This is a genomic window from Kocuria sp. KKT182, from assembly GCF_055635395.1.
Map to the genome: position 1 here is coordinate 740,299 of NZ_CM145757.1, position 54,270 is coordinate 794,568.

59 protein-coding genes (2 of these 59 cut by a window edge) are annotated in these 54,270 nt (G+C 70.4%); 27 read left to right on the forward strand and 32 right to left on the reverse strand.

All coding sequences use genetic code 11. The features are described from left to right. From ACZ2G1_RS03295 to ACZ2G1_RS03305, 3 genes are all read right to left on the reverse strand, one after another. A protein-coding gene (locus ACZ2G1_RS03295; protein ID WP_017832251.1) for an aspartate ammonia-lyase crosses the window boundary here: on the reverse strand, nt 1-156 show its start. The gene continues 1,248 nt to the left of window position 1, outside the view; 156 of the gene's 1,404 nt are visible here — the first part of the coding sequence; it begins with the start codon at nt 154-156; its stop codon lies beyond the left edge, outside the window. A gap of 109 nt (nt 157-265) precedes the next feature. Next, entirely contained in the window at nt 266-1,264 is a 999-nt protein-coding gene (locus tag ACZ2G1_RS03300; protein WP_470377478.1) for an asparaginase, read from the reverse strand. A gap of 184 nt (nt 1,265-1,448) precedes the next feature. Next, the gene (locus ACZ2G1_RS03305; protein WP_126350182.1) at nt 1,449-2,144 is read right to left on the reverse strand and encodes a FadR/GntR family transcriptional regulator; all 696 of its coding nucleotides are present in this window, start codon (nt 2,142-2,144) and stop codon (nt 1,449-1,451) included. A gap of 240 nt (nt 2,145-2,384) precedes the next feature. On the opposite strand from ACZ2G1_RS03305, the gene ACZ2G1_RS03310 reads away from it, so the two are divergent. The 5 genes from ACZ2G1_RS03310 to ACZ2G1_RS03330 all read left to right on the forward strand — a co-directional run bounded on the left by ACZ2G1_RS03310 (nt 2,385) and on the right by ACZ2G1_RS03330 (nt 5,457). After that, nucleotides 2,385-3,080 (forward strand): VldE C-terminal domain-containing protein, encoded by a 696-nt coding sequence (locus tag ACZ2G1_RS03310; RefSeq protein ID WP_232035298.1) that lies wholly within the window; start codon nt 2,385-2,387, stop codon nt 3,078-3,080. 209 nt (nt 3,081-3,289) lie between these two features. Beyond that, nucleotides 3,290-3,781 (forward strand): beta-class carbonic anhydrase, encoded by a 492-nt coding sequence (locus tag ACZ2G1_RS03315; RefSeq protein WP_109222673.1) that lies wholly within the window; start codon nt 3,290-3,292, stop codon nt 3,779-3,781. Between the two features lie 294 nt (nt 3,782-4,075). Further along, on the forward strand, nt 4,076-4,405 hold the full coding sequence (locus tag ACZ2G1_RS03320) for a hypothetical protein (RefSeq protein ID WP_035928593.1): 330 nt from the start codon (nt 4,076-4,078) through the stop codon (nt 4,403-4,405). Nucleotides 4,406-4,487: 82 nt separating this feature from the next. Continuing rightward, entirely contained in the window at nt 4,488-5,063 is a 576-nt protein-coding gene (locus ACZ2G1_RS03325; protein ID WP_035928595.1) for a dihydrofolate reductase family protein, read from the forward strand. Nucleotides 5,064-5,070: 7 nt separating this feature from the next. Next, entirely contained in the window at nt 5,071-5,457 is a 387-nt protein-coding gene (locus ACZ2G1_RS03330) for an MmcQ/YjbR family DNA-binding protein (RefSeq protein WP_031282371.1), read from the forward strand. A gap of 74 nt (nt 5,458-5,531) precedes the next feature. Here ACZ2G1_RS03330 and ACZ2G1_RS03335 read toward each other — a convergent pair whose 3' ends face one another. Beyond that, nucleotides 5,532-6,452, reverse strand: a complete 921-nt coding sequence (locus ACZ2G1_RS03335) for a LysR family transcriptional regulator (protein WP_035928597.1) — start codon at nt 6,450-6,452, stop codon at nt 5,532-5,534. A gap of 112 nt (nt 6,453-6,564) precedes the next feature. Here ACZ2G1_RS03335 and ACZ2G1_RS03340 point away from each other — a divergent pair, with 112 nt between their 5' ends. Together ACZ2G1_RS03340 and ACZ2G1_RS03345 are read left to right on the forward strand one after the other, a co-directional pair. After that, entirely contained in the window at nt 6,565-7,257 is a 693-nt protein-coding gene (locus ACZ2G1_RS03340) for a LysE family translocator (protein WP_470377479.1), read from the forward strand. Nucleotides 7,258-7,495: 238 nt separating this feature from the next. Next, nucleotides 7,496-10,024, forward strand: coding sequence for a PEP/pyruvate-binding domain-containing protein (locus ACZ2G1_RS03345; RefSeq protein ID WP_470377480.1), 2,529 nt, complete (start codon nt 7,496-7,498; stop codon nt 10,022-10,024). A gap of 122 nt (nt 10,025-10,146) precedes the next feature. Here ACZ2G1_RS03345 and ACZ2G1_RS03350 read toward each other — a convergent pair whose 3' ends face one another. Both ACZ2G1_RS03350 and ACZ2G1_RS03355 read right to left on the reverse strand, forming a co-directional pair. Further along, a complete protein-coding gene (locus ACZ2G1_RS03350; RefSeq protein ID WP_115163568.1) occupies nt 10,147-10,584 on the reverse strand; it encodes a VOC family protein in 438 nt (145 codons plus the stop codon). A gap of 135 nt (nt 10,585-10,719) precedes the next feature. Beyond that, entirely contained in the window at nt 10,720-11,004 is a 285-nt protein-coding gene (locus ACZ2G1_RS03355) for a hypothetical protein (protein ID WP_470377481.1), read from the reverse strand. A gap of 357 nt (nt 11,005-11,361) precedes the next feature. Between ACZ2G1_RS03355 and ACZ2G1_RS03360 the strand changes: the two genes are divergently transcribed. Then, nucleotides 11,362-12,363 carry a hypothetical protein gene (locus ACZ2G1_RS03360; protein WP_470377482.1) on the forward strand — a complete coding sequence of 334 codons (1,002 nt, stop codon included), beginning with the start codon at nt 11,362-11,364 and terminating at the stop codon, nt 12,361-12,363. After that, a complete protein-coding gene (locus tag ACZ2G1_RS03365; RefSeq protein WP_035928611.1) occupies nt 12,360-12,719 on the forward strand; it encodes a PadR family transcriptional regulator in 360 nt (119 codons plus the stop codon). Before ACZ2G1_RS03360 ends, ACZ2G1_RS03365 begins: the two co-directional genes overlap by 4 nt. A 120-nt stretch (nt 12,720-12,839) precedes the next feature. On the opposite strand, the gene ACZ2G1_RS03370 is transcribed toward ACZ2G1_RS03365, so the two are convergent. The 3 genes from ACZ2G1_RS03370 to ACZ2G1_RS03380 all read right to left on the reverse strand — a co-directional run bounded on the left by ACZ2G1_RS03370 (nt 12,840) and on the right by ACZ2G1_RS03380 (nt 14,734). Then, the gene (locus tag ACZ2G1_RS03370) at nt 12,840-13,145 is read right to left on the reverse strand and encodes a hypothetical protein (RefSeq protein ID WP_017832234.1); all 306 of its coding nucleotides are present in this window, start codon (nt 13,143-13,145) and stop codon (nt 12,840-12,842) included. A 69-nt stretch (nt 13,146-13,214) separates the two neighbouring features. Further along, nucleotides 13,215-14,114 (reverse strand): dihydrodipicolinate synthase family protein, encoded by a 900-nt coding sequence (locus ACZ2G1_RS03375; protein WP_470377483.1) that lies wholly within the window; start codon nt 14,112-14,114, stop codon nt 13,215-13,217. 71 nt (nt 14,115-14,185) lie between these two features. Further along, nucleotides 14,186-14,734: a B3/B4 domain-containing protein gene (locus ACZ2G1_RS03380; RefSeq protein ID WP_426119464.1), complete on the reverse strand. Its 549-nt coding sequence runs from the start codon at nt 14,732-14,734 to the stop codon at nt 14,186-14,188. Between the two features lie 270 nt (nt 14,735-15,004). Between ACZ2G1_RS03380 and ACZ2G1_RS03385 the strand changes: the two genes are divergently transcribed. Together ACZ2G1_RS03385 and ACZ2G1_RS03390 are read left to right on the forward strand one after the other, a co-directional pair. Next, complete coding sequence (locus ACZ2G1_RS03385) at nt 15,005-16,168, forward strand: MFS transporter (RefSeq protein WP_470377484.1); 1,164 nt, start codon at nt 15,005-15,007, stop codon at nt 16,166-16,168. 136 nt (nt 16,169-16,304) lie between these two features. Then, nucleotides 16,305-17,405 carry an IS30 family transposase gene (locus ACZ2G1_RS03390; RefSeq protein ID WP_255219435.1) on the forward strand — a complete coding sequence of 367 codons (1,101 nt, stop codon included), beginning with the start codon at nt 16,305-16,307 and terminating at the stop codon, nt 17,403-17,405. A 143-nt stretch (nt 17,406-17,548) separates the two neighbouring features. Here the strand turns inward: ACZ2G1_RS03390 and ACZ2G1_RS03395 are convergent, their stop codons facing one another. The 3 genes from ACZ2G1_RS03395 to ACZ2G1_RS03405 form a co-directional block, all read right to left on the reverse strand. Beyond that, nucleotides 17,549-18,424: an NAD(P)-dependent oxidoreductase gene (locus ACZ2G1_RS03395; protein ID WP_017832229.1), complete on the reverse strand. Its 876-nt coding sequence runs from the start codon at nt 18,422-18,424 to the stop codon at nt 17,549-17,551. 35 nt (nt 18,425-18,459) lie between these two features. Continuing rightward, nucleotides 18,460-19,887, reverse strand: coding sequence for a GntP family permease (locus ACZ2G1_RS03400; RefSeq protein WP_017832228.1), 1,428 nt, complete (start codon nt 19,885-19,887; stop codon nt 18,460-18,462). Nucleotides 19,888-20,771: 884 nt separating this feature from the next. After that, entirely contained in the window at nt 20,772-21,431 is a 660-nt protein-coding gene (locus ACZ2G1_RS03405; protein WP_017832227.1) for a GntR family transcriptional regulator, read from the reverse strand. Nucleotides 21,432-21,817: 386 nt separating this feature from the next. Here ACZ2G1_RS03405 and ACZ2G1_RS03410 point away from each other — a divergent pair, with 386 nt between their 5' ends. Together ACZ2G1_RS03410 and ACZ2G1_RS03415 are read left to right on the forward strand one after the other, a co-directional pair. Beyond that, a complete protein-coding gene (locus ACZ2G1_RS03410) occupies nt 21,818-22,681 on the forward strand; it encodes a transketolase (protein WP_017832226.1) in 864 nt (287 codons plus the stop codon). Next, complete coding sequence (locus ACZ2G1_RS03415) at nt 22,678-23,709, forward strand: transketolase family protein (RefSeq protein WP_017832225.1); 1,032 nt, start codon at nt 22,678-22,680, stop codon at nt 23,707-23,709. The genes ACZ2G1_RS03410 and ACZ2G1_RS03415 overlap by 4 nt, the downstream gene beginning before the upstream one ends. 207 nt (nt 23,710-23,916) lie before the next feature. On the opposite strand, the gene ACZ2G1_RS03420 is transcribed toward ACZ2G1_RS03415, so the two are convergent. From ACZ2G1_RS03420 to ACZ2G1_RS03430, 3 genes are all read right to left on the reverse strand, one after another. After that, the gene (locus ACZ2G1_RS03420) at nt 23,917-24,171 is read right to left on the reverse strand and encodes a hypothetical protein (protein ID WP_017832224.1); all 255 of its coding nucleotides are present in this window, start codon (nt 24,169-24,171) and stop codon (nt 23,917-23,919) included. Between the two features lie 75 nt (nt 24,172-24,246). Then, a complete protein-coding gene (locus tag ACZ2G1_RS03425; RefSeq protein WP_031282360.1) occupies nt 24,247-25,020 on the reverse strand; it encodes an SDR family NAD(P)-dependent oxidoreductase in 774 nt (257 codons plus the stop codon). Nucleotides 25,021-25,049: 29 nt separating this feature from the next. Further along, the gene (locus ACZ2G1_RS03430) at nt 25,050-25,874 is read right to left on the reverse strand and encodes a sugar phosphate isomerase/epimerase family protein (protein ID WP_109269305.1); all 825 of its coding nucleotides are present in this window, start codon (nt 25,872-25,874) and stop codon (nt 25,050-25,052) included. A gap of 168 nt (nt 25,875-26,042) precedes the next feature. On the opposite strand from ACZ2G1_RS03430, the gene ACZ2G1_RS03435 reads away from it, so the two are divergent. Continuing rightward, the gene (locus ACZ2G1_RS03435; RefSeq protein WP_136341330.1) at nt 26,043-26,762 is read left to right on the forward strand and encodes an alpha/beta hydrolase; all 720 of its coding nucleotides are present in this window, start codon (nt 26,043-26,045) and stop codon (nt 26,760-26,762) included. Between the two features lie 262 nt (nt 26,763-27,024). Here ACZ2G1_RS03435 and ACZ2G1_RS03440 read toward each other — a convergent pair whose 3' ends face one another. The 4 genes from ACZ2G1_RS03440 to istA form a co-directional block, all read right to left on the reverse strand. Then, entirely contained in the window at nt 27,025-27,801 is a 777-nt protein-coding gene (locus ACZ2G1_RS03440; RefSeq protein WP_109222680.1) for an HAD-IIA family hydrolase, read from the reverse strand. Between the two features lie 177 nt (nt 27,802-27,978). Then, complete coding sequence (locus tag ACZ2G1_RS03445) at nt 27,979-29,100, reverse strand: heparan-alpha-glucosaminide N-acetyltransferase domain-containing protein (RefSeq protein WP_470377485.1); 1,122 nt, start codon at nt 29,098-29,100, stop codon at nt 27,979-27,981. Nucleotides 29,101-29,733: 633 nt separating this feature from the next. Further along, nucleotides 29,734-30,546, reverse strand: coding sequence for an IS21-like element helper ATPase IstB (gene istB, locus ACZ2G1_RS03450; RefSeq protein WP_109269308.1), 813 nt, complete (start codon nt 30,544-30,546; stop codon nt 29,734-29,736). Beyond that, on the reverse strand, nt 30,546-31,766 hold the full coding sequence (gene istA / locus ACZ2G1_RS03455; protein WP_109269349.1) for an IS21 family transposase: 1,221 nt from the start codon (nt 31,764-31,766) through the stop codon (nt 30,546-30,548). The genes istB and istA overlap by 1 nt, the downstream gene beginning before the upstream one ends. A 323-nt stretch (nt 31,767-32,089) precedes the next feature. On the opposite strand from istA, the gene ACZ2G1_RS03460 reads away from it, so the two are divergent. Both ACZ2G1_RS03460 and ACZ2G1_RS03465 read left to right on the forward strand, forming a co-directional pair. Beyond that, nucleotides 32,090-32,293, forward strand: coding sequence for a hypothetical protein (locus tag ACZ2G1_RS03460; protein ID WP_126350191.1), 204 nt, complete (start codon nt 32,090-32,092; stop codon nt 32,291-32,293). A 170-nt stretch (nt 32,294-32,463) separates the two neighbouring features. After that, nucleotides 32,464-32,733 carry a hypothetical protein gene (locus ACZ2G1_RS03465; protein ID WP_126350192.1) on the forward strand — a complete coding sequence of 90 codons (270 nt, stop codon included), beginning with the start codon at nt 32,464-32,466 and terminating at the stop codon, nt 32,731-32,733. A gap of 27 nt (nt 32,734-32,760) precedes the next feature. Here the strand turns inward: ACZ2G1_RS03465 and ACZ2G1_RS03470 are convergent, their stop codons facing one another. Continuing rightward, nucleotides 32,761-33,600 carry a helix-turn-helix transcriptional regulator gene (locus ACZ2G1_RS03470; RefSeq protein WP_109269310.1) on the reverse strand — a complete coding sequence of 280 codons (840 nt, stop codon included), beginning with the start codon at nt 33,598-33,600 and terminating at the stop codon, nt 32,761-32,763. Between the two features lie 259 nt (nt 33,601-33,859). On the opposite strand from ACZ2G1_RS03470, the gene ACZ2G1_RS03475 reads away from it, so the two are divergent. Both ACZ2G1_RS03475 and ACZ2G1_RS03480 read left to right on the forward strand, forming a co-directional pair. Continuing rightward, on the forward strand, nt 33,860-34,651 hold the full coding sequence (locus ACZ2G1_RS03475) for a DUF3159 domain-containing protein (protein ID WP_167508876.1): 792 nt from the start codon (nt 33,860-33,862) through the stop codon (nt 34,649-34,651). A gap of 57 nt (nt 34,652-34,708) precedes the next feature. After that, nucleotides 34,709-35,665 carry an SDR family oxidoreductase gene (locus tag ACZ2G1_RS03480; protein ID WP_470377486.1) on the forward strand — a complete coding sequence of 319 codons (957 nt, stop codon included), beginning with the start codon at nt 34,709-34,711 and terminating at the stop codon, nt 35,663-35,665. 124 nt (nt 35,666-35,789) lie between these two features. Here the strand turns inward: ACZ2G1_RS03480 and ACZ2G1_RS03485 are convergent, their stop codons facing one another. The 5 genes from ACZ2G1_RS03485 to ACZ2G1_RS03505 all read right to left on the reverse strand — a co-directional run bounded on the left by ACZ2G1_RS03485 (nt 35,790) and on the right by ACZ2G1_RS03505 (nt 39,951). Then, nucleotides 35,790-36,359: a GNAT family N-acetyltransferase gene (locus ACZ2G1_RS03485; RefSeq protein WP_109269312.1), complete on the reverse strand. Its 570-nt coding sequence runs from the start codon at nt 36,357-36,359 to the stop codon at nt 35,790-35,792. Nucleotides 36,360-36,712: 353 nt separating this feature from the next. Next, on the reverse strand, nt 36,713-36,892 hold the full coding sequence (locus tag ACZ2G1_RS03490; RefSeq protein WP_126350196.1) for a hypothetical protein: 180 nt from the start codon (nt 36,890-36,892) through the stop codon (nt 36,713-36,715). Nucleotides 36,893-36,900: 8 nt separating this feature from the next. Then, a complete protein-coding gene (locus tag ACZ2G1_RS03495) occupies nt 36,901-38,235 on the reverse strand; it encodes an NtaA/DmoA family FMN-dependent monooxygenase (RefSeq protein WP_109269314.1) in 1,335 nt (444 codons plus the stop codon). 190 nt (nt 38,236-38,425) lie between these two features. Then, nucleotides 38,426-39,142, reverse strand: a complete 717-nt coding sequence (locus tag ACZ2G1_RS03500) for an NADPH-dependent F420 reductase (protein WP_109269315.1) — start codon at nt 39,140-39,142, stop codon at nt 38,426-38,428. Between the two features lie 206 nt (nt 39,143-39,348). Beyond that, nucleotides 39,349-39,951 (reverse strand): TetR/AcrR family transcriptional regulator, encoded by a 603-nt coding sequence (locus ACZ2G1_RS03505; RefSeq protein ID WP_109269316.1) that lies wholly within the window; start codon nt 39,949-39,951, stop codon nt 39,349-39,351. A gap of 463 nt (nt 39,952-40,414) precedes the next feature. On the opposite strand from ACZ2G1_RS03505, the gene ACZ2G1_RS03510 reads away from it, so the two are divergent. After that, a complete protein-coding gene (locus tag ACZ2G1_RS03510; RefSeq protein ID WP_272026750.1) occupies nt 40,415-41,950 on the forward strand; it encodes a DHA2 family efflux MFS transporter permease subunit in 1,536 nt (511 codons plus the stop codon). Between the two features lie 32 nt (nt 41,951-41,982). Next, nucleotides 41,983-42,750 (forward strand): NADPH-dependent F420 reductase, encoded by a 768-nt coding sequence (locus ACZ2G1_RS03515; protein WP_280531850.1) that lies wholly within the window; start codon nt 41,983-41,985, stop codon nt 42,748-42,750. Nucleotides 42,751-42,767: 17 nt separating this feature from the next. On the opposite strand, the gene ACZ2G1_RS03520 is transcribed toward ACZ2G1_RS03515, so the two are convergent. Then, a protein-coding gene (locus ACZ2G1_RS03520) for an IS5 family transposase (RefSeq protein WP_470376661.1) occupies nt 42,768-43,573 on the reverse strand; the annotation gives its coding sequence in 2 pieces (ribosomal slippage) (nt 42,768-43,234 and nt 43,234-43,573; 807 coding nt in all). 194 nt (nt 43,574-43,767) lie between these two features. Between ACZ2G1_RS03520 and ACZ2G1_RS03525 the strand changes: the two genes are divergently transcribed. Both ACZ2G1_RS03525 and ACZ2G1_RS03530 read left to right on the forward strand, forming a co-directional pair. Beyond that, entirely contained in the window at nt 43,768-44,265 is a 498-nt protein-coding gene (locus tag ACZ2G1_RS03525; RefSeq protein WP_115162715.1) for a DUF1990 family protein, read from the forward strand. 90 nt (nt 44,266-44,355) lie between these two features. After that, on the forward strand, nt 44,356-44,556 hold the full coding sequence (locus tag ACZ2G1_RS03530) for a hypothetical protein (RefSeq protein WP_136341387.1): 201 nt from the start codon (nt 44,356-44,358) through the stop codon (nt 44,554-44,556). Nucleotides 44,557-44,569: 13 nt separating this feature from the next. On the opposite strand, the gene ACZ2G1_RS03535 is transcribed toward ACZ2G1_RS03530, so the two are convergent. Both ACZ2G1_RS03535 and ACZ2G1_RS03540 read right to left on the reverse strand, forming a co-directional pair. Then, nucleotides 44,570-45,535 carry an NAD(P)-dependent alcohol dehydrogenase gene (locus tag ACZ2G1_RS03535; RefSeq protein WP_470377487.1) on the reverse strand — a complete coding sequence of 322 codons (966 nt, stop codon included), beginning with the start codon at nt 45,533-45,535 and terminating at the stop codon, nt 44,570-44,572. Nucleotides 45,536-45,552: 17 nt separating this feature from the next. Then, a complete protein-coding gene (locus tag ACZ2G1_RS03540; protein WP_109269321.1) occupies nt 45,553-46,221 on the reverse strand; it encodes a TetR/AcrR family transcriptional regulator C-terminal domain-containing protein in 669 nt (222 codons plus the stop codon). Between the two features lie 119 nt (nt 46,222-46,340). On the opposite strand from ACZ2G1_RS03540, the gene ACZ2G1_RS03545 reads away from it, so the two are divergent. Next, nucleotides 46,341-46,838, forward strand: coding sequence for a DUF6326 family protein (locus ACZ2G1_RS03545; RefSeq protein ID WP_470377488.1), 498 nt, complete (start codon nt 46,341-46,343; stop codon nt 46,836-46,838). 181 nt (nt 46,839-47,019) lie between these two features. Next, the gene (locus tag ACZ2G1_RS03550; protein WP_197722634.1) at nt 47,020-47,355 is read left to right on the forward strand and encodes a hypothetical protein; all 336 of its coding nucleotides are present in this window, start codon (nt 47,020-47,022) and stop codon (nt 47,353-47,355) included. A gap of 238 nt (nt 47,356-47,593) precedes the next feature. Here ACZ2G1_RS03550 and ACZ2G1_RS03555 read toward each other — a convergent pair whose 3' ends face one another. The 4 genes from ACZ2G1_RS03555 to ACZ2G1_RS03570 form a co-directional block, all read right to left on the reverse strand. Continuing rightward, nucleotides 47,594-49,033 carry a signal peptidase I gene (locus tag ACZ2G1_RS03555; protein WP_470377489.1) on the reverse strand — a complete coding sequence of 480 codons (1,440 nt, stop codon included), beginning with the start codon at nt 49,031-49,033 and terminating at the stop codon, nt 47,594-47,596. A 9-nt stretch (nt 49,034-49,042) separates the two neighbouring features. Further along, the gene (locus tag ACZ2G1_RS03560; protein WP_470377490.1) at nt 49,043-49,663 is read right to left on the reverse strand and encodes a hypothetical protein; all 621 of its coding nucleotides are present in this window, start codon (nt 49,661-49,663) and stop codon (nt 49,043-49,045) included. A gap of 176 nt (nt 49,664-49,839) precedes the next feature. After that, on the reverse strand, nt 49,840-50,355 hold the full coding sequence (locus ACZ2G1_RS03565) for a hypothetical protein (RefSeq protein WP_470377491.1): 516 nt from the start codon (nt 50,353-50,355) through the stop codon (nt 49,840-49,842). Between the two features lie 130 nt (nt 50,356-50,485). After that, nucleotides 50,486-50,923, reverse strand: coding sequence for an HNH endonuclease family protein (locus tag ACZ2G1_RS03570; protein ID WP_470377492.1), 438 nt, complete (start codon nt 50,921-50,923; stop codon nt 50,486-50,488). A gap of 95 nt (nt 50,924-51,018) precedes the next feature. Here ACZ2G1_RS03570 and ACZ2G1_RS03575 point away from each other — a divergent pair. The 3 genes from ACZ2G1_RS03575 to ACZ2G1_RS03585 form a co-directional block, all read left to right on the forward strand. Continuing rightward, nucleotides 51,019-51,848 (forward strand): IS5 family transposase gene (locus ACZ2G1_RS03575; RefSeq protein ID WP_470376678.1). Its coding sequence is split into 2 segments (ribosomal slippage): nt 51,019-51,370 and nt 51,370-51,848, totalling 831 coding nucleotides; the frame shifts between segments, so codons are not numbered across the junction. Between the two features lie 274 nt (nt 51,849-52,122). After that, on the forward strand, nt 52,123-53,871 hold the full coding sequence (locus ACZ2G1_RS03580) for a ThiF family adenylyltransferase (RefSeq protein ID WP_144999515.1): 1,749 nt from the start codon (nt 52,123-52,125) through the stop codon (nt 53,869-53,871). Between the two features lie 77 nt (nt 53,872-53,948). After that, nucleotides 53,949-54,270 carry the 5' portion of a Mov34/MPN/PAD-1 family protein gene (locus tag ACZ2G1_RS03585; protein WP_470377710.1) on the forward strand. Its footprint extends 92 nt past the window's final position, so only the first 322 of its 414 coding nucleotides appear in the window; it begins with the start codon at nt 53,949-53,951; the stop codon falls past the right edge of the window.

Here is a 54,270-nt window from a genome sequence, read left to right on the forward strand (position 1 = left end):
CAGGCCCCGCACCAGGTGGGCGTGGCCGCCCAGGGGCAGGCCGGTGATGGGGAAGTTCTCCACGGCGCGCAGGGTCTGCACGCCCCAGTAGGCGTCGGCGGGGACCTGGCGGTCGCCGAGCAGGTCGTGCTCGGTGCGGAAGGCGGGAGCGGTCATGGTTCTCTCGGTTCTCTCGGGTGTCACGGGGTGGTGGACGGCAGCAAGACGGTGGGTCAGCGGGACGACGGGCGGTCTCTCTCGGAGCGGAGGGACAGCGGGCAGCGGCTCAGCGGGCGGCGGCGAGGGCGACGGCGTGCAGCGACCCCACGGTGCGGCCCCCGCCGAGCACGGGGACCCGGTCCAGGCCGGCGAGCGCTGCGGGGTCCACCGCGAGCCGCTGCAGGGCCTGCACGGTCACCGGCATCCGGGCGCGGTCGGCGCCGTCGGCGATCTTCACGGCCAGACCGCGCCCGTCCGGCAGGCCCACGAGCTGCAGGCCCTCGAAGCCGTCCTTGGCCAGCAGACCGGGGACCCCGCGCATGAGCTCCGTGACGTCGCGGCCCTCGCCGGCCACCTGCTCGGGGTGCCCGGTCATGGCGGACGCGACCCAGGCCTCGGGCGTGCCCGGGGCGGCGGAGGCCAGCCGGGCGAAGGCGGTGGCCATGCCCCGGAGGGTGACGGCGTGCAGGGGGGTGCCGCAGCCGTCGGTGCTGCCGGGCCCCAGCGGTTCGCCGGTCAGCTCCGTCACGACCTCGGCGATCAGCAGCTGCAGCGGGTGGCCGGGGTCGGTGTAGCCGGCCACGGGCCAGCCGTTGACCCGGCAGGTGGCGACCATGGCGGCGTGCTTGCCGGAGCAGTTCTGGGCCAGGCGGGTGGGCCCTTCGCCGGCGCGCAGGGCGGCGGCCCGTTCGGCGGGTCCGTACGGCAGGTCGGGCACGTTCTCCAGGGCGGTCTCGTCCGCGCCGTGGCCGGCGAGGATGCGGCGCGCGCCGTCCCGGTGCCGGGGCGCCCCGGAGTGGCTGGCCGCGGCCAGGGCCAGCAGGGGCCCGGGCAGCTCGAGGCCGGCGCGGAGCATGGCCACCGCCTGCAGCGGCTTGAGGGAGGAGCGGGGGTAGAAGAGGGCCAGGGGGTCTCCGGCCTCGAACAGGATCCGCCCGGCGGCGTCCGTGGCCACGAGCGAGCCGTGGTGCACGCTCTCGACAACGCCGTCGCGGACCTGTTCGGCGACGGGCACGTGCTGCGGGCGGGCGGTGGACAGAGGTGCCTCGAGGGCTGCGGTGGTCATGCTGGGTCCTTGCTGGAGGTGATCGGTGCGAGCGGGGGCGCGCGCCGGAGGGAGGCGCCGGAGGGCGCCCCGCGCGGAACGGAGGGCAGGGTCGAGGGCAGGACGACGGACGAGCAGGGCGAGGACCGCGCCTGCTCGAGCGGAGGCCGGGGAGGCCGGAACAGCGGCCGGGACGGCCGGCGGGCTACTCGCCGGTGATGGCGCCGAGGGCGCCGCGCACGGCCGCGAGGTGGTCCTGCATGGCCGCTTCCGCCTCGTCGGCCGCGCCGTCGCGGATCGCGTGGAAGATGCGCAGGTGCTCCTCGTCCGAGCGCTTCTGGCGGGCCGCCACCACGTTGAGGGTCTCGGACTGGTGGAAGAGCGCCTCGCGGATGTCGGCGATGACCTTCTCGAACACCCGGTTGTGGCTGATCCGGGCGACGGCGGCGTGGAAGCTGGTGTCCAGCTCGACCCAGGCCTGGGGGTCGTCCTCGGCCGCCATCGCCGCCACGACGTCCTGCAGGAAGCGCACGTCCTCCTCGGTGCGGCGGCGCGCGGCGAGACCGGCCGCGGGGACCTCGATGTGCGGCCGGGCCTCGTGCAGGTCCCGGGCCGAGTACGCGCCCAGGGCCAGGTCCTCGGCCACCCGCTGGGAGACGACGAACGTCCCCTTGCCGGTGCGGCTGACGGTCAGACCCAGCGCCGCGCAGGAGCGCAGCGCCTCGCGGATCACGGACCGGCTCACGCCGTACCCCTGGGCCAGCGCAGCCTCCGAGGGCAGCTTCTCCCCCACGGCGAGGCGCCCCTCCCGGATCTGCGCGAGCAGGTCCTTGAAGACGGCCTCCGCCGCACTGAAGCGCTCCACCGGCTGTCCGGCTGTCCGGCTGTCTGACAGGTTCATGTGGTCCAGCATGATACGGATCACACCGGGCTGTCAAGGGGCCACGAGCCGGTTTCCTGCACGTCTCGTGCAGGTTCTCGCCAGGTCCGCCTGCTGTGCTGGAGCCGGCATCCCCACACCCCGAGCGGAAGCAGGTGCATCATCGCCGCCAGAACCACCAGAACCGCCGGCACCGCGCACCGGGACCGGGACCGGAGCCGCCCCCTGCGCTCGCTCCTCGCACTGCTTCTCGTGCTCGGGATGCTGGCGGGAGCACTGGTGCTCCTCGGGCCCGGCCTGATCAGCGGCCTGCGCACCGGAGACGGCGGGCTGACCTGGGGTGCCGAGTGCGTCGTCGAGACCGCGGACGGAGCGGTCGGGCTCGACCGCGAGGAGGCGAAGCGGGCCACGACCGCGGTGGCGCTCGCCGCCCGCGGGGTGGAGGCCCCGGACACCTCCGGCCTCGACCCGGCGGTGCTGCGGCGCCTGGCCGACGGACCACCCGAGGACGCCGGCGCGAGCCTGAGCTGCCGGGGCTCAGCGGCCGACGACCTGCCGCAGCAGCAGCTGACCGCAACCGGCCTGACCCCGCGCGCCGAGCGGGTGCGCGCAGCGATGACCGAGGTGTTCGGAGAGCAGAGTCTGGGCGGGTTCGCCCCCGGCGGCGTCGGCCAGGGGCACGGCGAGGAGTCGACGCACTACGACGGCCGCGCCGTCGACGTCTTCTTCCGCCCCGTGACCGAGGAGAACCGGCGCGAGGGGTGGCTGCTGGCCCACTGGCTGGTCGCGCACGCCGAGGACCTGGACGTCCAGTACGTCATCTTCGACGACCGCTTCTGGAGCGCGCACAGCTCGCGGGGGCGGTGGCGGGACTACGACGCGCCCGAGCCCGGCAACGAGATCCTGCGCCACCTCGACCACGTGCACGTGGACGTGCTGCGGGGCGGTCCGGAGTGAGGAGCCGGTCGCAGCGCCGGGCCCCGGAACCGGCCTCCGCGTCGCGAACGATGACCACGGGAGGGGTGTGCACGGGCGACGCCCGGTCCTAGGGTGAGGAGCGGACCGGGCGGCTCCGGACGGGTCGGACCGCAGCGCCCGGGGACACCGGGGACCGAAGCCGGCCCCCGGGACGCGGTCCGCCGCACCCGTCGAGGAAAGGACCCGCCATGAGCGCCACCGACGACCTCCTGCACCACGCCGAGGCCTACGCCGCCGCCTTCACCAAGGGCGATCTGCCCATGCCCCCGGCCCTGCCGGTGGCCGTGGTGGCCTGCATGGACGCCCGGCTCAACCCCTACGGACTGCTGGGGCTGAGCGAGGGCGACGCCCACGTCATCCGCAACGCGGGCGGGGTGATCACCGACGACGAGATCCGGTCCCTGGTCATCAGCCAGCGACTGCTGGGCACCCGGGAGATCATCCTCATCCACCACACCGACTGCGGCATGCTCACCTTCACCGACGACGCCTTCACGGCACAGATCGAGGCCGACACCGGGATGCGCCCGCCGTGGTCACCGGAGTCCTTCACCGATCCCGACGACGACGTCCGCCGGTCCATGGCGCGGATCACCGAGAACCCCTTCGTCCCGCACCGGGACAGCGTGCGGGGCTTCGTCTACGACGTCACCGACGGCTCCCTCCGCGAAGTCCGCTGACTCCTGCACCGTCCTCCCACCCCGAGGGCCCCGCCACCCGGAGCGGGCGGAGGGACCCTGTTCGGGGTCCGGCGATCAGTGGGCGACCGTGACGCGGCGGCGGGAGATCGCCGGGCCAGGGCGCGACACGCGGGAGCGGCTGATCTCGCAGAAGCCGCAGCCCAGAGCTCCGCGACGCGGCGGACCCGGGCCCGCGGGGCTGCTTTCCGCCTCCGGGGACGGCCGGTTCCCCACAGGGGACGGCGTCGTGGGCTATGAATGGAACGACCACGGACGGACCCCCAGGAGGACACGGTGACGAAGCACGACGACTCCCAGCCCATCACCTCTGTCATCAACACGGGTGAGCTGATGCGGCAGCTGGCGCAGAAGGAGGCCGACCACCGACGCCGGGTCCAGGCCTGGACCGCCGACGGCGTCGAGGAGCTGACGGACACGGCGGAGCTGCTCGACATCGCCCTGCACCACAGCGACGTCGACGTGGCGGCTGCCGCGCTCGGCAGCGACCACCTGAGCGCCGCCGACCGTCGCCACGCGGCCGACAACGCCGCCGACCCGCACGTGCGTGCTGCCGCGCGGGCGGAGGCGTCCCGCCGCGGCGAGGACCGGGACGGGCACGGCTGACGACCCGCCGCTGGACGCACGACGGACCTCGGATCCGCTGCCCCTCTTGTGCCCGGGCAGCTCCGGCGGGTTGAGTGGGGGCATGGGGAAAGTGATCTACTCCGTCGCCTCCTCGCTGGACGGCTACAACTCGGACGAGCAGGGCAGCTTCTCCTGGGCCGTGCCCGACGAGGCCGTCGTCGCCGCCCTGACCACGGACCTGGCACCGGTCAGCACCTATCTCTACGGGCGGCGCATGTACGAGACCATGGCCGTCTGGGAGACCGACCCGTCCGCGGCGACGTGGTCCCCGGAGTCGGCGCGCTTCGCGGAGACCTGGAAGCGCGCCGAGAAGATCGTCTTCTCCTCCTCCCTCGGCCGGACCTGGACCGAGCGCACCCGGCTCGAGCGGGAGTTCACCGCCGCGGCTCTCGAGCGCGCGAGGTCCGAGGCGTCCGGCGACCTCACGATCGAGGGCCCGACCCTGGCCGGCAGCGCCCTGCGGCTGGGGCTGGTCGACGTGGTCGAGCTCCTGCTGTGCCCGGTCGCGGTGGGCGGCGGCACCCCGGTCTTCCCCGACGGGCTGTCCCTGGAGCTGCGCCTCCTCCGGGAGCGCCGCTTCGACAACGGCATGGTCCAGGTCGGCTACGAGGTCCGCCACCCCCGGTCCCGCGGATAGCAGCGGCGTGGACGGGACGAGACTTCAGCAGATCGCCATGGAGGCGGCCGCCGGACTGCCGGCCGTGACGCACACCTGCCCCTTCGGCCCGGACCACGAGGTGTTCAAGGTCGTGGGCAAGATCTTCCTGATGACCACGGAAGCACCCGGGAAGCCGATCGTGACGCTCAAGTGCGAGCCCCCGCACGCGATGGCGCTGCGCCAGGAGTTCCCCACGATCACCCCCGGCTACCACATGAACAAGCAGCACTGGATCTCCCTCGCCGCCGGCCCGGGGATCACCCCGGACCTCGTCGAGGAGCTGGTGCTGAACGCCTACGAGCTCGTCGTCGAAGGACTCCCCCGGGCCAAGCGCCCGGTGCTGCGCCACACGCGCACCGGAGCACAGCCCTGAGCGGGCGTCCTGCCGTCCGCGTCCGGCGTCGGGGGCGCGATGCGAGCACGGGGTCCGTCCGAGCGGTCGCGGAGTCAGTGCTCGTCCGGTGGTGCCGGGCGGCTCCGTCGAGCGGCTTCGCGCAGCGCCGTCAGGGCCGTGTGGATCAGCCGCGCCCGGGTGGGGTGGGTGCGGGTGTGGGCGACGATGCGCCGGTGCACGGCCGGGTCGACCAGCGGCCTCGAGGTGAGAGCCGCCGGCAGCCCGGCGAGCGCGATCCGGGGCAGCACCGTGATGCCCAGCCCGGCCGCGGCGAGGCTGGTGGCCGCATGGTGGTCGTCGAGACGGGCGACGTAGTGCGGGGTGTAGCCGGCGGCGTGACAGGCGCGGGTGATGATGCGCCCGGTGGGGCCGTCGTGGATGTCGTGGTCGATCCAGGGCTCGTCGCGCAGCTGGGCCATCGTCACCGCGGGGCGTGCGGCCAGCGGGTGGTCGACCGGCAGCACCACGCAGAAGTCCTCCTCGTGCAGGGCATGGCGCTGGTATCCCTCCAGGTGGACGAGGGGCCCGTCGAGGGACTCGTTGCGCACGTCGACGTCGGGGGCCCGGCGGCCTCCGGTGGAGTGCAGCTCGTTGATGCTGATTTCCACCACCACGTCCGGGGACCGAGCGCGCAGGGCGAGCACCACCCCGGGCATCCAGGCCTGGGCCAGGGACGCGAAGCAGGCGACGGCGATCTGCTCGGCCCGGCCCTGCCGCAGATCCTCCACGGTGCGCTCGAGGCGTTCCAGGCTGCTGAGGGTCTCCGCGCTGGCCTCGCACAGGTGCCGGGCGGCCGGGGTGGCCTCGATGCCCCGGCCGCTCTTCTCGAACAGCACCAGCCCGGTCTGCCGGGCCAGGGCGCGGAGGTGCTGGCTGACGGTGGCCGGGGCCAGGTGGAGGTTCCGGGCGGCGGCGTGGATCGAGCCGGCGGCGATGACCGCGCGCAGGATGGTGAGCCGGTGCGGATCGAGCATGCCCCGATCGTACGCTTTCACCTGCCAATGCCACGGAAATCATTGCTGGTGCTGAAGGGTGACGCGGTGGCACGGTAGAGGTCTGCGGACCACTGACCGACAAGGAGCTGCCGTGGACACCTCGAGCTATCTGGCCCTGCTGGGCGTGGCCGTGGTCCTGGCCCTCACCCCGGGACCCGACACCGTCCTGACCCTGGGCTACGCCCTGCGGCAGCGCCGGGCCGGGATGCTGGCCGCCGCCGGGTCCGCGGTGGGGGTCTTCGCCTGGGCGGGGCTGGTCGCGGTGGGCGTGGCCGCCTTCCTGGACAGCTCCCCGGCCGCCTTCCAGGCTCTGCGGATCCTCGGGGGCGCCTACCTGTTCTACCTGGGCTACCGGGCGATCACCGCCCACGCTCCCGCCCCGGCCGCCGCCGTGCCGATGACCGTCGGCCTGGCACGGACCGCGGGGTCGACCGTCACCGCCGCCCCGGACCGCCGGGAGCCCTCCGAGCCGAGGGCGCGATCGGCGTTCGCCGCAGGGCTGGTGTGCTGCCTCACCAACCCGAAGACCGGGCTGTTCTTCCTGGCCCTGCTGCCCCAGTTCACCCCGCCCGGGGCCGGGGCGCTGTTCGTCGTGGTGGTGATGGGCGGGACGGTGGCGGCCACCATCGGGGTCTACCTGCTCCTCGTGGCCCTGGCCGCCCACACCGCCGGCACCTGGCTCAACCGTCCCACCGTGGCCCGCAGGATCGAGCTCACCTCCGGGGCGGTCTTCGTGGCGCTGGGGCTGACGACCACCGTCCCCGTGCTCGTCTCCTGGATCTGAGCGGGCTCCCCGCGCGGCCGACCGGAACGACCCCCGCGGACGGACCGGCCACGCCGGGGGAACCGGTCCGTGTCGACCACCGGCACCGCCGCGCCGTCACGCCAGTGCCTCACGGCACGGGGAGGTTGACCCGCCGATCGGCGGGCCGGATCATCGGCTGTGAACGGGCCACCGGACGCCCCATGGCGCTGCCCGTTGCGCACCTCCCGCCGGCCCCGGGGCACCAGAGAGGCATCCCATGGACGTGATCGACCTGGCCCACATCACCTCGGCGACCACCGCGCTCGTCGGGGGCAAGGCTGTCGGTCTCGGAGCCCTCCTGTCCGCCGGCGAGCGCGTGCCGGACGGGTTCTGCCTGACCACCGAGGCCTACCGCTCGGGCGCCGTCCCCGAGCGGGCGGTGCTGACGGCCTACGAGCACCTCGGCGGTGGTCCCGTCGCCGTCCGCTCCAGCGCCACGGCCGAGGACCTGCCGGACGCAAGCTTCGCGGGCCAGCAGGACACCGTCCTCGACGTCGAGGGCGGGGACGCACTGCTCGAGGCCGTCCGGCAGTGCTGGGACTCCGTGCACAGCGAGCGCGCCGTCGCCTACCGGGCCGGTCAGGGGCTGGAGACCGGCGACCTCGCGATGGCCGTCGTCGTGCAGCGCATGATCACCCCGGCGGCCGCCGGGGTGATGTTCACGGCCAACCCGCTGACCGGCACCCGCACGGAGACCGTCATCGACGCGGTCCCGGGGCTGGGCACCGGAGTCGTGGACGGCACCATGGACACCGACCACTACGTCCTGCCCGGCCAGGGTCCGCTCCCCGGGACACAGGAGCACGGCTGCCTCTCCCCCGACCAGCTCCGCGAGCTCCAGGCGACCGGGCAGCGGGTGCAGCGCGCCCTCGGCAGCCCGCAGGACATCGAGTTCGCCTACGACGCCGAGGGCACGCTCTGGCTGCTGCAGTCCCGGCCCATCACCACGCTCTTCCCGCTCCCGGCCGGGACCGACCCGGTGCAGGGCGACCCACGGGTCTACATGGAGGTCGGCCACATGCAGGGCCTGCGGCGCCCGGTCACCCCCATGGGCGTGTCCGTGCTGCGGGAGACGACCCGCCGCTGGCTGCAGATCATCGGCGTCGACGACGCCGTGGTGGATCCGTTCCTCGTCGAGATCGGCGGCCGGCTGTTCATGGACCTCACCGGCCTCGTCCGCAGCCCGCGCCTGCACTCCCGCGTCCCCGAGATGGTGCAGGTCTACGGTCCGGCCGTGGCGCGGGGCGTGCGGCGCGTCCTGGACGACCCCCGCTACGCGCCCCGTCCCGGTCAGCGCGTGTTCTCCGCCGGTGCGACCGCGCGGCTTCTCCTGGCCACCGTGCCCGCCTCGCTGCTCGGCGCACTGCGGGCCCTGGCCCGGCCCGCCGCCGCCCGCGAGCGCGCGTTCCACGAACTCGAACAGGTTCGCCGGCAGCCCCGGTCCGAGCCGGCGGACACAGCGGACCGGATCCGTTCCGCCGCCGGCCTGCAGGACACGACGATGACCGGACCGATGATGCGCTCCCTGCCGCCCCTGTGGGCAGCGCTCATCGCCCAGGGGGTGGCCGGCTGGCTGCTGGACGGCATCCTGCAGCCCGGCGACCTCAACGCGACCCTGCGCGGGATGCCCCACAACGTCACCACCCAGATGGACCTGAAGCTCTGGTCCGTGGCCGAGGCCGCCCGCCCGCACCGCGATCTGCTGGTCGGCGCTGCCCCGGACGAGCTCGCCGCGCGCTTCTCGCGCGGCGAGCTGCCCGAGTTCGGCGTGACGGCCTTCCTGGCGGAGTACGGGATCCGCGGCAGCGCCGAGATCGACGTCGGCTCCCCCCGGTGGGCCGACGACCCCACTCCCGTGTTCGCCGCCCTGGCCGGGTACCTGCAGGTGACCGACCCGGACCAGGCCCCGCCGGCCCGGTTCGCCCGCGCCGCCGTCGAGGCCGAGGCAGCCCTGTCCGACCTCGTCGCCCGCGCCAGGCGCGCCCGGCCGCTGCGGGCCCGCCTCGCCGGGTTCATGCTGCGCCGCAGCCGGGAGCTGGCCGGCCTGCGCGAGCTGCCGAAGTTCCTCTGGCTGACCCCGCTGGCCGAGGTGCGCCGGCAGCTGCTGGCCGCGGGGGCCGAGCTCACCGGGCGCGGCCTGCTGGAGCAGCCGGAGGACATCATGTTCCTCACCCTGGACGAGGCCCTCGACGCCTCGCACGGCGCGGACCTGCGCGCGGTGGTGACCGGTCGGCGCAGGGAGCACCACCGCGAGGCCCGACGGCGGCAGGTCCCCGGCCTGCTGCTGTCCGACGGCACGAACCCCCAGGCCCTGCCCGACGCCACCGCGCCCGAGCACGGGCCGGACGTGCTGGTCGGCCAGCCGGCGGCCACCGGGATCGTGACCGGGCCGGTGCGGATCGTCCACCACCCGTCGGAGGCGAGGCTGCAGCCCGGTGACATCCTCGTCGCCCCGACCACGGACCCGGGCTGGACCCCGCTGTTCCTGACCCTCGGCGGACTCATCACGGAGACCGGCTCCACGATCGCCCACGGCCCGACCGTGGCCCGCGAGTACGGCATCCCGGCCGTCATCTGCGTGCCCGACGCCACCACCCTGCTGACCGAGGGCCAGGTGGTCACCATCGACGGCGCCACGGGTCTGATCCGGATGCACGGCACGGCCGGCGGTGCGCAGCGACCGGACGACCCGGACGCTCGAGCACACCGGGCCGGGCGACCGGGCCCGGCCGCACCCGGAGAATAGGCGCATGTCAGGACGGTTCGCGCAGGTGCCCGGCATCGAGGACCCCTCGATCGGCCCCCTCGAGGAAGCCGGCTGGGAACTGCAGGGCGAGAACCTCTGGCAACGTCCGGATCGACCCGTCGTCAGTGGCTGTGCAGTTCCTCGGCGAGCATCACGATGATGCCGCTGGGGCCGCGGACATAGGCGAGCTTGTAGGCGTCCCCGTAGGTCCCTACCCCGCGCAGGGGGTGACAGCCGTGCCTCGCAGCGATCTCGAGGGCGTCGTCGATGTCGTCGACGGAGAAGGCGACGCGGTGCATCCCGATCTCGTGGGGCCGGGTGGGCTGTGTCTCGATCGCCTCCGGGTGGATGTACTCGAAGAGCTCGAGGCGACCGCTGCCGTCCGGGGTCTGGAGCATGGCGATGTTGACGTGGTTGCCGTCGAGGCCGACGGCGGTGTCCGCCCACTCCCCGCTGACCGTGTCCCGGCCCAGGACGGTCAGTCCGAGGTCGGTGAAGAAGGCGATCGCCGCGTCGAGGTCACGGACGGCGATACCGACGTTCTCGAACTTGATGGACATGTGGTGCATCGTACCGAGCCGCGGCAATCCGGTCCTGCCGACGCGTCTTCATGTTCCGAAGGACGGACCCTCAACGGCGACTGCCGTGCAGCACCCGTCGGGAACCCGAGCTGCGGATCGCCATCGTGCTCATGGTCAGGGCCCGTAGACCAGTCCGACGACGAAGATCGCCACCGGAACGCAGAGCAGACCGAAGGCGACAGCCACAGCCCCCAGAATCTCCTTCTGCGCGCGGAATCCGGCAATGCCACCCACCAGTCCACTGACCGGGGGCAGCGCGAACGTCCACAGCGGCTTGGCCACTCCCGTGCCCTGCCAATCGAGGAGCATCAGCGTCAGCGCGGTGGAGACCGGGAAAGACGCCCAGGCGATCGTCGCCAGGATGCGCTTCCGCTTCTCAGGAACCGGGGCCTTCACCAAGAGTTGTCCCTCCTCTGCTCCACCGAGGGTGGAGTATTCGATGGAATCGGTGCGTGGCCCTCAGGACGGCATGGGCCCGCAGGAGTGCCGTGCGTCCGCAGCGGCATCCAGATGGCCGATCCCTGTATCCGGGGGTACAAGGCCGCCCCAGAGATGTCCAAATGGCGGGCGACCTGGGTGGCCGGCTCCCCGTCCCTAGATTAACTGTGGGGCGCTCCGGAACCGGGAGTCGGTGGAGATCGGGCGCACTGCCTGCCACAGACCCATCTGCCACACCCGACCGGCAGGACGTTGCCAACACCGCCGCGTCGTGCTTATCTGTAGATACGTTTTTGACCTAGATACAAGGTGGCCAGCATGGATGCGGATCAGTGGTCGGCGCAGGACCGGGGATGGGCTACGCGCTACCTAACGGTGATGACGGGCAAGCACGTCCCGGAGTCCTCGCTCGAGGAACGTGAGCACGAGCTGCTCGACGCGGTCCGGGTGGCCCAGGTCTCTGCTGCCGAGCTCTTCGGTGATCCCACGGCACTGGCCACGGAAGATGCCGCTGAACTTGCGACAGTCGAGGAAGAGGTACGAACTTCCCTCGGCGCAGGGCTGCGGCCGGTACTGCAGGAGATCGGCGGCAGGCTGACGGGCATCAGCGCTGTCGCGGCGCTGCTCATGGTCCTGCGCCACGGGTGGTCCATCGACGTCGACATCACCCATGTGCTCGTCGCCGCCAGTGTGCTCCTGGCCTTCCTCGGGTGGGTGGTGCTTCGAGCTCTATTCGTTGCCGGCCGAGCGGGGGTGACGATCAGCGTCTCTGTCGTCCTCGGCGCGGTCGTCGTCGCGGGAATCGCCTTCGCGGCAAACCTGGGATCCGAGCACTACGCGGCACGCGATGTCCCCGTGGCACTGCTGGCCTCGGCGATGCTCACCCCCGGGGTGGTCCTGCTGGCGGTCTCCCAGCGGATGCCGCAACAGGTGCTTCGCCAGGAATGGAACGACGAGCAGTGGCTGCGTCGCTTCACCAGCGGGCTGCGCACCCGCCTGGTGCCCTCCAGATCCGTTCGGGACCACGTCACCGAGATCGAGCAGGCCCTGGAGCTGTCCGGCACCTCGGCCTACGCCGAGTTCGGGCACCCGCTGGTGCTGGCGCGCGATCTGGCCGCGACCCATCGGATCGCTCGGACACGGCGCTGGTGGGTCCTCACACTCGCCGGCACGCTCACACCCCTGGTCATCGCCGCCCTCATCGTCACCGCCCACAGCTGGGGGGCGCTGACGATCCCGGTCGCGCTGGCGTTCGTGCTGTCCGCGGCCGTGGTGCTGGGCACCGCTTGGGGCGACCGACCCTGGAGGGCGAGGCAATGACCCTCCCCGCGTGGCAGCGCGCATCCCTGCCGATGCTCCTCCTCCGTGTGCTCGCGGTGGCACCGCGGCACGGGTACGGGATCTCCCAGGCGCTCGTCTCGGCAGGACTTCAACCCATCAAGGGAGCTCAGCTCTATCCCGCCCTCGGACGGCTCGAAGACGATGGTGCGATCACCGCACGGTGGGAGCAGAGCGGACCGGGCCCCGCGCGGAAGGTCTACGCACTGACCACCGCAGGACTCGAACAGCTCCACGAACTGAACGACCAGTGGGAGGCCTTCATGACCGCGGTCGAAACCCTCGGCCGCCCCGACCCAGCCGCTACTGCCGATCAAGCACCCCCGGCCAAGACATAGCCACGCCAACGCCTGGGCCCATACCGGAACGAAACCTCAACGGTGACGTCGTTCTCGCGGGCAGTGACCGGTAGCGGGCCACAGGTGAATCGGAGGGGACGGCCTGAGCTGTGGCCTGATTCAGATCGGGCGGGATCGATCGACGATGCTGGCAACGGCGGCGGCAGCGAGGACGGCGAGGGCGCTCCTGAGGCGGTCCGCCGCCCCGCGCAGCGGGCCGCACCTGAGGACCAGGCGCAGTGTCCGGGCCGGGATGGCGAGGACCTTGCGCCCGTCGCGGGCGGTGTCCAGGCGCCGGGCGATGAACGGTCCGAGCAGGTGGGAAGCGGTGACCGAGGCCCACAGTCCCGCCACCCATCCGGACAGTCCGCCGCCCCGGGCCACGAGCACGATGGCGTCCGCCGCTCCCCCGTCGGTGCTGCGCACCGGGGTCGCGGCGAAGACATGTCGCGCCAGTGCTGCGCCCCGGCGATCCGCCCTGCGGAGCTCCTGATGTCAGCGGTGATGGTCGAGTCCGAGGTCGCCGACCACCCGGGCCACCCGATCGCGCTGCCCCTCGTCGAGGCCCTGCAGGGGCAGCGGAAGACAGGCCCTGGGAGCCAGGCCCAGCTGCTCGGCGCACGCGGCCACGACCCGCAGGCTCCCGAACTCGGCGAACAGCTCCCACAGCGGTGCCAGCCGGTCGGAGGCTGCCGCGGCCTCCTCGGCCCGTCCGTCCAGGGCGGCCCGGGCGATGCGCAGGGCCGGGGCCGGCAGGGTGCCGGCGAGGACCGAGTACCAGGCGTCGCAGCCGGCGGTCAGTCCGGCGGCGGCCGTGGCGTCCCCGGAGATGCCGATGCTCACGTGGGCCGGGAGCACCGCGCGGATCTCGCGCGCCCGCGCCCGGGCCTGCTGGGGGTCGGCGGGCACGCCGGGGATCTTGAGGGAGGCGATACCGGGCAGCTGCCCGATGCGGCCGTAGAGCTCGGTGGTGAAGGTGACGTGGGTGGTGCCCGGGTTGTCGTAGACGATCACCGGCACCGAGGAGTGCGCGGTGACGGTGTCGAAGAGCCCGACCACGTCGTCGTCGGTCAGCGGCTGATAGCTCATCGGAGCCAGCAGCACCGCGGCGGCTCCGGCCTGCTGGGCGTGCTCGAGGTGGGTGAGGACGTGGGAGGTGCGCAGGGCACCGATGCCGACGAACACCGGGACGTCCCCGGCGTGCTCGACGGCCAGGTGGGCGACACGGCGTCGTTCCTCGGTGCTGAGGTAGGCGTAGGAGCCGGTGGAGCCCAGGGCGGTGATGGAGTCCACCTGCGCCGCCGCCAGCCGTCGGATCAGGCCCACGTAAGCGGACTCGTCCACCGCATCGTCGGCCAGGGGGGTGAGGGGGAAGGCTCTCAAACCGGTGAACATGGTGCTGTCTCCTTCGGTGGAACGGATGGTGGATCGCGGCGGCACCGCCGTGGGGGAAGGGCGACGAAGGGTCATGACGGGTCCCCTGGGGTGTGCTGGTCGCCGGCAGTGAACAGGCGGCGGGCGCTCCGCACGTCGGGGCCGAGATCGGCCAGGCGGGTGGCGAGGTCCTCGGCGGCGTGCAGGGCCTCGTCCGTCATGGGCGCCAGCGCGTCGAGGATGAACAGGGCCGTGGTGGTCTCCGCTGTCAGTGCGGTGCGCCGGCCCTGGCGCCAGTTCCAGCGGCGGCAGGTCACCCCGGACTGGTCGCACCACACCAGCTCGCCGGGTTCGGGGTGCTCGATCACCGGTTCACCGCCGGCCACCGTGTCGAAGGGCTCTTGGCCGGTGGCGCGTACCAGTCGCGGCGCTCCGTGGTAGCCGGCCAGGTCCTCCCCGCCGAGTGGGATCTGGTGCAGGACCGAGACCGCGTTGTAGAGATCGGTCAGCCGGTTCACCCGCGGCAGCCCGGAGGCCGCTCGGCGCGTCAGGGCCTCCAGGCTGTTGCGCGTGCGCTGCGGTTTCGCCCCGAACGCCCGGTAGGCCTCCCGCCACGCGGCCACGTGCGGAAGCTGGTCCACCGGCCGGTCGGCCAGGGCACGGGCGGTGGCGGCCTCGGCTTCCTGGAGCAGCGCCTCACCGGCCGCATCGCTGGGGCCCGGCGCCCGTGCTGGCGACCGGCCCTGTCGCGATCCCCCAGGTCGAGGGATCGAAGGATGCCGGACATAGGCTGGCGTCATCATGTCGATCATCATTGTCCGCGACCAGCAGTCACCCGTAGGGCCGCTACGCCGTACAGCCCCCGCTGAGGCGCGCCACGATGACGGGGCCGTCGTCACGGGCCACGATCGATGGTGAACAACTCGGTCTGGCGGGCGCCCGGGATGCCGCTGATGCTGACGATGACCGCCCTGGGCTTCTCGGGATATGCCGCGCTGCTGGCCGTCGCGCCACTGTGGGCGGTGCACGGCGGCGCTGACACCGCCGGCGCGGGGCTGGTCAACGGCGTGCTCATGCTCTTCACCGTACTCACCCAGCTGTTCGTCCCCAGGGCCCTGCGCCGCTTCGGCTGGGCGCCGGTCCTCGTGGCGGGCATGCTCCTGCTGGGACTGCCCGCCCTGGCCCACGGCGTCAGTGACGCCCTGGGGCCGACCCTGGTGCTCTCCGCGGTGCGCGGGCTCGGATTCGGCGTACTGACCGTGACCGGCAGTGCACTGGTGGCCGAGCTGGTGGAGCCACAGCGTCGCGGGAAGGCGATCGGTGCCTACGGCCTGGCGATCGCGGGACCGCAGATCCTGTTCCTGTCGGCGGGACCCTGGATCGCCGAACAGCTCGGATTCTGGGTCGTGTTCACCCTGGCAGCCCTGCCCGTTGTCGCCGTCGTGCCCGCGATCGGTCTGGCCCGGATGCTGGACGGCGTCCCGGAGGGGGACGAGGAGGATGAGCGGGCGCCCTACCTGCGCCTCCTCCCTCCGATGGCGCTGCTGACCGGCGTCACCCTGGCCGGCGGCGCGCTGATCACCTTCATGGCCCAGATGAGCAGCAGTGCCACGCTGACCGCCCTGGCGCTGCTGCTGATGAACCTCGCCGCCGCACTCACTCGTTGGCGGATCGGCGCACTGTCCGACAGGTACGGCCCACGCCGGTTCATCGCGCCGCTTGTGCTGCTGACCACGGCCGGCATGATGACCATCGCCTGGGCGGTCCGCGATCCCCGGGCCACCGAGGCCCCGATGTTGATGATCGGAGCAGCGATGGTGGGCATCAGCTACGGCGGCCTGCAGAACCTCACCCTGGTCGTGACCTTCCACGCCGTCAGCCGGCCGCACTACGGTACGGCCAGTGCGGTGTGGAACATCGGCTTCGACATCGGGACCGGTCTCGGGTCGGTCCTGGTGGGCATGATCGCCGCAGGGACCTCGTTCAGCACCGCGTTGTTGATCACGGGTGCGATCTCACTGCTGACTCTGCCGCTCGCGCTGCGGCGTCGCACCGCCGGGCCGCAGGTGAATTGATGCCGCAGACACTGCTGGCGCGGACGAGGAACCCCGGGTTCTTGCGGTGGTTGCAACACTGAGCGTTGGGGGTGGTGTTGTGGGTGGGTACTCGATCTTGATCAGGCCGGATCTGCTCCAGGTGTTTTGGGAGCGGATGCAGGCCGGGGAGTTCATCACCGGGGCGGTGGCAGCTATCCGTACAAGCCGGCGCACCGGGGCCCGGGTCCTGGAGGAGGCCGGTGGGGTGCGGCCACGCCGCGGACGCGACCTCAAGGGCCGGTGCCTGAGCTTCGCCGAGCGGGAGGAGATCGCCCTGTTGCGCGTTCAGGGACAGTCTTTGCGGCAGATCGGGGCGGCGATCGGCCGATCACCGTCGACGATCTCTCGAGAGCTGCGACGTAACGCCACCGCCCAAGGCGGCTATCGGGCCACGACAGCGCACGTGCTGGCCTATGAAAGAGCAGCGCGCCCGAAGCCAGCGAAGCTGCACACCCATCCCGAGGTGCGTGCGATCGTCGTGAGAGACCTCGCCAAGAAGTATTCGCCGGAGCAGATCGCTGGGCGCCTGCGACGAGAATTCCCCGACAAGCCGGAGATGTGGGTGTCGACCGAGACGATCTACCAGTCCCTCTACGTGCAGTCCCGTGGGGCCCTGAAACAGGAGCTGACCCGATACCTGCGCACCGGACGAGCTGTGCGCCGGCCCTGCCGCAAGGCCGGGCAACGCAAGAACCGGGTCCCGGACATGATCAACATCAGCGACCGGCCCGCTGAGGCCAAGGACCGCGCAGTGCCGGGCCATTGGGAGGGTGACCTGATCATTGGCAAGAACAATCAGAGCGCCATCGGAACCCTGGTGGAACGCACCACCAACTACACGATGCTTGTTCACCTGCCCGAGGGTTACAAACCCGAACAGGTCCGTGACGGGCTGGCCGCGAAGATCAAGACACTGCCGGAGGCGCTGCGACGGTCGCTGACCTGGGATCAAGGCACGGAAATGCGCGACTGGAAGCAGGTGCGGGTGGACGCCGGGATCGAGATCTTCTTCTGCGACCCACACTCGCCCTGGCAACGCGGTATCAACGAGAACACCAACGGCCTTTTGCGCCAATACTTCCCGAAAGGCGCCGACCTCTCAGCGTTCACTGCCGCAGAGCTCGACGCGGTCGCCGAGGAGCTCAACGACCGTCCCCGCAAACGCCTAGAGTTCCAGAAACCGATCGAAGTGATCGGCGACCTGCTGTTGCAATGACCACCAGAATCCGCCGAACCCCTACTGCAACGTTGGTCCGCCGCCGACCGGGCCGCAGGCCACGCGGCGATCTCTCTCGCCGCCTCGTGTCCGGGGCGCCGACCCATGGTGCTCGTCTGGACGTGGTGGGGTGGGCGGGCGGATCACCGCCGGTAGGTCTGGATGACTTGGGAGTCGTCCTTCCGGTCCCAGCCGGCGTCCTTGGCGGCCTGGTATCTCGCCTGGGCGGCGCTGATCATCGGGGCGTCGAAGCCGATCTCGTCGGCGATGTCCTTCACCAGGGTCGAGTCCTTCACGAAGATGCCGATGGTGCTCGTCACCTCGGCGTCCAGGCCCTGCAGCATGCGCGGGCCGCGGTCGGAGAGCATCCAGGACCCCCCGGCACCGCCGGCGACGGCGGGCAGCACCCTCTCCGGGTCCAGTCCGAGCTCCTCCGCGAGGGCGAGTGCCTCGGCGGCGGCCACGATGTGCACCGAGCACAGCAGCTGGTTGACCGCCTTGTAGGCCTGGCCCTGGCCGATCTCCGTGCCGCAGTCGATGATCGCCCCCAGTGCGTCGAGGACCGGCCGCACGTCGTCGATCGCGGCGGGGTCGCCGGCGGCGAACAGGCTGAGCTGACCGGTGATCGCCCGGGCGACCCCGCCGGTGACGGGCACGTCGAGCACGCTCACCGCAGGTGGGGCCGCGGCGGCCACCTCACGCACCGCACGGGGGCCGACGGTGCTCATCACCACCAGGACGCTGCCGGCCGGCATCTGCCGGAGCACCCCTGCCTCGCCCAGGGTGGCCGCCCGCAGCTGCTCCGGTGTGGCCACCATGCACACGACGACGTCGGCCGCGACCGCGGATTCCGGGGTCTCCTCGGCGCGCAGGCCCCGTGCGGTGGCCTTCGCCCGCTGCTCGGCGAACGGGTCGACACCGGTGACGTCGAATCCGGCGCCGAGGAGCTGCTCGGCCATGGGCAGGCCGATGGCTCCGATTCCGATGAAGGTGATCCGGGGCGGTGGAGCGGGTGACATGGGAGCCTCCTGAGGGCGTGACGGGCAGGGCATACTCAGATGAACAGGTCGAGCAGCAGGCACACGCCCAAGCCGATCACGGCGAAGGTGGACTGGGCGAGCGTGTAGATCTTGAACGTGCCCTTGGTGGTGAACCCGAGCATCTGCTTGAAGATCCAGAAGGTGTTGTCCGTGACGTGGGCGCCGAACGCGGCGCCGGTGCCGGCGGCCAGCAGGATCAGGATCGGCGCGGCCTCGATGGAGCCCATGATCGGGGCGAGCAGGGTCGCCGCGGTGATCGCGGCCACCGAGGCCGATCCCTGGGCGATGCGCAGGACGGCGGCCACGGTCCAGGTGAGCAGCACCGGGATCGCGGCATTGGCCTGGAAAAGGGCGGCCATCATGTCGCCGATGCCGACCTCGGTGATCACCTGGCCCAGGGACCCGGCCACGCCGGTGAACAGGAGGATCGAGCCGGAGGTCTGAGCGCCCCGCGTGAGCAGGTCGTCGATGCCGTCGCGGGTCACGGCGGGGACCGCCAGGACGATGCCGATGAGCAGGCCGATGAGCAGGGCGACGACGGGGCTGCCGAGGAAGCCGAGGACGGGGACTTCCTGGCCGATGAGTCCGGTGACGGTGTCCAGGATGATGAGCAGGATCGGCACGATCACGGGGAGCATGGCGACGACCAGTGGCATCTGCCGGGTCGGGGCGGTCACGGTCAGGGTGCCCGCCGAGGTGCCGGCGACCTCGGTGGTGCCCACGGTGGTGGGGCCCGTCTCGCGCTGGGTCTCGAGGCGGGCGCGTTCCTCCTCGATCGACTCGCCGAAGATGGAGTCGTCGAAGCTGTGGTCCTGGTCCGTGGCGGGGTCGAAGATCTTCCGCATCATCAGGTCGTGCACGAAGATGCTGGAGATGATGAAGAAGATGCCCAGGGGGATGCCCCAGATCAGCATGGTGCCGATCTCCACGCCGAGTGGTCCGGCGACGGCGATCGCCGCCACACCCGGGACCACGATGAGCAGCCCGACCTCGAGGCCGATGGCCAGTGAACCGGCCAGGGTGGCGATGCTCTTGCCGGTGCGCTTGGCGATGGCACCGGCGATCGGGGCGAGGATGACCAGGGCGACGTCGAAGTAGATCGACGGGAAGATGATGCCCGAGGTCAGTCCCAGGACGTAGGGCGACCGCTTGGGCCCGACGAGTTTCAGCAGCCCGTCGACGACACGCTGCATCGTGCCGGTGGCCGTCAGCGTGGTGCCGATCATGACGCCGAAGCCGATGATCAGGCCCACTTCGGCCATCAGCGCCCCGAAGCCGGCATTGACGGCGGCCACTGATTCGGTGAAGCCGAGCCCGGCGGCGACGCCCAGGTACAGTGCGCCGACGACGAGTGCGACGACGGGGTTGATCTTCGCCCAGACGATCATCAGGACGATGCCGATGACCGAGATGGCGAGATGGACCAGGACGAGCGTGTCCATGTCTGCTCCTCTGTGGATGACGCCGGACGGACCGGCAAGCGGATGGTGGTCGGGTCACACGGGCGGTGCTCCGCATGACGGAGGCGAGCAGGGCCGTGGCAGGCCGCAGCGACCGGTGATCGGGCTTCACTGCACCGAAACACCGCCGCCTGACCCGACCGGTCCTACCACCCGAGAGCGGCGGTTCCCGGCACGGGCTCGGGCGGACGCATGTCTGTCCTCGGCCGGCTCACCACTGACCACGACTTCAGTTGACTGTTAACAGTCAACTGCTGTTGCTGGAAGTGTGGCACAGAGCACACACGAGACGCAATGATTGATCGACGAGATGGGATAGGTCCATCCAGCCCTGGTGACGGGCTTCTCCGGTTGCGGGGGGCGGCCCCTCCGGCAAACCTCCGCATGATGCCGCCCAAGAAGCCCATCGGTTCCCCGGCGCAGGCGGGAGCCGCAGCCAGAGCCGCAACCGGGCGAAGACCGGCAGCACAGCCGTGGGCCGCTGGACAGGGCGGACAGGCCGAAGTCGGCCGATGGGTCTGGCAGGCCCACCGTCAGGGTCCACGACGGGCTGGAGCACCAGCTCCCTGGGTCAGAAGGGCTGACAGCCGGGCGAGTTGCGGACGGCATACGGAGCCGTGCGATGTCTCCGGCCCGCAATATGCCGCGCGGGGGGATGACATGGCGCAGTTCGCGGGGTGCTGGTGCGGATCCGTCCGGGCTCGTCCGACCGCCCCCGTGGACAGAGGGGCTCGCGTCGACCGGTCAGCTCAGTTTCGGCGAGACGTCATCCGGTTCCGGGCCGTCGGCCCCCGGCTGGGCATCGCAGTGCCCGGGCCTGCGAGTCCGAGGCGATCGGCCGGAGGCGGCACCTCGACAGCCGGTGCTCAGGAGACGAGGTTGGCCGCGGCTTCGTCCATGTGGGAGAGCATGTAGTCGGCGGCTGCCGGGGCGTCCCCGGCCGCGATGACATCGACGATGGCGGTGTGCCGGTCCACGCGCATGTTGCCCACGGCCCGGTCCATGCCGGCCCACATGAACGACATCCGGATCGACCCCTCCAGGGCCTGCCACGAGTGCAGGAGCATGGCGTTGTCCGTGAGGCGGCACAGCGTTCGGTGGAAGTTCAGGTCCGCCTCGATCCGCTCCTCCAACGTGTGGCCGACGGCTTCATCCATGGCCCGCACCGCGTCACGCAGTGTGGCCACGGCCGCATCGCGATGCTCCGCTCGGCTGAGCGTGCGCACGGCCAGGGACTCGAGGGCCGCCCGGACGGCGAAGATGTCGACGATCTCCTTGGCATCCAGACTGCGCACGGACAGCCGGCCACGGGCTCCGGCGGCGATCAGCCCCTCCTGCTGGAGCTGGCGCATGGCCTCACGCAGGGTGCCCCGGCTGATCTGCAGCTGCTCGGACAGCTCCGTCTCCACCAGGTGGGTGCCCGGGGGCAGCTCGCCGGTGGTGATGGCCCGACGCAGCGCCGTCAGAGCCTGCTGGCGCAGGTTCACCTTGGCCAGTCCGGCCAGGGCCGCTGTCTGAGAGGTCATCGTGGTCATCCTTCGGAAGCTGGAGGTGGACTGGTCGGACGCGGCGGGGGCACCGCCGCCTCCTGCCGCGCGTTGAACGGAACCCCGGAAGTGTCGGCCCGGTCGGCTCCGCTGACGACATCAGTGCCATGAACGTACCGCCGCACAGTGACTGCGACTCACCCCTCGATCATACGGGCCCGGTTAACCGTTGACCGAGCCGGATGTGCGGGGGCGGCACTTCTCCGGGAGGATCAAGATGTCATCTTTTCTGTTGACTGTTAACAGTTGAACGGCGTACTGTGATGCCAACCACAGACCGTGTCGACAGGCACCAGTTCCGCGGCCACCAGGACGCCGTATCGCGCGACCGGCTGATCCGACCACCACCACATGAGGGGAAACCCATGCAGCCAACGACTGATATCGCTCCGGTCGAGCCCGAGCGTCTGACCCGGATCAAGGAGGCGGCCTTCCGCATCCGGACCAACGCACTGATCCAGGGCGAGGTGCAGGGGCAGGGCTACATCGGCCAGGCCCTGGACATCGCCGACGTCCTGGCGGTGCTCTACGCCGACCAGCTGAACCTGCGCCCGGAGGACCCGGAGTGGGAGGGCCGGGACCGGTGCCTGCTCTCGATCGGCCACTACGCCATCGCCCTGTACGCCGCCCTGGCCGAGGCGAAGTTCCTGCCGCTGGAGGAGCTGGAGACCTACGCGACCGACGACTCCCGGCTGCCGATGTCGGCGATGGCGTCCTACACGCCGGGGGTGGAGATCTCCGGGGGGTCCCTGGGCCACGGCCTGGTGGTCGCCAACGGCGTGGCCCTGGGGCTCAAGCGCAAGAACAACCCGGCGTTCGTCTACAACATCCTCTCCGACGGAGAGCTCAACGAGGGCTCCACCTGGGAGGCCGCCGCCGTGGCCGCCCACCACGAGCTCGACAACCTGATCGCGATCGTGGACTTCAACGACCAGCAGGCCGACGGCAAGAGTCAGGACATGCTCGGCATGGAGCCGATCGAGGGCAAGTTCGAGGCCTTCGGCTGGATCACCCGCCGGGTCGACGGCAACGACGTCGCCGCCGTCCTGACCGCCCTGGAAGAACTGCGGACCATCGAGGCGAACCAGCCGCGGTGCCTGATCGCCAACACCAAGCTCGGCAAGGGCGTGGACTTCCTGGAGAACCGCGAGAAGCTGCACTTCATGACCGTCGCCGCCGACGAGTGGCAGAAGGCCCACGACCGACTGAAGGAGTCGTCCCAGGCATGAACACCACCCCGAACACCGCCACCCAGAAGAAGCGGCTGACCTCGGACGCGATGAGCGCCTCCCTGGCCCGGGAAGGGCAGCGGACCACCGCCGCTCCCCTGGGCCACGCCCTGGTGGAGCTCGCCGAACGCGACGACCGGGTCGTGGGCCTGTCGGCCGATCTGGCCAAGTACACCGACCTGCACATCCTGCGCGACGCGATGCCCGACCGGTTCTACCAGGTCGGCATGGCCGAGCAGGCCCTGCTCGGGGCCGCCGCCGGGCTGGCCATGGAGGGCTTCGTGCCCTTCGCCTCCACCTACTCCGTGTTCGCGACGCGCCGGGCCTACGACTTCCTGTGCCTGGACATCGCCGAGGCGAACCTCAACGTGAACATGGTCTGCGCCCTGCCCGGGCTCACCACCGGCTACGGGCCCTCCCACCAGGCCACCGAGGACGTGGCGATCCTGCGGGGAATGCCCAACCTCACGATCGTGGACCCCTGCGATGCGGTGGACATCGAGCAGGCCGTCGCCCAGCTGGCCGCCCACGACGGACCCACCTACATGCGGATCCTGCGCGGGAAGGTCCCGCGGGTGCTCGACGAGTACGACTACACCTTCGAGCTCGGCAAGGCCAAGCTGATCCGCGACGGGGCCGAGGTCCTGCTGATCTCCACCGGCCTGATGACCGAACGCGCCCTGGAAGCCGCCAAGGCCCTGGAGGCCGACAAGGTGGACGTCGCCGTGCTGCACGTGCCCACCCTCAAGCCCCTCGACGAGGCCACCATCCTGGCCGAGCTCGCCAAGGACCGGCTGGTGCTCACCTGCGAGAACCACACCGTCATCGGAGGCCTCTTCGACGCGGTCGCCCACACCGCCGTCCGCGACGGCGTCCTGCGGCAGATCACCCCCATCGGGCTGCCCGACGAGTTCCTCGACGCCGGCGCCCTGCCCACCCTCAACGACCGCTACGGGGTCTCCACGACCAAGATCGCCGAGAAGGTCAGGACGCTGCTCCACCCGCGGCACACGGAACGCGTGGACTGAGCACGGCACCGAGCAGCACGGCACAGCGGTGGGGGCCGGACGGAGAACTTCTCCGTCCGGCCCCCACCGCTGTCGTTGCCCGGACCTCAGATGCTGCGCCGATCTCGCGACCCGTCCGATCCGGCCGACCGGCAACTCACCGCCCCGCGGTTCCCAGAGCGCCGAGCACGGCGCCTCTCCTGCCACGGTGCGGGAGGCCGGACCCGGTCAGCGCGGCAGCCTCCACACGGTGTGCCCGGAGGCCTCGACCATCATCCGATCTCGAAGTCTTCCGTCGAGGACCCACAGCACTCCCAGCCGGGGACAGACCGCGTCGACCTCTCCGCGGCAGTGGACCGTGTCCCAGGTCCGGATCTCGACGACGTCACCGACACGGAGGTCGGACACGGCACGGATCTGCACACCCGTCCCGGACGGGCGGCCCAGGGCGGCGGCGGAGCGGGGCTGGACGGGGCGAAGCATGGGTTCTCCTGGGTATGGTTCCGCCGCCTCCCCGCAGGTGCGGGGAGGCGGCGGGCACGTGGCGGGCAGAACGCTCTAGTGCATGTGGCTCCCGCCGTTGATGTCCAGCGTCACTCCCGTGAGGTAGGAGGAGTCCTCGGAGGCGAGGAAGGTGATGGACGCGGCGATCTCCTCGGTGGTGGCCGTGCGCCCGACCGGGATGCCCGCGGCGATGGCGGCCTCCTGCTCGTCGGTGCTGCCCACGCGGATGTTGGTGTCAACCGCCCCGGGGGTCACCGCGTTGACCGTGACCCCGGTCGTGCCCAGCTCGCGGGCCAGCGCCTTGGTGAAGCCCAGGATGGCGGCCTTGGCCGCGGAGTAGGGCACCTTGCCGAAGACCCCGCCGCCGCGCTGGGCGGACACGGAGGACATGTTCACGACCCTGCCCCAGCCCTGCTCGATCATCTCGGGCAGGAACGCCTTGGTGACCAGGTAGGTGCCGGTGGCGTTGACGTCCATGACCTTGTGCCACAGCTCCAGGGTGGTCTCCAGGAACGGGACCGGGGAGGTGATCCCGGCGATGTTGACCACGGCCCCCACCGGCGGAAGGGCGCCGGCAGCGACCTCGGCGGCCACCGCGTCGTGGGCGGCGGTCACCGAGGCCTCGTCCGCGACGTCGATCGCGTGGCCGAAGGCCGGCACGCCGCACTCCTGCCCGATGTCCTGGGCGACCCGGGCGGACTTCTCGGCGTCGAGATCGAGAATCACCACCCCCCATCCTTCACGAGCGAAACGGCGGGCTGTGGTGACTCCGATGCCCTTCTCGGACGTGGCTCCGGTGATGACGGCGGTGCGCTGAACGATCGACATGGTGCTCCTAGGGTGAGTGATGATGGGTTCTACAGCAGTGACGTGATGTGCGCGGCGGCCACGCGGGCGGCCGCCGGGCGCTGGTCGTGGCTGACGTCGCGGGTCTCGAGCTCGAGCGAGAAGTGGCCGGTGTACCCGACACGCTCCAGAGCCCGCAGGCCGGCGGCGAAGTCGGCCTCGCCGTTGCCGATGCTCAGGTTGATGTTTCCCGCGGTGGCGTCGCGCAGGTGCACGTGGGTGAGCTGCTCGGCGAAGCTCTCCACGAAGCGCACCGGATCCCCGCCGGAGGCCACGATGTGGCTGAAGTCCATGACCACACCCACGCCGGTGCCCTCGAGCTCGTCCGCCAGCCGCCGCGCGCGGTCCTCGTTCCAGCACAGCCGGAAGAAGTGCAACGACTCGCACCACAGCTCGACGCCGGCCGCCGCGGCCCGCCGGGATGCCTGGGCCAGTTCCCCGGCCACCGTACGGACGTCCTCCTCGAGGGAGCGGATCGGCTCGTGGTCCAGCGCCCCGCAGGGCAGGACGAGGGCCTCGGCGCCGACGGCGGCCGTGAGCTCGAGGAGCATGTCGAGGTGGTCCGCGCGCTCTGCACGCTGCGCCTCGTCCAGGACCACGTTGAGATCACCCACGTCCCCGTTGACCGAGCGCACGCGCAGACCCGAGTGGTGCACGTCGGCGGCGACCTGCTCGACGGCAGCGGCGTCCAGCACGTAGGGGACGTGGTCGCAGACCCCCGGCAGGGCCCCCAGATCGATCTCCTCGAAGCCGAGCCCTCCAATGGTGCGTAGCGCCTCGGGCAGCGGCTGGTGCCGGAAGCTGATGGACGAGCAGCCCAACCGGGAAGAGATCATGCGATGCCGTCCTTGCCTGTAGCCGTCGAGAACGCGTGCTGTGCATCACGCTATCGCGGCCGACTGTTGACAGTCAACATTCGTCATCTCGGTGTGACTCTTTCGTCAGGAAGCCAAAGGGCTGCGCCCAACCCGCGCGGGGACCACAGACCCTGGAATGCTGACGTCATGAACTCACCACAGTCCTCGGCGGATCGCGCTGTTACCTCGGCCGAGACCGCCACGCGCCCCGCCGAGCCGGACCCGGCCACGCACGTCATCGTCCTTCCCGGAGGCGGGTACGCCGGTCACGCCGACAACGAAGCGGAGCCCATCGCCGAGTGGCTCGGGCAGCTCGGACTGTCAACGAGCGTGTTTCGCTATCCGGTGCACACCAGGCACCCGGGTCCGCTGGAAGCGGTACGGGCCGAGATCCGCCGGATCCGGACGAACGGTGCCGAACGGGTCGCCCTGCTCGGATCGTCCGCCGGCGGGCACCTGGCCGGCCATGCCGCCCTGAGCGCTGCACCTTCCGCCCTCGAGCGAGTCGACGCGGTGATGCTCTGCTATCCGGTGGTGTCCATGGAGCTCGACACCGACAAGGGCAGCCAGGAGGAACTCCTGGGTCCCTCCCCCAGCACCGAGGAACGGGTCGCAACGTCCCTTGACCGCCTGGTGACCACGACGGCACCACCGTTCTTCATCTGGCACACCGCCGACGACCCGTCAGTGCCGGTGCAGCACTCCTACCTTCTGGCTCTGGCCCTGGCACACGCGGACGTACCCCACGCTCTGCACGTCTTTCCCGCAGGGACGCACGGCCTCGGACTGGCCGAGGGCAGCGGGGAGCCAGAAGCCTGGCCGGGACTGTGCGCGGCATGGCTGTCCGCATTGGGATGGCCGCGGTGATCCCGGCGCGACACCGCACCGACGGGACCGGAGCGACTGGGCAGGAGGAGGGCAGCAGCAAGGATGTCCATCGCTTGCCGGCCTTGAACCGGGCCTGACGCGACGTCGTCGAAACGATCCGTGTCCGGCCCCGGCGTCCACAGGCCAGCCGGCGGCTGCGCGACCACACCCCCGGGCCGGGGCTGTGGCCGCTGCCCGGGGCAGGCCGAACAGACGTCAGTGGATGGCGCCCCGGGTGACCGGAGGTCGTGGGGGTCCTGTGTCAGATGAGCTCGATGACGTCGGCGATCGAGTCCCGGACCCGTCCGGGGCGGTACGGGTAGGTGGGGATGTCGGATGCTTGTGTGGATCCGCTCAACACCAGAATCGTCTCCAGCCCGGCTTCGATGCCCGCGACGACGTCGGTGTCCATCCGGTCACCGACCATCACCGTGGTCTCGGAGTGGGCCTCGATGCGGTTCATCGCACTGCGGAACATCATCGGGTTGGGCTTGCCGACGAAGTACGGAACGGCACCGGTGGCCCGAGTGATCAGGGCCGCGACCGCACCGGTCGCCGGCAGCGGCCCCTCGGCTGAGGGTCCGGTGGCGTCCGGGTTGGTCGCGATGAAGCGCGACCCGGACTCGATCAGCCGGATCGCCTTGGTGATGGCCTCGAAGGAGTACGTCCGGGTCTCCCCCAGGACCACGTAGTCGGGGCTGACATCGGTGAGGGTGTAGCCCACTTCGTACAGCGCGGTGGTCAGGCCTGCCTCACCGACCACGTACGCCGAGCCACCGGGGACCTGGTCGGCGAGGAACCCGGCGGTGGCCAGCGCAGAGGTCCAGATCGACTCCTCGGGCACGGTCAGCCCACTCTTGGCCAGCCGGGCCGCGAGGTCTCGGGGGGTGTAGATCGAGTTGTTGGTCAGCACCAGGAAACGGCGTTCCTGGTCGACGAGGCGCTGCAAGAAGTCAGCGGCGCCCGGAAGGGCCTCGCCCTCACGGACGAGCACCCCGTCCATGTCCGTCAACCAGCACTCCGGACGGGAACGATCCATGACCACACCTCCTGAGATTCGTCATCAACTGTCGACGATGCTACTGCCGGCACCTGATGCCCTCCCTGCGCCCTTCCCACGCCCTGTGCACGGTGACCGGCATCGTCCGTCATCGACGCCGAGGGCAACTGGCCTGTCGGATCGCCCGGTGTCCGTCGGCGTGCAGATGCCGTGCTGTCAGCGCGTGCGCCGCCCGGCGAGGACCAGGCGGCGGGTGAGGCCTGCGCCACGGGCCACGACGCGTTCGAGAGGTCCCTGTCCGAGGGTGCGGTGCCAGGCGGTGGCGAAAAGCGCGGCCACCCCGATCTGGAGGAAGATCCACAGGTAGGGCTGGTCGTAGTGCACCTCGGCGGACAGGGCCAGCAGATGAGCCGAGTACAGGGTGAGGGTCATGGTGCCCATCGCGCTCAGCGGCAGCACCCAGCTCCCGAAGCGGCGGGTGAGCAGGAGGAAGCCCCCGAGCACGGCCGCCCCCGAGCCCAGGCTCATCGCCAGGGCCAGGGGCGTGTTGGTGTGCGGACCCGCAATCGCCAGCCACCACCAGGTGGTGGTCGGCAGCACCGGGTCCGGGCCGAAGACGATGATGTCGTCGATCCCGTCCTCGGTCAGGGCCGGGGTGTGGGTCATGAGCTGGTCGTAGCCGCCGGCCTGGAGGATCAGCACCCAGTAGGCCAGCCACGCCACCACGGCGACCCCGAGGCCGACCAGCAGCAGGCCGGCCTGGACCTGGATGCCGGCCAGGTTCAGCCGCCCGATCCCCAGACCGACCAGCAGGTAGGCCAGGTACGGCAGGGCCGGATAGGTGCCGGTCAGCAGCAGGTGGGCGAGGGTGGCCCCGGGGTCGGCGGCCAGGTCGGCGAAGCCGGGGTTGAGCGCCGCGGCGGCCGGCAGGGCCTCACGGGTGGCGTGCATGAGCACCGGGGCGGCCAGGGCGAACACCGCCGCCCAGCAGAAGAGGGCCTTGGCGGACAGGCTCAGGAACGGGATGGCCAGGACGAAGAAGGTCCCGTAGTAGATCAGGATGTTGATCGCCGGGATCTCCTCGGCGGTGGCGCCCGGGATCAGCGGGTTGATCGCCAGGCCCAGGGCGGTGATCAACCCGGCCCGGACCAGGATCCCGGCCCGGGTGGCGGTCATCGCCCGGCCGGTGTGGGCGGTGCGTCCTCCGGAGGTGAAGGCCAGGCTCACCCCGGCCAACAGCGCGAACAGGGCGGCGGAGCGTCCGGCGAAGAGCGTCCACTGGGCGGTGGGGGCGAAGGTCTCCGGGTCCCAGGCGGGCAGGATGTGGATGGAGACCATGCCGATCAGTGCCAGGCCGCGGGCCGCGTCGATCCCGACCAGCCGCCGCTTGCCGCCGGCGGCGGCGGCAGCTTCCGTGGCGTCGTCGGAGGTTGTCCCTTCGGGGGCTCCCGCACGGGTGGTTGCCCACGGTGTGGTCTCTGCGGGGACTGCTCCGGATACGGAGGCCGGACGGCGGTCGCTGACCAGGGCGGATCCAGCGGACCGTTCCCCGCGCCCCCGTCGGGCTCCTGGCGTCGGCGCAGGGAGCGGGCAGACCGTCATGGGTGTTCTGCACCGGCTGACACCGACCGCGCATCGTGATCATGGCGTGCGAATGAGATCGCAGAGACGGGCACCCCGGGCACTTCGGGGTGAGACACCGCACCTGTTGTCCATCCGATGGCCACCGGGAGGTCATCGACGCGTCGCAGACTGGGGCTGTGCCAGCACGATGCCAGTGCCAGGACAGAGCCCACCGGGCGGAGCCCGCCTGCGCCCTTCGTGGTCCTGGACAGGCTGTCACGGGGAACCGGATTGTGGCGGATCACCACAAGGTGCCGGCACACCACGACCACATCGGACCAGCTGTCGGTTCCGCTCGAAGTTTGAGCTGTTTGTCCGTGCGAATAGTGAGCACCTCGCGGGGTTGTTCTAGTTTGTCGGTCCGGTCTCGGTGACGGAAGGCAGAGTCTCGATGCTGGTGTGCCGGATGCGGTAGCTGGTGCCCTTGGTGGTGATGATCTCGGCGTGGTGGACGATGCGGTCGATCATGGCCGCGGCGATCGTGGTGTCCCCGAAGACCTCGCCCCAGCGGGAGAAGGGCAGGTTCGAGGTGATGATCAGCGAGGCCTTCTCGTAGCGGGTCGAGACCAGCTGGAAGAACAGGTTCGCCGCCTCGGCCTCGATCGGCACGTAGCCCAGCTCGTCGATGATGACCAGCGGGATCCTGGCGATCTTGGCCAGTTCCGCCTCCAGGCGCCCTGTGGCGTGGGCGGTGTGCAGGCGGGTGATCCAACCGGTGGCGGAGTTGAACGCGACCCGGTGCCCGGTCCGGGCCGCGGCGATCCCCAACCCGGTGGCCACGTGGGTTTTGCCGGTTCCCGGGGGCCCCAGCAGCACCACGTTGCCGGCCTGCACCAGGTACGCCCCGGCTTCCAGGCGCGCGATCACACCGCGGTCCAGGGAGGGCTGGGCGGTGAAGTCGAAGTCGGTGAGCGTCTTGATCGCCTCGAATCCGGCGGCCTTGATCCGCAGCGCGGCCCCCGAGGCGGCCCGGGCGGCGGCCTCGGTCCCCAGTACGGCGGCGAGGTACTCCTCCAGGCTCCACTGCTGGGCCCGGGCGGTGTCGGCGATCCGGGCGTAGTCGGCGGCGATCCGGGGGGCCTTCAGTTCCCGGGCGTGGTGGAGGATTTGCTTGTCCGCATCCGTCAGCGCCCGTCCAGCGGGCTCGGTGGTCGGGCGCATCAGGCGACCTCGATCCCGAAGAGCCGGTCGTAGACCCCGAGATCGGCGACCTCCACCTGCCCGCTGCGGCCGGTGCCTGTGGTGCCGGCGGTGGCTGCGGCCTGGTGGGTCCGGCGCATCGCGGCCGCGGCGGCCACGTGGGCCGGGTCCGTGACGGTGGCCCCGGATCCCCAGGCCCGCTGGTGGGCGGCCACAGTGCGCCCAGCACAGGTGACGGTGACGGTGTGCAGGTCCACGACCACCTCGACCAGGCGCCCGATCGCGCCCGGGTGCACGGAGTAGGCGGCCCCGCCGGCAGTGACGAAGTAGTCCCGGGGCAGGCGCGTGGTGAACCGGTGCCCGTACACCGGGTCCACCGGTGGCAGGGGCCCCATCGTGTTCCGCTCGGCGGCCATGGCCTGCACCGGGCGGGTGCGGGTGGTGCGGTGGGTGCGCTGGTTGGCGATGACCAGCCAGCCGGTGAGCTGGTCCTGGAAATCCCCCGGGGCGGCGAAGGTGCGCCCGGGCAGGAACGAGGTGGCCAGGTACCCGTTGAACCGCTCGACCACGCCCTTGGTCTCGGGATCGTAGGGGCGGGCCTGCACCAGGCGCACCCCCAGTGCCCCGCAGAACCCGGCCACGCCCTCGGCGAGCTTGCCGCCGCGGCCGATGCCGGCCTCGTTGTCCCACAACAGTTGCCGCGGCACCGCGGAGAAGCCCTCGGCCAGGCACCACCACATCCCCGCCAGCAGGTCCCCGGTCCTGCGGCTGGGCAGCACCACCGCCGACGCGTAGCGGGAGTGGGAGGCAACCATCACCAGCACCGGGAAGTCCCGGGCCACCCCGGCGTGGTCCGGGATCAGCCGGCCCGGGAACCACAGATCGCACTGGATCTGCTCCCCGGGATGATGGATCAGCCGGTCCGCCGGATCCGCGAGTCGGTAGCCCGGGCGCAACCGGGCCACGTTGGCGTAGAACCACGACCTCGACCCGGTCCAGCCGACCCGCTCGGCGAGCACCGCGGTGGGCATCGACGGGAAACGGCCCAGCAGATCCCGCACCGCGGCCTCGACCTCGCTGAAGGCCCCCTCCACCGGCGGGCGCGGTGCGTAGGACGGCGGGTCCGTGGAACGGAGCGCCTTCGCGACCGTGTTCCGCGACAGCGACAACCTCCTGGCAATCGCCGCCTGCGACAAGCCCTCCACCCGCTGCAGCTGACGGATCAGCGCCCAATCCTCCACAGTGATCACTCTCCAACCGTTGGACGAGCTGCTCACTTTTCGACCGGAACTTCAGCTACCTATTCGACCGGAACCGACACCAGCGGCTCCGTGCACTGGAGCCGCCGCCAGCAGGGATACGAACAGGCCAAGGCGCCCTTCATCCCCCGCACCCTGGGCGTGACGGTGGGGTTGCTCGCGGCAGGCGGAGTGTCGACGACGGAGGAATACTGACCCGCGGGCGCCGTTGCGCGTCCACCATCCATCCACCCGGTGCTCACCGGCTGGTCATGGTCGTGGCCCAGGCTGAGGGCTCAACTCGACCTAGAAAGGGGTTGGACACCATGGCTGACACCGTGTCGTCCATCGACGACCTCACCACCGTGCACGTCGGGAACCGACTGGAGGCCTGGTCCAACGGGGTGCTGCACCACCTCGGGATCGTGGAGGAGAAACTGCCCGAACTGGGGGTGCTGTGGATCCGCGAATCCGGCACCGGCCAGCGCAAGATGCTCGACGTGCTCAGCTACGACCTCCGTGTCCGCTGACCCCCCGACCAGCAGAGGACCTCTCACCGAGACGGTTTCCGGGTACAAGGGTCGGTTCTCGTTCACCCTGTGGGCCAGGGCCACGAAGAACGCGCCGGGAGGTTCCCGGCCGTCTCCGCGAAAGTTCCGCGCCCGGCAAGAACAGCCTCTTCCGCCACAAGGACACGATCATGAGCGCATCCACCACCCTCACCTCGGATCGGAGCGATCCAGCCCGATCCCCTGGCCCGCACCGCAGGGTACGCTCCTGCCTGGGACCGGAGGAGGCCTTCCCCGATGAGCTGGGTGGCCTGAGCCTGGCCGAGCTGCAGGTGCTGCACTCCCGGATCTGCCGCCAGCTCGAGCGTGAGTACCTCACCACACCGCACGGACCGCACCCCTGCACCACCGACCGGCTCCACGACGTCCTGGGCGAACTCGACGCCCGCGACAACGCCTGAGCCGGCAACCGTGCCGCACGGCACGTGTCAGCTGATCTCCTGCGCGCCGAGGACGGAGAGCAGTTGCAGCTTCTCGTAGCTCTCGGTGCCAGGCACCGCGGTGTACACCAGCAGCAGGTGCGACTGCTGCGGGTCCAACAGCGTCTGGCAGTTCAGCTCCAGCGTCCCGACCTGCGGATGCACGAAGCGCTTGACCTCCTCGGGCCGGACACCGACCTCGTGCGCGTCCCACAGGTTCCGCAGCTCCTCACTGCGCGCCAGGGCCAGCTCGGCCAGCTGCGCTGCCCGGGAGGCGGGCCCGCGCCGGGTGACGAGCGTGCGCAGGTGCGAGGCGTACAGGCGCGAGAGAAACGCGTGGTCCTCGGGCGCGTACAGGGCCCGGGCGCCAGGGTCGATGAACCAGCGGTAGCCCAGACTGCGGGCCGGGCCGGTGTATCCGGTGGCGTCGCCGGTGAGCGCGACGCCCATCGGGGTCTGGCGCAGCGTCTCACCCAGCTCGGTGACGATCTCGGCGGGGGTGTCGACCAGGCGGTCGAGGATGCGCAGCAGGCCAGGGCTGATGTGCTCGCTGAGCGCTCCGCGCGTGGGCGGGTGGTGCCCGGCGAGGCGGAAGAGGTGATCGCGCTCGTCCAGATTCAGGTGGAGGCCCTGCGCGATGGCGGCGATCATCTGCTCGGAGGGGCGCGGGCCGCGCTCACGCTCCAGGCGGGCGTAGTAGTCGGTCGACATGTGGCACAGCGCGGCGACCTCCTCACGGCGCAGGCCGCTGGTCCGCCGGCGCCGCCCCCGAGGCAGCCCCACGTCCTCCGGCTGCAGCGCCTCGCGCCGCCGGCGCAGGAACTCCGCCAGCCCCGCCCGATCAATCACTGTCCTGTCGGTTCCTGCCCGGTCGATCATCGGCCCACCTCTCCGTCGACTCAAGGCTCCTCGTCCCTCCCGCTCATTCGTACAGCACAGAACCACCCTTCAGCCACGGCCCGCCGATCCCACCTTGAGCCGGCACAGCGAACGGCACCACCGTGGCGGGCGCGGCGGGTTCGCGCCAGGGGTGGATCGACAGGCCCTGGTTGGGGTCGGCGCCGCGGCCGAGGCTGGAGGCACAGCCCGACCCATCCAGGAGGACACCGTGGCCAATCCATCGCCCGTCGACACCCGCCGGCCTCAGCACCCCCGGCCCGGCAAGGAGCCGTTCAGCCGCCCCCGGACCAGCGAGGCAGCGCCCGGTGCCAGCGCGCGAGCGCGCCGCGTGCTCGAGCTGCCGGAGCCCGTGGAGCGCTCCGCGGGGCGCGCCGTCGCACACCGGACCCTGGACCGCTTGGGCGGACCGGTCGGCCTGGCAGTGGCCGCGGCCCCGACCATCGCTTTCGTGGCCGCCGAGGCCGTCGCCGGGCTCGGCACGGCACTCATTGCGCTGGCCGTGACCGCGGTGCTGGCCTGCGCGGTGCGCCTGGCGCGCCACGAGCCGCCGGGGGTCGCGATCGCCGGGGTGCTGGTTGCGGCGGTCTGCGCGGGCGTGGCGGCCCTCGCGGGTGAGGCGCGTGCCTTCTTCCTGCCCACCACGCTCCTGCCCGCGGTCTTCGTCGCGGCCCACGTCGTCTCGCTGATCGCCCGGCGGCCGCTGATGGGCATCGTCGTCAACCCGTTGGTCGGCGGGCCCAGCGCGTGGCGCGAGCACCGCGACCTGCGCCGGGTGTACACCGTGAGCACGCTGGTCATCCTGGTCATGGCCAGCGCGAACCTGCTCGTGCGGGTGCTGTTCTACCTCGAAAGCCAGCTCGCGGTCCTGGCCGCGATCCAGGTCGGCGTCCCGGCGCTGTTCGCCGTCCACTTCGCCGTCACCGTGGTCCTCGCCCGCCGCGCGGTGGGCAGGCCCACCACCGGGTCCACGCCCCGCGCCCCCCGCCCCGCTCGCCCCTGACACCATCCGACCCTGACGCCGTTCACGCCCGATCACCACGACCACAGGAGCAACGTCATGCCTCGCACACCGCAGTACACCGTGCCCGATCTGTCCGGGCGGCGCGCCGTCGTCACCGGAGCCGGCGACGGGATCGGCTTCGGCATCGCGCGTCGGCTCGCCGCCGCCGGCTCCGAGGTGGTCCTGCCGGTCCGCAACCGCGCCAAGGGCGAAGCCGCCGTCGCCCGCATCCGTGCCGAGCACCCGACCGCCCAGGTGTCACTGCGCGAGATGGACCTGTCCTCGCTGCGCTCGGTGGCCGCCCTGGGCGAGCAGCTGCGCGGTGAGGGGCACCCCATCCATCTGCTGATCAACAACGCCGGGGTGATGACCCCGCCGGAGCGCCAGGTCACCGACGACGGGATCGAGCTGCAGCTGGGCACCAACCACCTCGGACACGTTGCGCTGGTGGCGCACCTGCTGCCGCTGCTCGTCGCGGGCCGGGCCCGGGTCACCTCGCAGATCAGCATCGCGGCCAGAAGCGGGGAGGTGAACTGGAGCGACATGAACTGGGAGACCTCCTACGCCGGCATGCGTGCCTACAGCCAGTCGAAGATCGCCCTGGGCCTCTTCGGGCTCGAGCTGGACCGGCGCAGCGGCGCCTGCGGCTGGGGCATCACCAGCAATCTCTCGCACCCTGGTGTCGCCCCGACGAGCCTGATGGCGGCGCGGCCGGAGATCGGCAGGGAGCGGGACACCCCCAACATCGCCGTGATCCGCCGCCTGTCCCGAGCGGGGATCCTGGCGGGCACCGTCGACAGTGCGCAGCTGCCGGCGCTGATGGCTGCTACCTCGCTGCAGGCCCCCGGCGGGCTGTTGTACGGGCCGAAGGGACCGGGGAATCTCGGCGGCGGCCCGGGCCGGCACGCCCTGTTCCGCCCCCTGCGCGATCTGCAGGCGGCCGAACGTATCTGGAGGGTCTCCGAGGAACTCGCCGGGGTCTCGTTCGCCACGTCCGCGCCGGCGCCGTGGTGAGCACTGACGTCGAGGCCGGCACCACAGTTGTGGGCATCAATGAGTGATGAGCCCGCTTCGAACCCCGAGCGTGCGTTCTACCGTCCGTGCCCAGAGGATCCTCGGGGAGAGGGAAGGCGCTCCTTCACCCACGCGACGCCGTGCGGCTCATCGAGTAGACGACGGGACCTGCCGGGATCGCAGTGGTGGCGGTGGTGGCAAATCCAAGACGCTGGTAGAGGTGCACGTTTCGTTCGTCCGAGGTCTCCAGTACGACGGGCTCCCCGCGCCGGTCAATCAGTGCCAGGCCCGCTACGATGACCGCTGTTCCCAAACCCGCGCCTTGCCGGGCAGGGTGAACGCCGACCGTCTCGAGGGTCCATGAGCCCACCGGGGCGGCAGGCAGATCCAGGCCGGTGAGGGCAGTCAGACGTGCCCCGAGGAGTTCGGCGATCCGATGCTGTGTCGGTGCTGGTGGGTCCGCCGCATCCGCTGGGAGGAAAGCGGCGACCGCACTCACCTGCTCGTCCACGAGCACGAGGCCGTGCTCGAGGGTGTGCGACAGATACAGTCGCTGGATCTCCTCCAGACGCGTGCGGTAGCCGTCTGCGGGAACGGTCCACCGCGTCCACGAGTACGTCTCGAAGGCAGCGGCGAGGACCCGTGCCGCAGCGTCCAGGTCAGAAGTCGCAGCGGGGCGGATGCGGGGACTCATGGCTGGTTCTCCTGGACGTCGAAGGGCGGTGCCAACAGCCGGCCGACCCCACAGCACAGGTCAGCGGATCTCATGATCGTCACAGGCACGTCCGCGGCTGGCCGCCCAGGCTCGTCGGCTGCTCCCCTCCGCAGAACCCGGTGGCCACCGGTTGTTCCGGGGGCGCCGGGCGCGCCGCGGACGAGCCGCAGCGGTGAGCAACCTCTACCGCAGCACGGTAGGCCGCTAACGGGCCACTTGTGAAGCGGTGGGGAAGAAGCCGCTCTTGACTCCACTGCCCACGAGTCAATCAGCGACTGTTCCGGCCCTGAAGGTGTGGTGGAGCCCTCGCCCTCAGTGCACGGTGATGTGCCTCAGGGTGTCTCGTCCGGGCCCAGGCGGCGGTACCGTCCCTGGAAATACAGCAGAGGTTCGAGCGCGTTCGGGTCCTGCTCATCATGGCCGGTGATGATCGTGATCCCGGAGGCGTAGTGCCCCAGGGAGTCCCGGAAGGCCCGGGGGTCGATGTCCTGCCGGTCGGCTGCTGTTTGCATGGCCGGGGTCATCGGGCCGGGTCCGTGAGCCGGGCGTCCAACCCGTACTGCTCGTGGGCTCCCAGGTTCTCGCGCAGGGTGGGGCCCTCGTAGTCGTGGTGGTAGAGCCCGCGCTCCTGCAGGATGGGCACGACCTCGTCGACGAAGGTGTCGATCCCGTCCTCGTAGACGTCGATGGAGACCCAGAAGCCGTCGGCCGCCCCGGCCTCGAACCACTCCTGCAGGTGGTCGGCGGTCACGGAGGCAGGACCCACCGGGGTCGGGTGGTAGTCGATGACCCCGTGGGCGAGAACGTCGCGGATGGTCCACCCTTCGCGGGCGACTTCCAGGGCTCGCGGGGAGCGGGGATCGAAGGGGTTGGGGCGGGCGGCGGCCAGCTGGGCGGGAGTCAGCGGCCGGTCCAGCTGACCGACCTCCAGCTCCAGTCCCAGCATGGACCCCAGGTACGGGACACGGGCCGGGAATATGAGCTCGCCCAGGGCCACGCGGCGGTCCAGGGCGGCGCGCTTGGTGGGGCCGATGGCCGGCATCACCCCGGCGAAGAACTTCACCTCGTCAGGGTTCCGTCCGGCCCGTCGTGCAGCGTCCCTGATGGCTTCGCGCTGGGCCCGGGCGTCCTCGATGGTGAACACCGCGCCGATAACCGCGCTGGCGTACCGGCCGGCTATCTCGAGCCCGTTCGCCCCGCCGCCGGCGGAGAAGATCACCGGCTGGCCCTGCTCCGAAGGCGGAATGGGCAGCGGCCCCTGGGAGGCGACGTGCTCCCCGCCCAGGTTGATCGCCTGGATCTTGCCCGGGTCGGCGAACCGCCCGGTGGCGGGGTCCTTGTGCCAGGCGTCGGGCTGCCAGCTGCCCCACAGCGCCTGGGTGATCTGGATGGTCTCGTGGGCGCGCTGGTAGCGCTGTGGTCGGGCGGCGATCTGGCGGCCGAAGTTGGCCGCGGAGCTGGGGTCGCTGGTGGTCACCGCGTTCCAACCGGCCCGGCCGTGGCTCATCACGTCCAGGGCCTTGAACTGCCGGGCGAGGTTGTAGGGCTCGTTGAAGGTCGTCGAGCCGGTGGCCACCAGCCCGATGCGCCGGGTGCCCCGAGCGATCGCCGCCAGCGTCATCATGGGTTCCAGGGTCAGCATGGGTGCCTCGTGCTCCGGGTCCCCGCTCAGGGCCAGGAAGTCGGGCAGGAACAGGAAAGCGAACTTCCCGCGTTCGGCGGCCTGGGCGTAGCGGACCTGGGCGTCGAAGTCGGTGTAGTTGGACGGGTCCACCCCGGGGGCCCGCCAGGCGGCGGGCTGGGAGCCGTAGCCGTTGCCGAGCTGCATGCCGAGGATCATCTGCGGGCTGGTCATCGAGGAGTCTCCAGTGAGAGGGCACTTAAACGGAGCCTTTCTCCGTATACTCGCTCCAACGATACGGAGAAAGTCTCCGGATTGTCAAAGGGCCGGGAACCCTGCTCCGGAAGGTGGACGAGCGCTGGGCAACCGCGGGGACAGATGTCGCGGTGAAATCAGTGGGCCACCGTGCCGACCTCCGGCCGGGTCAGAAGGTGCGCTCGGCCACCCGTACCCGCTGCGCGCCCTCGAGGGCGGAGACCAGCCGGGCGGCCGGCACGGTCCCGGCGGGGGCCTCGAGCAGGCGCTCATCGGGGGTGGTGGGATCGGCGAGGTAGAGGCGGGTGTAGGCGGCGGCCTCAGGCTCGAACCGCCAGCTCTCGGCCAGGGTGCCGGTGTCGACGGTGTCGAAGCCGAACCGATCGATCAGTGCCGCCACTCGAGTCTTCGCCGCGGCGTCGTTGCCCGCGATGGGCAGTGCGGTGCGGTCAGGCACCCCGGCGGGGCGGGCCAGGGCGGGGATGTGGTGGGCGAGGATGTTGTTGAACGCCTTGACCAGCTGGGCTCCGGCGAAGTGGCGCTGGACGAGCTCGCCGGTGGTGAACTCGTCCGCATCGAGGACGGGAATGCGCCCGTCGCGGAACGGGTAGTAGTTGCTGGTGTCGACCACCGTCCTTCCCTCCAGCAGGGCCGCCGGGATCGCGGTCGTCGCGGTCAGCGGCACGGACAGCACCACGAACTCCCCGGCGGCAGCCGCCTGCTCGACGGCACCGGCGGTGGCCAGCGGGCCCAGCTCGGCAACGAGATCGATGAGGGTTTCGGGACCGCGGGAGTTGGCGACGACGACCGGGGTGCCGGCCGCTGTCGCCAGGCGGGCGATGGCCGCACCGATGTTCCCGCTGCCGATGATTCCAAGGGTGGGCATGACGAGTCCTCGCTCCGGGATAGGTGGAATGGGGTCGGGGTGGTGACGTTCACTGGGGCGCAGGTCCCGTCGTTGGCGGTTCACGACGTGCCGGCGGGCCGATGTCTGGGACTCCCCATGGACTCCGCGGTCGTTGCCGCTTCGTTCCGAGGAACACCGCGCTCGACGCTGGGCTGCGTGGGCGGTCCCGTGGCTGCCCGTGCTGGTCAGTTCGCAGGGGCGTCTTCGGGTCGGGGTGTGGCCCAGCCGGAGCGGATCATCTCGCGCACGGCCTGGGCCGAGGCCTCGTCGGCCATGGCTGCCCCGCGCACCCAGGCCGTGGCCAGGGCGGCCAGGAACAGGTCCCGCCCGCGCACCCACGACCGGGCTGTGCCCTCGCGCTGGGCCGCGCCGAGGAACTCCTCGGTGGTCGCAATGAAGCCCTGGCAGGTGATCGCCAGCGGGGAGGACTCCTGGGACAGTGCCGCCCGCAGGGGGTCGGGCAGTCCGTCGAAGGCGGTCACCCACTCCCCCAGCGCGTCCAGCCAGTGCTCCAGAGCAACCGCCGCGTCGGTCTCCTGCCTGAGGGCCTCGAGCTGGGCCTCCAGCTCCTCGTTGCGGGCCTGCAGCAGGGCGGCCAGCAGGGCGTCGCGGTTGGGGAAGTGCCGGTAGAGGGTTCCGGCTCCCACGCCGGCCCGCTTGGCCAGCGCGTCCAGGGACCCGGTGATGCCGGCCTCGGCGAAGAACTCTTCGGCGACTTCGAGGATGCGTGTGCGGTTGCGCCGTGCGTCGGTGCGCGGCCGGCGCGTGCCGGTCTCTGCCTCGGTCATGGTCGGGCTCCTCTCCTCGAGTAAGTGGAGACTATCTCCGCATGGTCGTCGAGGGCAAGCGAGGGCGTCTTTTACATCAAGACCCGCGGTGTTCCGCCCGGCAGGATCCACACCTCCGGCCACCTGCAGAACCAGCTCAGCCCCAGCCACCGCACTGCACCACGGCCGGGGACTCGATCTGGGAACTGCGGCACGCACTCCGGGCATGACCCCCGCACCAACGCCACCGATGCTGCGCCATTGACCCACAGACCCCAGTCGCCAACCCCCACCCGAGACGTGGCCACGATCACCGGCAGGGAGAGAGGCAACCACTTGTCAAACGGAGTTACTCTCCGCTTTACTGATGCGGAGGCGTTCTCCGTTTGAGGTTACGCCTCTCCCCCGCCATTGACCACAGGGACCCGGGTTGCCCGGATTCCTCCTCGAGGCCGAACCACAGCGTGATGAAAGAGAGCCCCCGATGACCACCCGCCAGGCGTCGATCGACCCACAGCCCGACACCGAGCCCCCCGTTCTGAGCACTTCCCAGGTCGTGGATGCGCGCGACAAACTGGCCCCCGGTGATGGCCTCGTCCTGGGGCTGCTGATGGCCTCGACCTTCATCGTGCTGCTGAACGAGATGCTGCTGGGGGTCGCGCTGCCCACCCTCATCGAGGAGCTGGCGATCACCGCGACGACCGGGCAGTGGCTGACCACCGGCTACCTGCTCACCCTCTCCGTCCTGATCCCGGCCACCGGCTTCGTGATGCGCAAGTTCCACCTGCGCACCGTCTTCCTGACCGCGATGTCGCTCTTCACTGCAGGGACGGTGCTCGCCGCCCTCGCCCCCGGCTTCGGGGTCCTGTTCACCGGCCGGATCATCCAGGCCATCGGCACCGCCGTCTTCCTGCCGCTGCTGATGGCCACCACCATGCGCCTGGTTCCGGCGGCCCGCCAGGGCCGGTTCATGGCGCTGGTCGTGATCGTCTCCTCCGCAGCACCGGCCCTGGGCCCGGCGGTCTCGGGCCTGGTCCTGTCCCAGCTGAGCTGGCGGTGGTTGTTCCTGCTGATGGTGCCGGTCGCCCTGACCGGGCTCGTGCTGGGCGCGGTGAAGCTGCGCAACATCACCACACCGGAGCCGATCAAGCTCGACGTGCTCTCCCTCGTTCTCTCGGCTGCGGGGTTCGGCGCACTGGTCTACGGGCTGGCCACCATCGGGGAGTCCACCTCGGGCCACACCCCCGTCTCCCCCTCCCTGCCGATCCTCGTCGGCGTCCTGGGCGTCGCCGCGTTCGTCCTGCGGCAGCGGGCGCTCCAGCGCACCGACGACGCGCTGCTGGACGTGCGGATCTTCGCCGTGAAGTCCTTCACGGTGCCGCTGCTGGTGATGCTGGCCCTGACCATGACGGCCTTCGGCACGGGAGTCGTCTTCCCGCTGCTGCTGAGCAGTGTCAGCGGGTTGGGCACCTTGCAGATCGGGCTCTTCCTCGTGCCCGGTGGCATCACGATCGCCGTGGTCTCGGCCAGCGGCGGGCGGCTCTACGACCGCCTCGGCCCCCGGCCCCTGGCGGTCCCCGGGGCACTCATCGTGGCCGCCTCCCTGTGGTTCCTGAGCCGCATCGACTCCGGCACGGCCGTCTCGACGCTGCTCATCGCCTACATCACCATGATCATCGGGCAGGCACTGATGTGGAGCCCGCTGACCACGGCCGCACTGTCGGCACTGCCCGCCCATCTCTACCCCCACGGCAGCGCGGCCTTCGGCACCATCCAGCAGCTCGGTGGCGCGGCCGGCACCGCCGTGCTCGTCTCCGCCTACACCCTTGGGTCCACCGCACACGGCACCGGCCCCTTGGACCTGGCCCAGTCCGTCTCGGCCGCACAAGCCGCCTTCACCGCCGCGGCCGTCGTCGCCTCCGCCTCGGCTCTCGCCACCCTGTTCGTGCGCCGCCCCCGATCGGTCGACCCGCACACCCCCGCGGAACCCACACTCACGGCCCCGGCCGCAACGGCCTGACCCACACCCCCTCGCCCCCATCGGGCATCCACCTGCAGCAAAGGAGACAGACCATGAAGATCGGCATTCTGGGCACCGGGCACATCGGCACCACCCTGACCCAGCGGTTGAGCGCAGCCGGACACGACGTCGAGGTCGCCAACTCGCGCGGGCCCGAAACGATCGGGGCCGAGGTGCTGGCCTCAGGCGGACGTGCGGTCCTGGCGGCCGAAGCGGTCATCGATGTCGACGTCGTGATCCTCTCCGTTCCCCTGCACCGTCTTCCGCAGCTCGCGCCGCTGCTCACCGCTCTGCCGTCCGGCACCGTGGTCATCGACACCTCGAACTACTATCCGCAGCGCGACGGCAGGATCGAGGCCATCGAGGCCGGTCAGGTCGAGAGCCTGTGGGTGGCCGAACAGCTGGGGCGACCGGTCGTCAAGGCGTGGAACGCCATCGGCTCCCCCTCCTTCGCAGCCAAGGGTCAACCGGCAGGCAGTCCGGACCGCATCGCCATCCCCGTGGCAGCCGATGACGACCACCACCGGGCCGTGGGCATGGCCCTCGTCGAAGCCACCGGCTTCGACGCCTTCGACGCGGGCCCGTTGACGCAGTCGTGGCGCCAGCAGCCGGGCACCCCGTGCTACTGCACCGACCTCGCCCTCGAAGAGATGCCGGAGCAGTGGGGGGCAGCGGACGCGAGGCGATCGCCGACGCGACGCGACCTGGCCGTCGCCGCCATCCAGGAACGAGTCGGGGACGCCACCACCAACCTCGACGCCGAATACGGCGTACGCCTCAACCGCGCCCTCTTCATCTGAACCCGTAAGAACTTGTTTCATAATGCGGTGAGGCGTCTGTGGCAGATCAGCGCGCAGGCCAGTTGCAGCAGTCCGAGATGGAGGTCGGCCCGGCGTTCCCACCGAGTCCGGAGTCGCTTGTAGGAGTGCAGCCAGGCGAAGCCGCGCTCCACCACCCAGCGATGCCGGCCCAGCCCGGAACCATGGGCGACGCCTCGACGGGCGATGCGCGGAGTGATCCCGCGGGCGCGCAGCAGCCGCCGGTACTTGTCGTGGTCATAGCCACGGTCCGCGAACAGTTCCCGGGGCTTGCGGCGGGGCCGACCACGCAACCCGCGGATCGGCGGAATCGAGTCGACCAGGGGCAACAGCTGGGTGACGTCGTTGCGGTTGCCGCCGGTGAGGGTGACCTGTAGCGGGATGCCGTTCGCCTCAACGATCAGGTGGTGCTTGGAACCGGGCCGGCCGCGATCGACGGGGCTGGGCCCGATGTGGTCCCCCCTTTGAGGGCCCGCACGTGCGAGCCGTCCACAGCGCACCGGTCTAGGTCCAGTGCCCCGGCCGCGCGCAGCTCAGCCAACAGCACTTCGTGTACCGCCGGCCACACTCCGGCCTCGGTCCAGTCCCTCATGCGCCGCCAGCAGGTCACTCCGGAGACGCCGAGCAGGTCCCGGGGCAGCTGGTTCCAGCCGAGCCCGGTCTTGAGCACGAACACGATCCCGGCCAGAGCTGTCCGGTCATCGGCGGGCTTGCGCCCTGGGTGCTGGTGGCGCCGGGGTGGGCGTGGTGGCAGCAACGGCTCGACTCGCTCCCACAGCGAGTCCGGTACGAGATCCCCCATCATGCCCACCAGGGTCACCGAGGACCCCGTCAGCACTCAAGGGCTACGTCGAACTCATTATGAAATGACCTCTAAGACCCTTTGGCCCGCTTCCTGGCAAACACGGTGAAAACCAACCCATTCTGCAACGTCCCCCTCATAGGCCGTGACCGGCAGCCAGGCCATATGCAAAGCGCTCCCTTGGCATAGTGAGCGCTATGACTTTGCTCGACCGCCCACTGACCTACCCGGAGGTCGGCGCTACCGCCGGGCAGTTGCCCGACGGATACGACCATCTGAGGGCCCAGCGAGTCATCGGACACGGGGAGTCGATGTTCCGCCGCGCCACCGAACGCCTGATGAGCTGGCAGATGCACCGAGCAGCCGGCCTAACCGTCGAGGCCACCACACCCCGGGTCGAGCAGGGTAGCCGCGTCCGTCTGCGCCTGGGCCGGCACATGCTGCGGATCTCCTTCGGATGCCAGGTGATCTACGTGGTGGAGGAGGAGCGCCGGCGGGGCTTCGCCTACGGGACCCTGCAAGGCCACCCCGAGCAGGGCGAGGAGAGGTTCTGCCTCGACTGGCGGGACGATGACGCGGTCGTGTTCACCATCACCGCCTTCTCCCGGCCAGGCGTCTGGTGGTCCCGCGCCCTGGCACCGATCAGCCATCGCCTGCAGCAGCAATACACCCGGCGATACCTCCACGCTCTGTAGCGCCCCGCCGATACCTGGGGAGCATGCGCCGCAAGGGAACGCGTCCTCGGCGCTGAAGGCCTCAGCCATCAGCACACCGAGGAGATGGTCGTGGTGCTGCAGCAGCCCTGGACCGGGGTCGGGGCGCGATTCCACATCCAAGATCTGTGGCTGTACGTGGCCCCCACGGTCGTGGTCGTCCTGCTGTTCGCCGGCATCATCGACCGGTTCGAAGACCTCGTGCAAACCGGTCTGCTGTTCGTCGCCGCGGCCTTCCGGCTCCTCGAGATGTGGGGATTGACCCTCTCGTAGGTTCGCGCGGTCTTCAGTCGGCACCTGCTCGCACCTCGACCACCACTTTGCCGAGCGCGCGGCCGTCGCCGACGTAGGTGAGCGCTTCGGGCACCTGCTCGAGGGGGAACACGCGGTCGATGTGGATGCGGACATCTCCCGCGACGCATCGGTCGGCAAGAGGCGAGAAATGCGCCGGACCCGGCTTGACGGCGAGAACCCCCAAACGCCGACCCGTCATCGCGCCGATCAGTGCGCCGACCGTCACCACTCGCAGCAGGGCGCGCGTCGTCCCGCCGACGATCAGGTACGTGCCACCGGGGGCGAGCGCACGGCGATACGCGAACACCGACCGTCGGGCGACGAGGTCGATGATGAGGTCGTACGGACCGGTGCGCGTGAAGTCGTCGGCGCGATGGTCGATGACCTCGGCGGCCCCCAGGGATCGCATGAAGTCGAGCTTGCCGGCGTTGTCCACGGCCGTGACACGGATGCCGGAAGCAGCGGCGAGCCGGAGCGCGAACGCCCCAGTTCCTCCGCCTGCGCCGTTGATCAGCATCCGCTCACCGGGCTTCGCGCGCGCAACGGCTTGCACCGCGATCGCCCCCGACTGCGGCAGTGTCGACGCCTCGGCAAATGACAGTCCGGCCGGCTTGAGCGCGAGAGCGTGCTCGGGCGCCACGGCGTACTCCGCGAAGCCGCCTTTCAGAGTGAGATTGTCGCCGTAGACATCGTCACCGACCCGGAACAGCGTGACCCCTGCGCCCACTGCCTGGACCACTCCCGCGATGTCCGAACCGAGTGTGCGGCGGGCGGGTCTGAACAGGCCGCCGAATCGGGCATAGGCGGGCGACCCGTGCAGCCCCTCCCAATCGCTCAGATTGACCGAGGTCGCGATTACCCGCACGAGCACCTGGCCTCTCCCCGGGGTCGGCGTGGCGATATCGTCGAGCCGCAGCACATCGGGCGACCCGTAGCGGTCATGGACGATCGCTCTCATGTCCGCACGGCCATGCGCTAGCACTCGCCTCGCGCGGGGCTCTCGTCGGCGACCCGGCGCTCCAGGCCCTCCAGGAGCAGCTCCAACCCATAGTCGAACTCGTCCGCGAACGCGTAGGCGCCATCGCCCAGCAGCTCGGCGCGCGAGCGCGCAATGTGCGGATACAGCTCCGCCGACGCCGCGACCTTGAGGGCGAACGCTTCCTCGGCGCCGTCCCCCGGTTCGAACGGCAGGCTCGTCCACGTCAGCGCGAACCCGTACACGTAGGCGTCGATCGCGGAGAACGCGTGTGTTGCCAGCGCGGCGCTGAAGCCCTCGGTCATCAGCACGCCGAGGAGACGGTCGTGGTGCTGCAGCAGCGCTGGGCCGGGGTGGGGGCGCGATTCCATCATCCCGAGCGCCCACGGATGGGCGGTGAGCACCGACCGTGCCGATCGTGCCCGGCCGGTCAGCGCCTCTCGCCAGGTAGCGCCGACCTGGGGCAGTTCGATCCTCTCGAACACCCAGTCGGCGAGGTCGTCGAGCAGCGCCTCCTTGCTGGGGACGTGATGGTAGAGCGACATCGCCTCGACGCCGAGCGCCTTCGCGACACTGCGCATGCTCACGGCGGCGACACCCGCGCGGTCGGCGACCGCGGCGGCGGCGTCGATGATCCTCTCCCTGCTCAGTGGTGTGCGTCGCGTCATTTTCCCATCCTTGCGCACTTACGCCTGTAAGTCTACGCTGGTGATCACCCCTACAATCGTAAGTCGCGCGTTCGACGAAACCCGAGGACCTGCCGGTCCTCACCACCACAACGGAGCCCATGATGAGAACACGTCGACACACCACCGCGCTGGAAGACCAGCGGATCCCGGTGCAGGCCAAACTCGCGGCAGCTTGGACCAGCTTGATGTTCTTCGTCATCTACATCGACTACTTCCACCTCTACCAGCCCGGCGCCATCGACCAGATCCGGGGTGGCGGCATCTTCGAGTTCGCCATCACCCCGACGATGTTGACCCTTTTCGTCGTGGTCATCGGGATCCCGGCCCTGATGGTGGTGCTCTCCATGACGCTGCCCGCCGGTGTGAACCGCGCCGCGAACCTCGTCGTGGCAGCGCTCTACATCCCCGTCATGGTGTTCAACGCGGCAGGGACGTCCTTGGACTGGGCCTTCTACTACGGCTTCCACATCACCATCGAGGTGCTGCTCCTGGTCTTCATCCTGCGCTCCGCCTGGACCTGGCCGCGCACCGCGTCGCCGGCAACCATGGCGACCAGCCCGGACCGGGAAGCCGCTCGCATCCAGCAGCAAACGTGAACCCAAGAAGAGTCCCCGTCCTGTTCACAGCCATCTGCCTCGGTGCCGCGGTGCGGGCCTCCTGGCGGTGGGACACCAACTACCACCGGGACGTCGCGTGGGGGCCTGCCAAGACCCCTACCGGAAGGTCAGGTCATGGGATGCGCACACAGGCCCGCCACCGCCCAGGAAGGTCTCGGTCATGATCGAGGCACACGAGCTCACCCAGCGCTGCGGCGGCACCACCGCCGCGGAGCACATCGGTGCGATCGCCTTCCGGAACGGACTGCTCGTCCTGCTGCTGCCCGGCATCCTCAGCTTCATCCGCCTGGTGTGGGCGGAGACCATCGTCAGCCGCCTACCGCTGCCGGCGTCCTCAGCACTCCTCACCACCGGAGCAGCCGAGATGCAAGGTGCCTACCTCTCCGCACAGGCGAGCCTGATCGTGATGGCCGCCTATGTTGTCGTCCCTCTCGCGACGGCCGCCGTCGTGCACTCAGTGCGGCAGCAGAGGGCGCCGGTCACGGCTCACCGATGACTGGAACTGCACCCTTCAACCCTCCGGCGATGCCCATGAACCGACTGAGACAGGAGAACACCATGAACTCACGCACTCGGCATCCGCGCAGAACGATGAGGGCCATCACCCAGCTGAGATACGGCGGGACCGAGGTGCTCTCCCTCGCCGAGGTCGAGACGCCGGGGACTGTCGCTTTAACGGTGGAGGAGGCCCAGAGGAGGCGAAGGCTTTAACACCGTGTGGAGTTCGCGTCGTCTCAGGTGGGGATCGTGATGATGGGTCGGTTTACCTCGACGACCCCGCCGCCGGCGGCAGTGCCCAGGCTGATCAGGCGTCCCTCCAGGGTGAGCCGCTGGGTGGGGCTGCCGGTGGTGGTGTTGGCCGCGATGCTGCCGCGAGCCAGGTAAGCACCCCGGGCGGTGGTGCTGATGCCCAGGGTGATGCTGCCGGTCGAAGCCCAGTAGACGTTGGCCGCTCTTGCCTGGTTGCTCAGGAGCACGCGGCTGCCGTCCGCGGCGGTGATGGTGGCGGCACGGAAGATGAACTGCGCGCCAGGGTCCCCTTGGGCATCCAGGGTCAGGTCACCGGTGACGGTGAAGGTCCCGGTGGTGCTCGTGTAGATCCCCGGCGTGATCCTGCCCGTCAGCACCGTGGGGCGGCTGACAGTCGCCGGGCGGGCGAGCAGGGCGGCCTCGAGGGCACGGGCGTCGGTCATGGCGCCGGCGGCCGCCGTGGTGCCGGGCTCGACCGTCCCGGTGACGTTGCGCCGAGATCCGCTGGACTGCAGATTCTCGATGGCCAGACCGGGGTAGGTGCCCACACTGCCGCCGACCGAGGTGGGGTGCCCGCCGGGGGTGTGGTCGGTGAGGCGACCGGAGGCCAGGAGCGCGTAGTCCCTGGCTCGCCCCAGGGTGATCGCCGGCATGCCCACGTACCGCCAGGAAGCGCTGGTGCCGGTTCGAGCAGTGAACGCCGCGGTGCTCGGCGGCACCGGCCAGGCCGTCAGCCCGGCCAGGACCGCGGTGCCGGCCACGGCCAGGGCGCCGCGGCGGGCGAGCACCGGAAGCTCCTGAGTGTCGTCCTCTACTTCCTCGCCCTCCTGGTCGTCGTCGTCGCGTGCCCGCGGGACGAAGACGGCCAGAGCAATCAGCAAGGCCGCCACGGTGGCTGCGGCCCACAGGCCCAGGGACAGGTGCTGGCCGGCACCCAGCCACAATGAGGGGAGCCCGATGAACGGAACCAGAAGGCGGGCCTGGCCGATGATCTGCTCGCGGACCAGCGGGGTGGAGTCCACCTCGGCATTGGCGTCTCCGGCGGTGGCGTAGGTGCCGTCCTCGTGGTCGATCACGATCCGGTGCAGGATCGGGCGCTCCACCCCGCTGGGCTGGGCCTCGGCGGGGCTGATGAACTGCACGACCCCACCGAGCGGCACCGGTCGGTCATCCGGCAGGTCGGCGAGCACGACGACGTCACCCGGGTCGATGTGCGGTTCCATCGACCCGGTCTCGATGACGGTGGAGTGCCAGCCGAACAGGGCCGGGATCAGGGCGATGGCCGTCAGGGTGGCCAGCAGCACGAGGTAGATCTGGGCGGCGGCGCCGGTGCACAGCCGGACCCAGCCCCACAGCGCGGCCGTCACCGTGTCAGGTGTCGGCTCGGCGGTGGGGCTGGGCTCGTGGTGGGTCCGGCTCGTCACGAGGAGGGATCAGGCGGGGTCGTTGCTCTGCAGCTCCCAGACCAGGTCCACGCTCACGTTCGCGCCTTGCAGGGCGTCGATCTGCTGCGGGGTCAGGCCGGTGGTGTCGAACGTCCAAGTGCCGCGGTAGGTCGTCGACTCCCCGGCCGTGCCGGCCGTCTGCCACCGGGCGCCGCCGGTGGCGTAGTCGTTGTTGACCTGGGCCAGGGTGGACAGCGACTGGGCCGGCAGGGCGCCGGGCACGGGGCTGAAGTCGTCGCAGTTGTCGAAGGAACCGCCCGTGCCGCGCTCGACGCGCAGGTCGATGTGGTTCTCGAGCCCGGCGGCCGAACCCGAGAGGTTCTGGGTGTAGGCGCGCACCTCCCCGGCGACGGTGGAGTTGGAGGTCACCACGATGCACTTCTCACCGGTCGCCCCGGGGACGAGGTTCTCCACGGTGAAGCCGGCGCGGCCGTTGTCGTCGTCGGTCAGGGCGACCTGGCCGGTGGCCCAGGAGTTGCCGGCGTTGCGGGTGGTGGCGGTGAAGGCGGCGGTGGAGCCCTGCCAGACCAGCACGCCGGCCACGAGCACGGCGATGGGGGCGGCGGACAGTCCGGCGATCTTACGGGCCCGGGGAGAAGGAGCGTGCATGGTGGGTCCTGTTCCGCGACGGAGCCCAAGGGCAGGGGTGTCCTGCGCCGTCGCTGATGGAGGGTGAAGGGGGTCTGGTTGCGCCGTGATGGGGGTCGCCGGGCAACCGCGGTCACCCTATGAAGACGTCCCGGTGGATCTCCAGGACCTTCGTCCACTCCTGCTGTCCACCACCATCACCCCATGTGCGAAGGGGAATGGGGGTGCGTCGTACTGTCGCAACCTTCCGTCACATGCCTGACTGTCGTAGCAGGGGTCCTGTGCGGAGGGGATGTCTTGGTCCAGGCCTGGACCTCCAGGAGCCGTGCGACGGTCTGGGCCCCCTCCTCGTCGAACGCCCCAAGGATCACCCCGTAGGCATCAGAGCCGGAGATGAACCTCGTGCCGGAATCCACCTGCACGCACCGCGGCCACAGCACCTCGGCGGCCGTCAGGCCCGTATCGGTCAGCGACAGCTCGCGCCCGGAGGCGTCGATGTAGCCGCGAACGGCCAGCTCGGCCACGACGTCGCTCTCGGGACGGTACCAGCGCTCTTTCACCGGGGACCGGCCGGGCCGGAAGACGTGGACCACTACTGAGCGGCGGAACGGGGTGATGTCCTCGTCAGGGTCCAGCCCCAGTCCCAGGTGCTTGAGCACGGTCCGCTGCCAGTACTCGTTGCTGGCGGCCAGGGCGGTCGCCAACTGCTGCACCGCCTCGAATGGGACTGTCTGACTAACGTTGGAAGGGCCATTCCCATGATGAGTGGTTCTTCGCCGGCGAAGCGCTGATCGGGCCGGACACCGTTGCGGTGTCCGGCCCGCTGGCACATCGTGAGCCCGGTCAGGCCTTGGCGACCTTGATGGTCACGTTGGGGCAGGCCGCGGCGATCCGGGTCAGTGCGGCCTTCTCCTTGCTGTCGACCTTCAGGCCCCAGCGGATCTTCACCGCCACCCACTCCCCCACATAGGCGCAGCGGTGCTTGGGCGGCATCCACTCCTCGGGGCCGCGGGCCTGCTTGGTGGAGTTCAGCTTGGAGGTCTGGGCGCTGAGCGTGCGGTGATCACCGAGGTCGTTGTAGAACGCCACCCGCTTGGTCTGGCTCCAGCCCCGCGCCCCGGAGCCCCAGGCCTCGTGCACCGGCACGGTGTGGTCGATCTGCACCGTGGTGGCCGAGGTGTGGGTGCGCCCGTCCCAGGTGGTCACCCAGCGTCCGCCCTTGACGGTGCACCGCTTGGTGGTGGTGAAACTCGTCTTCACCTTGGACTCGTTCTGCAGCACCTCGGCCCGGGTGTTCTGGCAGTCCTTAGAAATGGTTTCAATAGTTATGGGTGAGGCATTGAGCGGTGTCCACCCGGCTGGTGATCATGGCTGCTATGACGAGTCAGAAGACCTCCAGGCGGCTGGTCAGCGACCAGTTGTGGGAGTTGCTGGAACCCTTGATCCCACCGCCCCCGCGGGCGAAGAACGGGCGCACCGGGCGACCGCGCGTGGATGACCGAGCGGCCCTCAACGGCATCCTGTTCGTGGCCGAGCACGGCATCGCCTGGAAGAAACTGCCCGTGGAGCTGGGCTTCGGCTCCGGGATCACCTGCTGGCGCCGACTGCGCGCCTGGCAGGAGGCCGGAGTATGGGAGAAGCTCCACCACGCCGTCCTCGACCAGCTTGGGCAGGACGGGGCGCTGGACTGGTCGAGAGCGTCTTTGGACTCGGTCAGTGTCCGGGCGAAAAAGGGGGCGAGCTGACCGGGCCCAACCCCACTGACCGCGGCAAACTCGGCACCAAGTACCACCTGCTGGTCACCGCCGACGGGCTGCCTTTGGCAGTGGCGATCACCGGGGCCAACCGGCACGACTCCATGCTCGTGGAGCCGATCCTGGACGGACTGAGCCCGGTCAAAGGCCCAGTCCGTGGCCGGCCACGGCGCCGACCGGTCAAGTTGCACGCGGACAAGGCCTACGACAACAAGAGGGTGCGCCGCTACCTGCGCCGACGCGGAATTACCGCCCGCATCGCCCGGATCGGGGTGGACTCCAGCGAACGCCTGGGCCGCTACCGCTGGGTCGTGGAACGCACCATCGCCTGGTTGCTGGCCTTCCGCCGCCTGGCCATCCGATACGACCGCAGCGCGGCCACGGTCACCGCCGTAGCGACCCTGGCCATCACCGTCATCTGCGCCCGGCGACTGCCCCGCAAAGACTATTGAAACCACTTCTAAGAATCACCCGGAGTTGCGACAGTCCTGGGCGAGATGACGCTTATCGTGTCCGACTGGAGGAGGATGATTTCTCATGGAGGTACTTATCTCCATGACGCAGAAAGGAGGTGGACACCTTGGCTAAACCTGACCACCCCAACAAGCCTGAGCACCCCGTCCACCCGGACAAGCCCGCACACCCCGTCCACCCGAACAAGCCTGACGTGCCGCCGGGACCGCCCAATCCGCCCCGCCCCCCGAACCATCGCCCGGTCGGCTGACGATGAGCACCTTCCCCACCTGGTGGGAGCAGTACCCCGGTCGCCTCCAGTTTGAGTACGACGAGCTGGAGGCGGCCGGGATCGCTGTGATCGCAGACGACCAGGCTCGCCAAAGCGGAGTCATCCGGTGGGAACTGATGGTGCCCGATAGATACACCGGCCGAGGAGAGCTAGGGCTGACGGCGACGTTCCCCGAGTTCTACCCTCACGTCCGCCCCGACGTCCGCGCCCATTCCTTGGCAATGGGCCACCACCAGCACCCGTTCGGGAAAAACCTGTGCTTGATTGGCCGCGCTTCCCGGGCCTGGCAACCAAGGGACACTCTCGCGTGGCTAATCACCTCTCAGCTCAGCACCGTCCTCGAACTGGGCATGTCCGGGGCCGGAGGCGACGGCGAGGAAGATCAGGGGGAACCGTTCTCCGACTACTACAGCGCTTATGCCTCCAACGCTGTCGTGCTGGTAGACAGTGACTGGCGACTTCCGGCCCATCCTGCAGCTGGCATGGCCACGTTGCGGATCCAGGGTTCGTTGCCACTGGACGAAACCAGGCGCACCAGTTTCACCATCGCTTCCTTGACCGGCAGCGATGGAACCCCGGTGGCAACCCTGCCCGCTTCCATAGCCCAGCTGTCTCAAGGCTCCATGGAAGTTCAAGGACGATGGGGAACCTTGTCTGCCCCCGTGGCAGCGGACAGCGCACAGGCCATCTGGGGAGCCGCCGAGGAAGCCGACCCCGTCTCATGCCAGGGCTGCCTCATCGGTGGTCGAACGTATCAATTTCGGCTGGTCGCCTTCCCTGAGGAACATGCCCGGAACTCCACCGGCACAGGATGGGTGCTGCTCGTCCGCATCGAAGGGGAGCTCATCAAGCCCGCACGGAAGGAACGCCGTTCGGGCCACCCTGCCCGCCGTTCTCCGCGTGTTGGGGACCCGACCTATCAGTTAGTGCGCGCCGGCCGTGTTGGCGTCGGAGATTTTCGCGCCCGGACCCCGGAGCTGACGGCCTTAAGCGACCGCCGAGTGCTCTTGATCGGGGCTGGCGCCCTGGGCAGTGTCATCGCCCAACATCTGGCTCGGGCGGGAGTCGGAGAGCTGACCATTCTCGACGGGGACGTTCTCGAGGCAGGGAACCTGGCACGTCACGCTTGCACCATGAGTCAGGTGGGCATGAACAAGGCTGCTGCGGTCGCCGCCCTGGTTCAGGACACACATCCCTACACTGCAGTCCGATCCGGAAACTTCGCCGTGGGCGGAGTGACCAGCGGAGAAGAACAGCGCCGGATTCTCGGCGAGGAGTTCGCACAGACGGACCTGGTTGTCGACGCCACCGCCGAAGTCGGAGTGCAGGAGCTGACCGCCGCCCTCGCCGCCCGCACCTCCACCGCCTGGGTATTGGCCGAGGCGACGAACGGGGCCTGGGGCGGCAGCGTCGTACGTGTGCCCGCGGAGGCAGACTGGTGCTTTGCCTGCTTCCAGTACCACCGTGTCGATGGAACTATGCCCATCCCACCGGCGAATCCTGCCCCGCCCACCCAACCAGTGGGGTGTGCTGAGCCGACCTTCATCGGGGCCGCCCACGATCTGAGCGAAGTCGCACTGCACGCGGTACGCACGATTGTTGCCGAGCTAGGCGGCAAGCCGGTCTTCGACGCGGCCACCGTCGTCCTTCATGACCCGGACGGCGGTCCCACCATCCCCACTTGGTCTGCCCACACCCTCACACGACACGACCAGTGCGAACACTCCTGACCGTCTGGCTGGCCCCCACCGTCTGGCCCACTTTGACGGCCGAAGCCAGCCGAGTAGCACCCCGAGAAACCGGCGGGGTGCTACTCGGCTGGAGGGCCGGACAACGTATCTACATCACCGAGGCCATCGGCCCTGGACCCCATGCTGCTCACGGTCAGACGACCTTCGTACCGGACGCCGATTGGCAGGCTGAGCGGATAGCCGAGCTGTACGAACGGTCCGGAAGGCGGTTGGCCTACCTCGGGGACTGGCACACCCACCCCGGGGGATCACCTGTTCCCAGTGAAGCTGACCGGGCTACCCTGAGCACTATCGCTGCATATGAACCGGCGCGGTGCCCCCGACCCGTTATGGGTATCCTCGGGCAACCGGACGGTGAAGAATGGCGATTGCAATGCC

Bases quoted from the DNA above. Each gene is read 5' to 3' on its own strand.
- ACZ2G1_RS03300 (WP_470377478.1), bottom strand. From the start codon at position 1,264: ATGACCACCGCAGCCCTCGAGGCACCTCTGTCCACCGCCCGCCCGCAG.
- ACZ2G1_RS03305 (WP_126350182.1), bottom strand. From the start codon at position 2,144: ATGAACCTGTCAGACAGCCGGACAGCCGGACAGCCGGTGGAGCGCTTC.
- ACZ2G1_RS03310 (WP_232035298.1), top strand. From the start codon at position 2,385: ATGCTGGCGGGAGCACTGGTGCTCCTCGGGCCCGGCCTGATCAGCGGC.
- ACZ2G1_RS03315 (WP_109222673.1), top strand. From the start codon at position 3,290: ATGAGCGCCACCGACGACCTCCTGCACCACGCCGAGGCCTACGCCGCC.
- ACZ2G1_RS03325 (WP_035928595.1), top strand. From the start codon at position 4,488: ATGGGGAAAGTGATCTACTCCGTCGCCTCCTCGCTGGACGGCTACAAC.
- ACZ2G1_RS03335 (WP_035928597.1), bottom strand. From the start codon at position 6,452: ATGCTCGATCCGCACCGGCTCACCATCCTGCGCGCGGTCATCGCCGCC.
- ACZ2G1_RS03345 (WP_470377480.1), top strand. From the start codon at position 7,496: ATGGACGTGATCGACCTGGCCCACATCACCTCGGCGACCACCGCGCTC.
- ACZ2G1_RS03350 (WP_115163568.1), bottom strand. From the start codon at position 10,584: ATGTCCATCAAGTTCGAGAACGTCGGTATCGCCGTCCGTGACCTCGAC.
- ACZ2G1_RS03360 (WP_470377482.1), top strand. From the start codon at position 11,362: ATGGATGCGGATCAGTGGTCGGCGCAGGACCGGGGATGGGCTACGCGC.
- ACZ2G1_RS03365 (WP_035928611.1), top strand. From the start codon at position 12,360: ATGACCCTCCCCGCGTGGCAGCGCGCATCCCTGCCGATGCTCCTCCTC.
- ACZ2G1_RS03375 (WP_470377483.1), bottom strand. From the start codon at position 14,114: ATGTTCACCGGTTTGAGAGCCTTCCCCCTCACCCCCCTGGCCGACGAT.
- ACZ2G1_RS03385 (WP_470377484.1), top strand. From the start codon at position 15,005: ATGGTGAACAACTCGGTCTGGCGGGCGCCCGGGATGCCGCTGATGCTG.
- ACZ2G1_RS03390 (WP_255219435.1), top strand. From the start codon at position 16,305: ATGCAGGCCGGGGAGTTCATCACCGGGGCGGTGGCAGCTATCCGTACA.
- ACZ2G1_RS03395 (WP_017832229.1), bottom strand. From the start codon at position 18,424: ATGTCACCCGCTCCACCGCCCCGGATCACCTTCATCGGAATCGGAGCC.
- ACZ2G1_RS03400 (WP_017832228.1), bottom strand. From the start codon at position 19,887: ATGGACACGCTCGTCCTGGTCCATCTCGCCATCTCGGTCATCGGCATC.
- ACZ2G1_RS03405 (WP_017832227.1), bottom strand. From the start codon at position 21,431: ATGACCTCTCAGACAGCGGCCCTGGCCGGACTGGCCAAGGTGAACCTG.
- ACZ2G1_RS03410 (WP_017832226.1), top strand. From the start codon at position 21,818: ATGCAGCCAACGACTGATATCGCTCCGGTCGAGCCCGAGCGTCTGACC.
- ACZ2G1_RS03415 (WP_017832225.1), top strand. From the start codon at position 22,678: ATGAACACCACCCCGAACACCGCCACCCAGAAGAAGCGGCTGACCTCG.
- ACZ2G1_RS03420 (WP_017832224.1), bottom strand. From the start codon at position 24,171: ATGCTTCGCCCCGTCCAGCCCCGCTCCGCCGCCGCCCTGGGCCGCCCG.
- ACZ2G1_RS03425 (WP_031282360.1), bottom strand. From the start codon at position 25,020: ATGTCGATCGTTCAGCGCACCGCCGTCATCACCGGAGCCACGTCCGAG.
- ACZ2G1_RS03430 (WP_109269305.1), bottom strand. From the start codon at position 25,874: ATGATCTCTTCCCGGTTGGGCTGCTCGTCCATCAGCTTCCGGCACCAG.
- ACZ2G1_RS03435 (WP_136341330.1), top strand. From the start codon at position 26,043: ATGAACTCACCACAGTCCTCGGCGGATCGCGCTGTTACCTCGGCCGAG.
- ACZ2G1_RS03440 (WP_109222680.1), bottom strand. From the start codon at position 27,801: ATGGATCGTTCCCGTCCGGAGTGCTGGTTGACGGACATGGACGGGGTG.
- ACZ2G1_RS03445 (WP_470377485.1), bottom strand. From the start codon at position 29,100: ATGGTCTCCATCCACATCCTGCCCGCCTGGGACCCGGAGACCTTCGCC.
- istB (WP_109269308.1), bottom strand. From the start codon at position 30,546: ATGCGCCCGACCACCGAGCCCGCTGGACGGGCGCTGACGGATGCGGAC.
- ACZ2G1_RS03460 (WP_126350191.1), top strand. From the start codon at position 32,090: ATGGCTGACACCGTGTCGTCCATCGACGACCTCACCACCGTGCACGTC.
- ACZ2G1_RS03465 (WP_126350192.1), top strand. From the start codon at position 32,464: ATGAGCGCATCCACCACCCTCACCTCGGATCGGAGCGATCCAGCCCGA.
- ACZ2G1_RS03480 (WP_470377486.1), top strand. From the start codon at position 34,709: ATGCCTCGCACACCGCAGTACACCGTGCCCGATCTGTCCGGGCGGCGC.
- ACZ2G1_RS03485 (WP_109269312.1), bottom strand. From the start codon at position 36,359: ATGAGTCCCCGCATCCGCCCCGCTGCGACTTCTGACCTGGACGCTGCG.
- ACZ2G1_RS03490 (WP_126350196.1), bottom strand. From the start codon at position 36,892: ATGCAAACAGCAGCCGACCGGCAGGACATCGACCCCCGGGCCTTCCGG.
- ACZ2G1_RS03495 (WP_109269314.1), bottom strand. From the start codon at position 38,235: ATGACCAGCCCGCAGATGATCCTCGGCATGCAGCTCGGCAACGGCTAC.
- ACZ2G1_RS03500 (WP_109269315.1), bottom strand. From the start codon at position 39,142: ATGCCCACCCTTGGAATCATCGGCAGCGGGAACATCGGTGCGGCCATC.
- ACZ2G1_RS03505 (WP_109269316.1), bottom strand. From the start codon at position 39,951: ATGACCGAGGCAGAGACCGGCACGCGCCGGCCGCGCACCGACGCACGG.
- ACZ2G1_RS03510 (WP_272026750.1), top strand. From the start codon at position 40,415: ATGACCACCCGCCAGGCGTCGATCGACCCACAGCCCGACACCGAGCCC.
- ACZ2G1_RS03525 (WP_115162715.1), top strand. From the start codon at position 43,768: ATGACTTTGCTCGACCGCCCACTGACCTACCCGGAGGTCGGCGCTACC.
- ACZ2G1_RS03535 (WP_470377487.1), bottom strand. From the start codon at position 45,535: ATGAGAGCGATCGTCCATGACCGCTACGGGTCGCCCGATGTGCTGCGG.
- ACZ2G1_RS03540 (WP_109269321.1), bottom strand. From the start codon at position 46,221: ATGACGCGACGCACACCACTGAGCAGGGAGAGGATCATCGACGCCGCC.
- ACZ2G1_RS03545 (WP_470377488.1), top strand. From the start codon at position 46,341: ATGATGAGAACACGTCGACACACCACCGCGCTGGAAGACCAGCGGATC.
- ACZ2G1_RS03550 (WP_197722634.1), top strand. From the start codon at position 47,020: ATGATCGAGGCACACGAGCTCACCCAGCGCTGCGGCGGCACCACCGCC.
- ACZ2G1_RS03560 (WP_470377490.1), bottom strand. From the start codon at position 49,663: ATGCACGCTCCTTCTCCCCGGGCCCGTAAGATCGCCGGACTGTCCGCC.
- ACZ2G1_RS03580 (WP_144999515.1), top strand. From the start codon at position 52,123: ATGAGCACCTTCCCCACCTGGTGGGAGCAGTACCCCGGTCGCCTCCAG.